This is a genomic window from Lactobacillus sp. B4026, from assembly GCF_026535825.1.
Classification (GTDB): domain Bacteria; phylum Bacillota; class Bacilli; order Lactobacillales; family Lactobacillaceae; genus Lactobacillus; species Lactobacillus panisapium.
The window spans coordinates 1-57,671 of sequence record NZ_JAFNPD010000013.1 but is presented as its reverse complement, the minus strand read 5'-3'; the positions used below and the strand labels follow the sequence as shown (position 1 = coordinate 57,671).

Genomic DNA, 57,671 nt, shown 5'->3' with positions numbered 1-57,671 from the left:
GTCCGCATGGAGAACCGCTATCTTGAAAAGGCAATGCTTAACCAGGTGGTCAAAACTAACAATAATCGGCTGGATAAATATTTCGGCATTTCGTATACACGCGAAAACAATATTTTTAACTTAGAGCGTGATTTCTCGGCACAAATTTATTCACTTGGCTTCATTGGAATGATCTTGTTTGTGGGACCTTATCTTGCCACAATTTTATACGGGGCTTATAAGTGGCTACGTTTTAAATCTGCCCGAACCTACTTAGTCAGTTCGCTTCTTGCCTCCAGTTGTTTTATCCTATTGGCAGCTTTTTCATCTGGCAATGTCATCGACTTTTTAACTGCAAGCTTGATTCTCGCCTTTATTCAAGGCAACTTATTAATTCAGGTACGAAAACCGCAAGAAGTTAATAGTGTAGTTAAAAATGGCAACAAAAAAAGATTGCTCTAGATACACCAAAAACTCTATTTGCTTTACTTTGAGTTTTTTAATCTATGTATAAACTCTGGAGCTAATCTTTTAAAATTATCTTTTAAATAGTCAAAGTAAAATATCTACTTTTACTTCATCGTTTCAGCTAGTGCCTTAAACCATAAGGCACTTTTTTTAATGTAGCGTTTCTGCGTTTTAAAGTCCACATAAAAGAGACCGTAACGTTTGTTATAACCATTGGCCCAGGAAAATTGATCCTGTAAAGACCAGACAAAGTAGCCTTGCACATTTACACCTTCTTTGCGAGCCTTAAGGAGTGCTGCAACGTGCTGATCAATAAAATCTATTCTTGGTTCATCATCAATTATGTTATCTGCGCTACTAAAATGGTCTTTATAGCCTAAACCATTTTCAGTAATATAAATTGTCTTACAGTTAGGGTAATCATGACTGACTCTTTTTAGAATATCATACAAGCCTTCTGGATAAATATTCCAATCCCAATCAGTTGTCGGCACGCCTTCTTTTTTAACAGTTTCACCAACACCCTTAAACTTAAAAGAAGACGTCCCCTTATTGCCTGTACCATTAAAATGATTTTCACTTTCACCTTGATAAGCTTTAATAAATTGATTCTGATAATAATTAAGGCCAAAGAAATCATTTTGTGTTGCTGCTTCGGACAAGATATCTAAATCGCCATCTTCAATCTTAAGGTGCGCATTGTTTAAACGGAGAATTTCATTGATTGACTGCATCGTATCATCAGAATAATAACCTAGAAATGTTCCATCTAATAAAAACTTGTTTATAAATGCGTCTTCTAACTTAGCAGCGTGTTTATCCTTTTCATTATTGGAAATTGGGTAAACGGGTTGCAAGACGTGAATTAAACCTATCCGACCAGGCAAACCCAATCTTTTATATAGATTAACAACACGCGCATGTGCTAGCAGTTCATTATGTTGAGCCTGAATTGCACTCGACACGTCAAAATGATGGTTAGGAGGAAAAGTACCAGCGATATATTGGGAATATGCTAGGGAGATCAGTTCATTTATCGTGAACCAATTTTTGATTTCTGAAAATTCTTTAAAACAAAATTCCGCATATTTAACAAAATAGTCAATATTCTTACGATTTAACCAGTCGCCATCATCAAACAGAGTTTTGGGGCTATCGAAGTGGTGCAGGCTGACGTACGGCTCAATGCCATTGTCTAAACATTCTTTGAATAAATTATGATAGTACTCAACACCCTTTTGGTTAACTTTGCCAAAACCCTGAGGAAAAATTCTGGTCCAAGCAATTGAAACACGAATAGCATTTAAACCATACTTTTTGGCTAGACCAATATCTTCTGGGTAACGGTGGTAAAAATCACTAGCAGGATCTGGTGAAAACCTACCCTGTTTTTCAAGATAATCATCCCACATTGTTTTGCCTTTACCATCAATTTTAGTACTGCCTTCCACTTGATAAGCGGCAGTAGCTCCACCCCATACAAAGTTTTTGGGTAAACTTTTTACTCTCTTTAATATACTCATTTTAACAATTCTCCTTAATCAGAAATATTGGCAATAATAAGATCTAGGCATTTGTCAGCATGTTGTGTCATGTCAATGTACTGTTTGCCAGTAGTCGTTAACATTTTGGTATTACTTTTATCGCATTCTTTTTGTAGCTCATCTTTCATCGCATTCATTTGTGGTGCCAGAATAACGATATCCATACCTGCTAGCAGATCATGATGTGCACCAAACGAAGCAGCAGCAACAGAGAGTGGCAATTTGTTCTCAGTAGCTAATTTATTTAAGGCCTTAGCCAAAATACCACTCGTTCCGCCACCTGCACATAAAACTAAAACATTTAGCGCCTTGCCATCTTTAGTTGCAGAAAGAGGAATCTTACTTGCATCTTCTTTGGAGCTGGTATCCTCATTGCTACTTTGAACAGAATGACTATCTTCATTCTTTACGTTCAATTTACCTGCACTCTTAGCCTCTTCTGCACATTTTTGCGTGTCGTAGGCTTTGAAAAAAGGATAATACATAATTGTATCAACTACTAAAAGTAAAATTGCTAGAATAATTGAACCAACAGAAAATCCCGTCCCCATAATCAGACCAAGGGTACCTGGTGTTGTCCAAGGCAAATTGTAAATAAAACCTGGCATATGAAATAGATCAACAAAAATCTTAAATAGCCATACATTAGCTATTGGCGTCAAAATAAATGGGATAAAGAAGACCGGATTTAAAATCAACGGGGCGCCAAATAAAATTGGTTCATTAACGCCAAATAATACGGGAACAGAAGCTGCACGGCCAACTGCCTTTAATTCCTTTGACTTTGACCAAAATGCAAACATTAATGTAATTACTAATGTCGCGCTTGTACCGCCAAGAGTTGCAACGAAATATTGTGTTCCTTGAGCTAAAATCCTGTTAGCACCGGCAATATTGCCTGCTTTCCAAGCTGATAAATTAAGTTCAACATTACTTAAATAAATTGCAGTAACTGCTGGTTCAACAATTGACGGACCTTGAATTCCAATAAACCAGAAAAAGGCCATTGCACCATAAACAATTGCTAAGCCCAAATAGCCATCTGCCGCAGTAAACAACGGGGATAGTATTTGAATAATCCAGGCCGCTAAGTTCGTTCCGGTTGCAGCGCGAAAAGCTAACGAAAAGCCCCAAAATAAGAAGGTACTTATTGCAAATGGAATGATATTTTTGAAGGCGCCAGCAATGTTTTGAGGTACTGCATCAGGTAGCTTGATCGTAATATTATGTTTAAAGCATTGGTAATAAATATTAGGAACAATAAAGGCTACTAAAAAGGCACATATGAGTCCCTTAGTCCCAATCATTGCCACCGCAAAATAAAGATTATTCAGTTTGTCAACCATCGTGTCAACAGCGACTAATATAAATGAAACTTGCGCGGTAAATTGGACACCAACAGTTGGAATTTGACCGGTTTTTGGCAAATTTAAGTTAAAAGAATCGGTCAAGGCCTTGGCAACTGAAGAAGAAGCCATAAGTGCTAAAACTCCCATCGACATGTTATAAAACATATTTAATGCATTTGCGACCTTTGTAGGCCAAGCAAAGTGCCATATTAATGGAACATTGGCAATTAATAAAAAAATACTTGAGAAGATGATTATTGGCATTAATGCTATAAAACCATCTCTAACAGCACGTAAATATTTGTTAGCAGCAACTTTTTGAAAAAAAGGCTGTGCTTTTTCAATTTGCTTAATTACAGCATTCATCATAAAACTTCTTTCTGAATCAGTACTATTGCTATTCCTTATTTTTTTGTCTCCCAAGTTGGTTGTTGATATCATTGTATTTTTGATACAAATCAACAAAATATTTAATTTCGTCACGCAAAAGCATTGTTGTCATTAAGGTGTCTTGCCCATGTGACATAATAAAGGTCGTTTCCATTTCCTCGCCGCTTGCTTCTGCACTCATTAATTTTGTTTGCGAATTATGGGCATCATTTAAAGAGACATCAGCACTTTTGATTAACTCCTTTGCCTTTTCATAATTACCATTTTTCGCTTCATCTAAAGCATTAATTAAAGCAGTTTTAGCATCACCTGCATATGCAACAATTTCAAACCCTGCCATTGATATTTCTTTTTTTGATACCATTTTTTCTCCTTAAAATTACTGTTCTAAAATTTGATGGATGTGAATAACAAAATATGTCTCTTCTGCTTCTGACAATTGGCAATTAAACTCGGCTTTGAACTTTTGAAATATTTCTTGGGTTATCTTAAATGACTTTGGATAAGCCATAATCAAGTCAGTTTGAATTTTCTTGTCAATGGTTTCTTTTCTTACAGGGGGATGCCGAATACGATTAGACAGATACTGAATATGAATTAGTAAGCGCCGAAAACTATTTTTGTTTCTGGCATTTTGATATATGTTGTTATCATCAAGCACATTCATCACAATGCTGATCATCTTTGAATTATTAGATATACGTCGTTTTTTTTTACTTTTCTGAGGTATACCGGTAGGAATCTTACTGTTAATAAAATGTAAGGCTAAACTTCTAATTTCAGATTTAGGAAAACAAACACCTAATCTATGGTTAATGATATTTAGTGCTGCGGATGAGATCCGATATTCCAAGGGATATTCTTTGGCAAAATTAGGAATTCGATTTTCCTGATATTCATTATTCTTAAGCAGACTGTAAGCTCCATTAATATGTTCGCTTAAAGTTAAGTAAATGGAGTCATATACATGAAATTTATAATCCTTCTTGGCTTTATCAATGATTGAAAAAACAACCGCAACAATTTCAACCGGAATATTACGAAACAAGTAGTCAAAAGACTCCTTATCTTTTTTACTATTTAAATAAAATATTTTTTGAATTTTACTAGTGTCTATGTTTTTACTTTTCCCCTGACTAAAACCCACACCGTTGCCAAAAACGATTGCTTCCTTTCCCTGCTCAGTAACAACTAAAACACTGTTATTATTAAAAATTTTTTTAAGGCGCATTACTTAACTCCTTTTTTAAACAAAAAAAACTACCAGCAATGACCAGTTAAACTACAATTCGTAATTTAACTGATATTGCTAGTAGTTTCGCCTAATTTAATAGTAACAACCCACTTATTTAATTATCTACTTACAAACATAGCACATATCGCTATATTTGTAAACGCTTCATTTTAAGCTTATTTTTCTTTGATGAACGAAGCATCTGGAATTCGAATTAAATAATATTGCGTAGCTGTGTGACCGGCATGCAAGCCAAGCCCGTTTTGCCAAACCTTTTTATACGTCGCCGTATAAGTTGCAACATAAGCACGCTGATATTTACGGTCCATTTTCTTAAGCTGGCTCTTTTGGTATGGTATCCGCGAAGCATTTAAGTCTAACGGACTTTTACCATATGCCACTGTAGCAAAGTCACTCGAAACTTGCGCCTTGCGTCCAGCACGATAATAGGTATAAGTTTGCGTACTAATTTTTTTCTTCTTTGAATTAATCGTCACATAACTTGAATTACCCGAACCCGTATTCATTACTAACGGTTGATACGTAATTTTTGAACTAATCACGCTTTTATCTTCTAAGTCCGGGTTATCGAGCATTGTCTTATTAAAGAGCCAAATAATGCCGACTAAAAAAACTGCTACTTCGAGCAGATCAATCAAAAAATTAGTCCAGCTAAACTTCTGGTGCTTCTTAATAATCATCGTAATCCGCCGCTTACGAATATTTTGAATAATAAAAATGAAATATAAAATGGCAATAACCCACAATAAGATGCCCAGTAGATTCCAGCTAAACATAACTTCCTCCTGTAATAGTCTTCATTATATTGTAAAAAGCCCTGCTTGAATAGTGCAAAAAAGGTTAATTGCTTATTAAAAGTAATGTGTTTACTTTTTTGCTTTAGCTTTAGTCGTCGTCTTTTTGACCGTTTTTTTGGCAGCTACTTTTTTAGTTGTCGTCTTTTTAGCGGCTGGCTTTTTAGTCTTCGCTACAGGTTCAGGCTTCTTGTATTCACGCACCTGGCTTATTTTTGTCATAATTGCTTCTACCAGCTTATCAATTACCTCATCTTCATTTTGAGTAATTTCCTCTTCAGTTGCAATTTGATCAATGCGAAAATTAGAGGCATTCAAAAACTCCGACTGCGTTTCAAAGTAAACAAATACCGGATAGTCTTTTTCTTCCTCAAAGAAATTGGCAATTTTTTTATAATTGCTGTATGGCAAGTTGATAATATTATTTTCTAAGACGAACGTGACCGGTCTTTGCCCCGTCACTTCAAGTGCAACGTGGCTTAAGGAATTATGCTTGATCGCTGCCGCAGTTTCTTTAATCATTTTAGTCGCTAGGCTTTTAACCTTGGTCTTGGACTTGCTAATATCTGCGTATTTGACAGTTTCTAAATCCTGTAAGTAGTCCTGTTGTTCAATTTTAGTAGTTAAATCAGTTAAGTTAATCTTCAAAATAAAAAAATCCTTTTATAAATTAGTTATCAGTCTTCTATACGATACTCAAATTCAGCGCCAAAAACAATTTATTTTTATTTCTTTTAAAATTATTTTTAAAGAACATTCGTTTTAAAAAAACAGGTGTTAAGGTAATCCGAATTGTCCGTTTTTACTAAAACATACTTGTTTTATCGACTTTGTGAAGTGATATAAAATAACAAAAATACCCCTAAATTTGTCAAAAAGCACGATATTTAATTATCAATACGAAAACATCATTATAGCCACTTTACAAGCGTTTTCACAAAGAATAGAATGACATTGAAACTAAAAAATTTTTTACTAAATTTTTCAAACTGAAAGGTAGACAAATATGTCAGATAAAGTTTACACAGATTATTTCTATAACTCAGATGATTTCGATAAAAATCATGGTATGGGCTATAAAGAACTTCACATCCCTGAAGGCGTTGAAGCTCAACCATTAATTGTTCCACCAGTCCTAGAGCCTGATAAACAAGAATACAACGATGTTTGGTACACCATTGAATCTCAAGAAGGCGACTTCCAATTTTTACCTGGGAAAAAGACTCATACTTGGGGCTACAACTTCCCTGTTTTAGGTAAGACGATGGTCTTGACCAAGGGTCAACATGTTCACGTAACTTTGAAGAACAGCTTGCCTGAATTAACTACTTACCACTGGCATGGTATGGAAGTTTCAGGTCCTGGTAACGATGGTGCTTGTCACTCACCTGTATACCCAGGAGAAGAAAAGCACATTGACTTCACAGTTCATCAACCAGCTGCCCTCACTTGGCTTCATGCTCACCCATGTCCATCAACTGCTGCACAAGTTTGGATGGGACTCGCAATGGGTGTTGTTGTAACTGATGCTAACGAAGCACAATTACCAATTCCTAAGACTTATGGTAAAGATGAATTCCCAATTATTTTGCAAGACCGGATTTTCCACGAAGATAATCAATTTGATTACAAGGCAGATTACAATGCAATGGGTATCTTTGGTGACACACCAGTTATTAACGGTGTTGTTCGTCCTTACGTAGATGTTACTACCCAAAAAGTTCGGTTGATTTTCTTAGGTGGATCCAACCGGCGTGAATGGCGTCTGCACTTCAGCGATGACTTGGTTATGACTCAAATCGGTGGGGATGATTCATTCTTAGAGCATCCAGTTAAGATGACTAAGGTTTTAATCGGACCAGGTGAGCGTCAACAAGTTGTGGTTGACTTCAGTAATTACAAGGAAGGCGACGTTGTTAACCTTTACACTGATGACTTTAAGTTGGTTGAATTCAGAATTCACAAGTATGAAAAAGATGACAGTGTAATTCCTGACACCTTATTCAAACCATATGATCCTGTTGTTAACCCTAATTCACCAGTTCCTCACGTAACGATGGACAACCACAACATGATTAACGGCAAGCTATTCTCCATGCAAAGAATTGACATGAAGCAAGAGTTAATGACCGCTGAATACTGGGATGTAACTAACACTAATGATAAGGTTAACGGTATGCTCCACCCATTCCATATTCACGGTGCACACTTCCTTGTTGTTTCACGTAACGGTAAGGACCCATATCCAAACGAGCAAGGTGTCTACAAAGATACTGTTGAAGTTGCCCCACAAGAAACTGTTCGTTTGAAGGTTTACTTCCAAAACACAGGTGTGTTCATGTACCACTGCCACATTATCGAACACGAAGATGCTGGTATGATGGCGCAAATCCAAATCGTTGATCCTAAGGATCCAGACAAGAAGTATGACTTAATGGACATGGAAACTTTGACTAAGGCATTTGCTGAAGAAAAAGGTATTCCAATGGACGAAGTTTACTGCCCAGGAATGGATGTTGAAGGTATGGACGTTAAGGGTGAAGATCACTCAATGGACGCACTTTCCGGCGCTAGCCACCATTAATTTAAACTTAAACTTAAACAAAGTAAAAAATCGCTCAAGTAAGAGCGGTTTTTTCTTTTACCTGCTTTAGCCTAAGCAAATCACTAAAAATCGGTTAAATTTAGAGACATTGTGAAAAACAGCTTTGCTTTTATTCTATAGCCTATGTTTAAATAGCATTATGAAAAAGAATAGAAGCAAGAACCTAGTGTTCCTGTTGCTCGGCGTATTTCTTTTAGGATTAGCCTTTGCAGTCTTTAACTCAAATGACTTCAAGGACAAATACGACTGGGTAACATTAAAGTCAGCCCAAAAATTGGATGTACCACTAGAAAATCAGTATCCTGAGTTACCTAACGGCTGTGAAGTTACTTCCTTGTCAATGCTGCTGCAATATTACGGCATCAAAGTAACTAAACTTGATCTATCAGAAAATATTAAGCATGTTGCTTCTTTTTCCAGCGACGGACAGTTTCGGGGTAATCCTCATGTGGGGTTTGTTGGTTATATGAGCCAAGCAAACGCCGGCTGGTGTGTTTATAACGAGCCGCTTGAACAAGTAGCCCGCAAATACACTAACCGTATTCAGAATTTCTCAGGACACGACTTCATCCAAGTGATGAAATTGGTATCTGATGGTCATCCGGTTTTGATTATCACAACACTCAAGTTCGATCATGTCAACGACATGCAAACTTGGCAAACCAAAGAAGGAGAAGTAAACGTCACTCCTTCATCACATGCCTGCGTAATTACTGGTTACAACAAGAAAAAACACCAAGTTCTCGTTAACGACCCATTTGGTCATAAAAACAAAGTGGTTTCTTGGCACAACCTGGAGAGAAGCTATAATCAGCAAGGTAAACAGGCGCTATATCTTAATTAAGTCAGCTATTTTACAAGATAGCGGCTTTTTTAGTGCACAAAAAAAGCAGATTCACTTAAGAATCTGCTTTTTCCAAATCGAGGCTCGTTAAAAAACAAGTGACTACTTCTGTTCACATCAGGTTGGTCAACAGCCAACACTTCCCGTGTCTGCCAGCTAAGGCGGGCGTCCTCATCCAAATACGCATCTCGCGTTTTTGTCGACTCGTATTACTTATTATACGTACTTTTATTCTGCTTGTAAAATTTTTTTATTCTGAAAAAGATTTCTACAAACATGCTTGATAGTAACATCCCTAAGGCGATTGAGCCTGTAACGATAATCACACGTAAAGCCGAGTCACTTGCCCCGTTAATATTACCGGCGGTTAACTCACGCACAGCCTGGTATGCGGGAACTCCCGGTACTAAAGGGACAATGGCCGGGATATAAAAGACAGTTGCCGGACACTTTTTTATTCGGGCAAAGACAATTCCTAAAATGCCAATCGCAAATGAACCCAGCAGATTAGACAATAGCCGGCCCATTGAGGCCTCCATCGCTAACCAGTAAATAATCCAGCTAATGACCCCACTAATTCCCGCCAGGTTAAGCACGCGGCGCGGAACATTAATAGTTAGGGCAAAGCCTGCTGAGGCAAGATAGGCAAAAATGATGTTAATAATTAATTCTAACCAAAATGGCATTTTATGCTCCTAAAAACTTCAAAATAATCCCAACGCCGCCGCCAAGGGCAAAGGCGGTTAACATTGCTTCACAAATCTTGCCCATTCCTGATAACAAGTCGCCCTTAAACAAGTCACGCAAGGCATTAGTTAATGCTAAGCCTGGGACCAATGGCATCAAAGCCCCGGTAAGAATATTATCAATAATCATTGCGGGAAACAGACGAACTAACCCCACCGTGACAATCGTCATAATCATTGCTGCCACCAATTCAGCTAAATATTTGACTTTCGTAAAGCGTTTAAAATAATAAAACGAAACAAAGCCGATAGCACCAACTACTGCCGCAGCGGGAAAATCAACCCAATCATAGTTGTCCATAAACATTACCATTAGCGTTGCACTTAAAATGCCGGCGCCAATTGTTTGTAACCATAATGGAAAAACTGGGAATCCACCGTGAGCAATTTTAAATACTTGGCTTTTAACTTGGCGTAAGGTAATTTCACGCGCTGCAAAAGCCCGTGACAGCGAATTAATCCGATCTACCAACTCTAGGTTAATATTCCGCTCATGAACCAAAATGCTTTGGCAATAGTTGCCGTGATCAATGCTCATAAAGATCCCCGTTGGCATTACAAACACCCGCGGATCTGACTCGCCAGCGCTTTTAGCAATGCGCACCATCGTGTCTTCGACCCGGTACATCTCACTGCCGCCTTCAATCATTAGCTGGCCTGCTGTCAGGCAAGTATCAAGCAATTCTTGGTAAAATAATTTATCTTTCTGTCCAGGCATAATTTCCTCAAAGTTTATTCATTGTCTCAATATCAATTGTTTTATCAACCCAGTCACCCTGGAAAAAGTCGCGCTCGTGGCTAACGATAATTACGCTGCCGGGAAACTTAACAATTGCTTGCCGCAACGCATCTTTTGAATCACGGTCAAGGTGATTGGTTGGCTCATCAAGAAAGAGTAAATTGGCCGGTTCAAACTGCATTTTAGTCAATTTCACTTTTTCCTGTTCGCCCCCGGATAATTTTTTCAAAGGACTCATCGCCTGCTGGGCGGTCACACCCAACCGAGCCAAGGCGCCACGCAGTTCCTTAGGCTTAATGCGTTCAAAGATTTCTTGCAAGTATTGCAGTGGCGTCATATTTTGGTTAGGCCAAGCTAGGTCCTGCTTAAAGTAGGCAATTTTGGCAGTTTCAGATAAAGCAAATGTCCCAAAAATCGGTTCAATCTGTCCCAGCAATGTTTTTAGCAAAGTCGTTTTGCCAATGCCGTTAAAACCAGTAATTGCCACTTTTTCATTGCCACCGACCGAGAAATTAAAGGCTTCTTTCACCAACGCGTGGTCATATCCGATTACCAAGTCTTGCGTCTGCAATAACAAGTTGGCAGCTGTTGCCACATAAGGAAATTCAAAATGCGGTTTGTGATTGCCCTTAGGTGGAGCTAAAACATCCATTCTGGCAAGTTGCCGCTCACGTGACTTAGCACTCTTAGAGCGCGTTCCCGCCTTATTTTTCCGAATATATGCTTCTTCCTTAGCAATCTTGCGTTGCTGATTAGTGTAAGCCTTCAGATAAGTTTCTCGGTTGGCTTCTTTTTGCCGCATTGCCTGCTTAAGAGTTCCAGTATAACGGGTAATTGTGCCAACATCAATATCAATAATGCAGTTCGCTATTTTGCCCAAGAAATCATAGTCATGACTAACTACTATAAAAGCGCCGGTAAAGTCATTTAGGTAGCCGACCAGCCAGTCAATATGGGAAACATCCAAATAGTTAGTTGGCTCATCCAGCAGCAATACATCAGGACTTTGTAATAATAATTTGGCTAAAATAATTTTTGATCTTTGTCCACCGGACAATTGACTGACGTCATGATCATAACCCAATTCTGCTAGCCCCAGTCCCGAAGCAACCCGTTCAATTTCCGTATCTATGCCGTAAAAGTTATTCTCTTCCAGGTATGTTTGCAGTTTCCCCGCCCTTTCGAGCATTTCTGCGTCGCCCTTTTCCGCATATTGATTGTAAAGGGCGCTCAACTCATGTTCTTTTTGGTATAGCAGTGCAAATGCTGTCCGCAGAAATTCACGAATCGTAACACCTGGAGCTAACTTAGCGTATTGATCAAGGTAGCCTACTGTTACCCGATTTTGCCATTTTACTTGACCTTCATCCGGTAACATCTCACCAGTCAAAATCTTAATTAAGGTTGATTTACCAACCCCATTTTGACCAGTGACTCCCATATGATCTTCCTTATTAAGAACAAAATTGCCATTCTCATACAAAGTTTTATCCACGAAACTTTGTCCTAAATTCTTAACTTGCAGTAAACTCATTTTACATCTCCCTCAAATTAATTATCTGTCTGCCAGTATCCAAGCAAGTTGCCTTTTTGCTCATCATCTTAAGTTGCTAATACGCGCAATCAAAAAGGCGGGCGTTTTGCCCACCTTTTTACTTTCTTTCTTGTTCATATTTTTGCAAGGCTTCCAATATTTTAGGCCAATAACGCTTAGGCAAAATTAATTGCAATTTATCGTGATAAATTGGAAAATCACTTGCTTTCATTCCGGTAATTTCAGCCAAATCTTGATCAGATAACTTATATTCACGCGCAATCCGTTTAATTTCAACAGAAGCGTGCCCCCGAAACCATGAAAGAGCAAAGAAAAATAAGGCAAAAACACTAGCGGCCAAAATAGCGGCCGGTAAAGTCCAGTGAAATGTGCGCAAGCAAATAGCCGACGCGGCAATAAAGGCAACAAGTGCTGAAATTACGCCATAAATGACTGCGAATACTGATTGCCCACGCATATTTTTTTGCCTCCTTTGCTATCAATAACTACTGACCAGTTGAATTGTCATCACTGGTATCCGTTCCAGTTGAATTATTGTCTGATTCATCTGTCACGACTGAATGATAAATTTGGTAATTAGTAAAGGGATTAGGATCCTTCCACTTAATATTATTATTCTGCTCATTTAACTTATTGAGCTTAGTTTCATCATTATCCAATACTTTCTTTTCCAAGTCAAGATTGGTCCGGATTTTGTCAGATGCCTTCTGCAGTTCCGCGGTCGAAACGACTTGGATCGATGATCCATTAATCCACGCATCGTGTCCTTGAATATAACCGCTATCGATATTTTGCGAACAGCCGCGATATGTCAATGCCAAAGCCAACATATCATTGAATGTCAGGTTGGTCCGAACATACTTGGTAAAGATTTTTACTAAATTACGGTAATTAGCAATTGAATCAACCGAGATTGCTTTGTGGACAACCGCGTTAATTACTTGCCGCTGACGCATTTGCCGCCCATAATCTCCGCGGGGATCATCGTGACGCATCCGAACATAAGCAACTGCATGCCGACCATTTAAATGCTGCTTTCCCTTATGAAAATCACACCAGTCATAAGAAAAGTCAAACGGTACGTTAACATCGACACCGCCAACAGCATTAACGAGACTTTTGAGTGCCTTCATATTCACTTCAACATAATAATTAATCGGAACATCCAGTAATGCGGAAACTGTTCGCATCGACGCCTTGCTTCCGCCTATTCCGTAGGCAGAATTGACCCGAAACATGTTGTACTTATCTCCCGGATCGCCTAGAATATTAGCCAAGGTATCACGCGGAATCGAGGTCATTGTTGCCTTATTTTTACCAGGATTAGCGGTAGCCAAAATTAACGTATCTGAATTTCCCCTATCATGACGACCCTCAAGTCCTTGATCAACGCCAAGAATTAAAATTGAAATTGGTTTTCTCTGGGCAATTAACGCAGAAGTAGCAGAATTGCCACTTTGACCATCAATTGCACTGTGTAAAGCGAAATACATGTGAGCAGCCCATGCCAGGCCGCAGCTTACGCATAAAACGAGTACAATACCGCAAACTCGGGCAAAAAGATTGCCTTTTAGTGCCCCAGTCGGAGCCGCTAAAACATGATTACGGTGAAGATTAAGGGAAGAGCGCTTTTTACGGTAATCTTCTCTCCGTTTTGAATTTGGTTCCATACCTTGATTCAATTCCTTCCATAATTATCCATGTTTATTTGTATCACTTTCAAACTTGAATTAGAATATTAACAAATATAATTAATAATATCTTATTTTTTAGTTTTTAGCATAATTATTATTAAGCATATAAAAATAAAAGGAGAACTGTTAATGGCTATTCCCAAAAGAAATGAAGTCCCTGAAGAACTCAAGTGGGATCTAACCCGGATCTTTAAAACGGATAAAGACTGGGAAATCGCATACAATCAAGTTAAAAATGATGTTCAGAGTCTAAGTAATTTAAAGGAAAAATTCACTGAATCAGGGCATAAATTATATGAAGGTTTAAACAAGATTTTGACTGTTAGTCGGAATTTAGAAAAGGTTTATGTCTATGCAACCATGTCTAGCGATGTCGACACCAGTAATGCCCACTATCTCGGATATGTGGCCCAAGTGCAGGCACTTACCAGTCAGTTCGAAGCGGCTATTGCTTTCCTCAATCCCGCAATTCTCCAAGTTCCCGAAGAAAAAATGGCACAGTTTAAGAGTGAAGAGCCACGACTAAATGACTACGCCCACATGCTGGAACAGATCACACGTAAAAGGCCGCACACGCTATCAGCCCAGGAAGAACGACTAATTGCCGATGCTGGCGACGCGCTAAGTACTTCCGAAAACACCTATAATGTGTTAACCAATTCCGACATGGAATATGGTTATGTACAAAATGAAGATGGTGAAATGGTGCAATTGTCCGACGGCCTCTATTCCCTACTCATTCAGTCCCAAGACCGGGAAGTTCGTCAAAACGCTTTTGATGTTATGTATGCAACTTATGATCAATTTAAAAACTCACTTGCTTCTACCCTTTCTGGTGAAGTTAAGGAACATAACTATAACGCGCGGGTTCACCACTATGATTCGGCTAAAAATGCTGCGTTAGATGAAAATGGTATCCCCACAATTGTGTATGATACTTTAATTACTGAGGTTGACCAACACCTTGATTTACTACACGAATACGTAAATTTGCGAAAGCAAATCTTGGGCTTAAACGACTTACAAATGTGGGACATGTATGTTCCCTTAACCGGTAAGCCATCATTGAGCTATACTTTTGCGGAAGCCAAGGAGGAAGCTAAAAAAGCTTTGCGCCCTCTTGGTGAAGACTATTTGAAGCAAGTTGATTACATCTTTAATAATCGGGTAATTGACGTAGTTGAATCACAGAATAAGGCAACAGGAGCATATTCCGGTGGCTCTTATGATACAGACGCTTATGAGTTACTCAATTGGGAAAATAATGTTGATTCCCTCTATACGCTAGTGCACGAAACTGGTCACTCTGTCCACAGCATGTACACAAGACAGACGCAGCCATACGTTTATGGTGATTACCCAATTTTTGTTGCCGAAATTGCCTCTACAACTAACGAAAACATTTTAACTGAATATTTCTTAGATCATATCACTGATTCCAAGACGCGGGCATTTGTCCTTAATTATTACCTTGATTCATTTAAAGGTACGTTATACCGGCAAACACAGTTTGCAGAATTTGAGCAATTTATTCATGAAATGGATGCCAAGGGCGAACCTTTGACAGCAGACCGGTTAGATGACTTTTATGGTGAACTAAACCAGCGTTATTACGGGGACGCGGTAGAACCAGGCGGTGAAATTGCCAAAGAATGGGCACGGATTCCGCACTTCTACTATAACTTCTACGTTTACCAATATGCTACGGGGTTTGCGGCTGCTACTGCTCTTGCCAATAACGTGGTTCACGGCAGCAGCGACCAAAAAGAGGCCTACCTCAATTTCTTAAAATCCGGTTCAAGCGATTACCCGGTCGAAATTATGAAACGGGCGGGCGTTGACATGACTAAGCCTGACTATCTGGAAGAAGCTTTCACAACTTTTGCACAACGCTTAACTGAATTTAAAACAATTGTGACAAAAAATCTTAAATAACCCTTGAAATTTTGCCATGTAAATAATATAACAAATATGGAAATAAAATTTCTCACATCAAAAAACCACTTCTTTGAATAAGAAGTGGTTTTTCTATAGTTAAAATTATTGGTATTCGGTCCAAAAGCGTTTGGCCAAAGCTTGGTATAATTGACATCCCAATAAATAATCATCTACTGCAACATATTCATTTGGTTGATGATCGGTTGTCCCCGCTGCTGGTCCTAAAATGATGATTGGAAAAGTGCCAGCTTGAATATATTCAGATGAATCCGTTGCACCTGTTCCCGCCGTATACTCACATGGCAAATTAAATTCTTGGTTAACAACCTGTTTGGCTAATCTTGCCAGTTTCGTATTTTCTTGGTTAGGCAGCGGCACTTCAGGAAAGCTATAGCTAATTTTCAGCTGTGCACCCTGCTCATTTAATTGCGCTACAATCTGTTCTAATTCTTGGTATATCTGCTCATTAGGATAAACCGGTGTTGTCCTGATATTGCCTGAAAGCCAAGCATGATCAGGAACCGAGTTAATCTGACTGCCACCTTGAATCTGACTGATTACATGGGTCAAAGATCCTAAGACTGGATCCTTTTTTGTATGACTAGCCATTAAGTCCTGTGCCTTTTGGGCAAAAGCAATCAGCGGCATAATCGCATTTTGACCTTTTTCTGGTGTCGATGAATGAACACAAACTCCCTTTGAAGTCACGTAATAATCGATTACACCCTTATGAGTTACCCGGATATTAAAGTGCGAGGGTTCACCAACAATTAGACCAGCTAAATCTTTAGCATAGCCTTCTTTGACTAATTGCGCTGCCCCGTATTCGCCGGTTTCCTCCCCAACAGAAGCTAATAAGCGAATTCGGCCAGGCAGCTCTTGCCCACTGTCTAACAAATCAAGCATTGCAACCACCATTGCCGCAAGGCCGGATTTCATATCGCTTGCGCCCCGACCATAGAGCTTGCCATCTTTAATTGTCGCTTCAAACGGCGGAAACTGCCAATTTGCCAAATCACCAGCTGACACAACATCCTCATGCCCGGAAAAGCCGAGCAATGGACCATGGTTTCCCATTGTCACAATTAAATTGTCTCGTCCGGGTGCATAAGTGACACGTTCAATGTTAACAGGATAATTTTTAAATAAGTTCGTCAGATAATCAGCAACTAGACTTTCATGATCATTGGCCGAATCAATCGCAATTAAATCGCTCAGGATTCTAAGTGCACGTTTTTTATCCACAATTTTATCCTCTTTTTATGCTTCTAGTACTTTTGCCAAAAATTCCTGTGCCCGCTTGGTCTTTGGTTGGGCAAAAAATTCTTGTGGTGCCGCCTTTTCTTGTACATAGCCGTCTGCCATGAACCAAACTTCATCGGCAACGTTTTTGGCAAAGCCCATCTCGTGAGTGACCACCACCATGGTCATCCCTTTTTGTGCTAAATCTTGCATTACTTTCAATACTTCGCCGACCATTTCTGGATCAAGAGCCGAAGTTGGTTCATCAAACAGCATCACTTCTGGATCCATAGCTAATGCCCGTGCAATCGCCACCCGCTGCTGCTGACCACCAGATAAGCTTGCTGGAAATGCTTCAGCTTTATCTTCCAGCCCAACTTGTTTGAGCAGTTCAATGCCCTTAGCCGTTGCTTCCTCATCGCTAAGCTTTTTGACTTTCATTGGCGCCAATTTGATATTTTCAATAATATTCATATGTGGAAATAAGTTGAATTGTTGAAAAACCATTCCCATTTTTTCACGTAAAGTATCTAGTTGATCCTCACTTAAGGCGGTTAGTTCTTGCCCGTTAAACAGTACTTTGCCGGAAGTCGGCTCGTCTAAAAGATTAAGACAGCGTAAAAAGGTACTTTTTCCCGCGCCACTTGGACCAACCAAGCAAATCACCTGGCCATCATCAACTTCTGCGTTGATATCCTTTAAAACTTCATTATGACCGAATGTCTTTTTCAAATGTTCTACTTCAATAACTGGGGCCTTGTTAGTCATGATTCATTTTCCTTTCAAATACTTTCATCAAGCTGGACAGGCCAAAGGTGATGATAAAGTACAAAATCATTGTAATTACTAATGGCATGACTCCACGATAAGTATCAGCCTGAACAATTCTTGACTGGTAAATCAGGTCTTTAACACCAATAACAGAAACAATTGAACTTTCCTTAATCAAGGAAACGAACTCGTTTCCCAGAGCAGGCCAAATATTTTTCATAGCCTGCGGCATAATTACATAGCGCATCGTTGCCGAGCGTGACAGTCCTAATGAACGTGAGGCTTCTGTCTGCCCTGTTGCAATTGAATTTATTCCTGACCGAATAACCTCCGCAACGTAAGCCGCCGAGTTCAGCGAAACAGCAATGATTCCTGACAAAAGTGCCGGAATATTGACTACTAAACCTAGGCCAAAATAGATAAAGAGCAGTTGGACCATTAAAGGCGTTCCCCGCACAAATTCAATATATGCCGTTGCAATTGAATGAGCAATTTCATTATGGCTTAACCGCATTAAAGCCAAAATTGCTCCTAGTAAAAAGCCAAAAATGACTGAGATTGCTGAAATAAACAGGGTATAGCCAACACCAGCAATAAAGAAGTCTTTATATGCCCACATTGAGTTCGAAGCCTTAGCCTCTTTTTTAGTTTTTCCACCTGCTAGGTATTTACCGGCTTTTGGTAAATAAACCTTGTTAATCAAATCCTTCTTTTTAATCTCAGCAATCGATTTATTTGCCGCTTTGACTAAACTTGTAGCACCTTTATGAAAAGCTACGGCAGAACCATCAGAAGTTATCTTTAATCCTGAAGGAATCGCCATGATGCCATCCGTATTTTTGGCAAAAGCAGCTGCAGTGGCGGTATCAACTGCCACCGCATCGAACTTATTGGTTTTCAAAGCTAAGATAAGATCACTGTCTTTATCCATCGTTTTCAGTTTAGTCTGTTTTGCTTGCTCCTTAATCAGAGTTGCCTGCAAACTGCCAGTCTGAGCACCGATTGCCTTGCCTTTAAAAGAACGGAAGTCATGGTACTTATCTTTATCAGCCTTTCTAATCAGTAAATCTTGTCCGCTTCTATAATAAGCCGTACTAAAATCTACACTCTGAGCCCGCTTAGGTGTTGCGGTCATCCCAGAAATGACCATATCGATCTTGCCAGTTTCCAGGGCAACAAGTAAGGAATCAAAATCCATTGTCCGAACAACTAATTTGACCCCTAAATCGTGGGCAATTTTTTGCCCAACCTCAATATCCATCCCGACTACCTTAGACTTGCCATTAATATTTTTGACAAATTCATAGGGAGGAAAGTCTGGACTGGTTCCCATAACCAGCTCGCCCTTATTTTTTACTTTTTTCAGGTAAGTATCCGTTATTTTAGTGGTTTGAGTGTCTTTGGCAGCTACTGTTTTTTGCGGCACCAAGGCCAACAACATGAACGCTGCGAGGACTATTTCAAGCCATTTCCACGCCTTTTTCATAACTTTTCCTCCATTATCAGCTTTTACATTATAGCAATTATAATAATATAAATATTAAATTACAACGTCATATTTGACTTTTTTTCTCATTTTTGGTAATCAAAATAAAAAATGTTCTGCTTACTAACCTTGTTAGATCGTAAATGCAGAACATTTTCGTTAATAATATTTAAAATTCTATTCTTGAGAAGCACCAGAAACAGCATCGGTTGCTGAATCCTCTTCTTTTAGCTGATTATCATTAGTTACAGGATACGGGGTAATTCTTGACGGATCAGTATTTGACTTCAAGTTATCAGCAGTATAGTTGAAATGTGTCAACCGTGCATGCTTAATATCTGCAATCGTCTTGCAGCCAGTCAATTGCATATCAATTAACAATTCCTGGTTAAGCTGTTCAATCACTGATTGAACGCCCTTTGCTCCGCCAAGTGCCAAGCCGTATAGATATGGGCGACCAATTCCGACCAAATCAGCACCAAGGGCTAAAGCCTTGAAGACATGCGAACCGCGCCGTACGCCTGAATCAAAGATGATTGGTACACGGTGGTCAACTGCCTTAGCAATTTCTGGCAACATGTCGATTGTTGCTGGACCACAGTCAATTTCACGGCCACCATGATTAGTTACGTAAATTCCGTCAGCACCAGCACCCATTGCTAAGAAGGCATCTTCAGCACAAACAACACCTTTAACAAAGACAGGCAAGCCTGACATTTCCTTAATCCGCTTAATATCTTCTGGGCCAATCTTTTGTGCCGAAGAAGCGTACATTTGCGCAACAGTTTGACCTTCACCCTTTGCGCCTTGATAGCGGGTAAAGAAATCTAGTGGAACTGGATAAGCAAATTTAGTTCTTAAGTTAGCTTCACGAAAACCGGAAACAAGAGCATCAACAGTTAATAAAATACCAGAATAACCAGCTTTTTTAACTGCATCAAAGACCATCTTATTGAAATCCCAGTCCTTACTTAAGTAAAGTTGGAAAAATCTTGGTGCATTGGGAGCTGCAGCCGCAATATCTTCAACACTCTTGTTTGCATAAGTACTTGATGTAAATAAAGCACCAGCCGCAGCCGCACCCTTTTGTGTAGCAACTTCAGCATCCTTATGTGCAATACCGTGGCAGGCTATTGGTGAAATCATTACTGGCGTTTTAAGCTTCATTCCCATAAATTCGGTATCAAGTTGCGGACTATCCATGTTAGTCAACGCACGAGGCACAATTTGGAAATGATTAAACGCAGCAGTATTATTACGCCATGTCCACTCATTCTCCGAGCCAGAGGCAATATAATAATAAGCTCCTTCTGGCATGACCTCTTTTGCACGCTCCTCAAGTTCATCGAGGTTAATCATGTTTATTGCTTCGTCCCGATCACTTTGAGGAAATCCATTATAATATGATGTCATTGATAAGACTCCTTTGTTTCAAAACTATCTCCTTCTATTATACATGCAAATGCTTACAATAGTTAGTGAATTTCAAAAAAGAATGTTATTTTATTGTGCCTTTCACCCAGCTATTTTTTCACAAACAAAAAAGAAACCTGCTTGCGCAAATTTCTTTTTACTATTTTATAGGCTGCGTCTAATTAAATGTATGAAATAAGTAACAAGATAAATTACAACCTCAATTACGGCAATGAAAAAGGTAACTGGTAAATTGGTAATAAAGCCAAGATATAACCCTAGCCACACACCAACAAGAGCAAAGAAGACAGACCAGGCAATCATTGCGCCAACTGTCTTACCCAGGTAATTAGCCGTAGCTGGTGGCAAAGTCAGTAGAATAAAAACTAATAATGAACCAACAATTTGTGCACCAATTGATACAGACATTGCTAAGGCAATTAAAAATACCAGACTAACCCAGCCAGTTTTAACCCCATGCGCCAGTGCGCCAATATGATCAAATGAATCAAAATTAAGCTGCTTTTGCATACCAAAAATCATTAATAACACAATGATGGATAAAATAACCAGTTGAACTACGCCGTGCTTATCAACACCGATTATGCTGCCAAACAAAATATTAGTAGCATAATTACTATTAGCACCGGAAATGGCCAGGAATAATACCCCTAGCCCCGTGAACAAGGCAGAAATCGCACTAATTGACGATTCTTTTTGCTCACTGTGCAGTGATAATTCACCAACACTGATTGAACCAAGAAGGGTAAATAATAACATGCCCCATAACGGTCCAATCCCGCACCAGACAGCAAAGGCTGCTCCGGCAAAGCCGATTTCTGATAAGGTATGCGCTAAAAAGCTAAAGTTGCGGGCAACCACATAAACCCCTACGGTACCACAGGTAATCGCAATAAAAGTACTAGCCAAGAAGGCATTGCGCATAAAGTCATATGCAAACATTATTCATAGGCCTCCTTGAAATTCGCCATTTCCCCCTGCTCAATTTTTTGGTGGTTCAAATACAGGTAGTCCTGCATATATTTTTCCGCCAACGGGATATCATGCGTTACAAATAAAACCGTTATTTTGTGTTTTTCATTTAAGTGCTTAATCAACCGCATGAGTTCATCCTTAGCGACTGGATCTAAGCTGGCAGTAGCCTCATCCAAAATAATTACATTTGGACTATCAAGAAGCGCTTGGGCTAGATAAGCACGCTGCTTTTGTCCGCCTGAAGCTTCACCCATCCGCGTATTCCTAATATCGTATAAGTTTGTTTCCTGCAGCTGGGCTTTAATAATTTTCTTTACCTTGCCCGTCTTAATTAAAGGTGCATTTAAACCAATAAAAGCGGCAATTGATAGCGGGTATTCCGCATCAATATTACGAAACTGGGGAACATAGCCTAAGCGAACACCATCCGCAAATTCAAATGAACCGCTTGACGGTACGAGCATTTTCATTAAAACATTGATTAACGTTGTCTTACCAGTACCATTGGGACCTAAGAGCGCAGTCATCGACCCTTTTTTTAGTTTAAAATTCAAATTTTCAAAAACGGTCTTTTTGTCAAACCTCATTGAGAGATTATTAACTGTTAAAATATCAGACAAATTGCACCTCTGAAACTTTTTTATTTAAAATTGCCAACCTTAGCAAATTGCCCATTATCGATAATATAGTACTTGCGTCCATGAATCTTGACACGCCCGCCATAAGTTCTAACATAATTGCCCCGCAATAACTTATCCGTGCCAATGCGGATACCATCTTCGTCATAGATATAAGCATTATGCTTTAAGAGCCTCAAGCTGCCGTCAACATTAGTTGCGACAACATACTGATTAGTGCCAACTTGTAAGTACTTTCTGCCATTAATAAACTTTGTGCCATAAATCGTTAACTTAATGCCTGCTTTCTTAGTTGCCTGCTTAGTTTTGGCACCGCTTTGATCGTAAATCAAAGCGTTATGCATTAACAATTTAGTTCCAACTGGCTTAGGTAGTGCGGGAGCTGTTGGCTTAGGCTTGGTCGGCTGCGGCGCAACCGGTGTAGGAGCTGGAGTTACGCTACCTGCTGAGCCATTATCATAATAGTACTTGATGAGGTCAAAAAAGTCGTCCATTGAGTAACCCCATTTAGCAAAATAGCCATCAGGATCTCCATGGTCAGTTCCACCCAAAAATTGAGAAACTGCGCGGTGAGACCAAACAGTTCCCTTGCCATCATGGACGGCATTATCTGGAACCAAGTTATATTTACGCATCACTTGTGCAACGTAAATTGCGTCATTATTAACACTTTTGGCGAAGTCGGAAAGATTATTTTCTTCACATAATTCTACTTGGAAAAAGCGGTTGTTAGCCTGCGGACCAGCGCCCCAAACGCCATAATCAGTTGATGTCATTTGAATAACACCAGTCTTGTCAACGAAAGCATGAACATACGAATAAATATTCATCCATTCGCGGTTAAAATAAATTGCCTCATTATAGGCTGAAGCACCAGGCGTTGCTGTCTCGTGAATAACAACACCTTCAGGTTTACCATTACGATAATTAATTTTATTTTGGGCTTGAAAATCGTTAAATGGTATTCCCTTTTGCTGCAACATTTGGTTGAGGTAAGTTATGCCTCCGTAACTATTTTGCTTTGCCATATCATTAATTGAACTGGCATGAACTGCTACTGGCTCAGTTGCAACTGCAGTGACAGTTGGAACTGTTATTCCTGCAGCAAAAGCTAAAGCCGCAATTATTTTCCTCATTTTTCTTTCCTCGTAATAACTATTTTTTGGCTACAGCAGCCAATTTTTGATAATTTTCAGTCATCCATTCAAGGTAAGTTGTCTTAGAAGGAATTGTTTCCCGGACATAGAGAACAGGAATGTTCTGCTCTTTAGCCAACTTGATAAAACTGTTAACAGTTGAACTAGAAGTCTGTGAATTAGCAACAAAGAAAGCAATCTTGCGCTGCTTAATTCCTTCTGACATTGCCCGGACAGTTGCAGGACTTGGATCCGTATTATTCTGAATTGCTTGTTCAAATTCTTGATCGGCGACTTTTAAGTGAGCGGCTTCTAATGCGTAATCAAACACAGGTTCACTAACATAAACTGGCTTGCTATTTTTACCATCTATTTGAGAAGCCGATTTTTGAATATGAGCTATTTTACGCAAATACTTTTGCCCGTTATCACGGTAATAGCTTGCATGACGTGGATCTTTTTTACTGAGCTTTCTAACTAAGTAATTAACATACTTTGTTGGCATAGTCAAATCAAACCAGATGTGCGGATTAGCGCCCTTTTTCAAATTCATTAGGTCTTCACCCACAAGCACCGGTTCTTTATCAACCGAAGAAGCAAGCTTATTCATCCAGCCATCATAACCTAATCCGTTAGCAACAACAATGTCAGCATTTGATAATGCTTTGGCATCGTTAGTTGTTGGCTCAAAGTCGTGTGGATCAGCATTGGCGTTTTTAATAATTGCCTGTGCCGTACCATATTTTCCGACCACATTTTGAGCAATATCAGCATAAACGTTAGTCGTGGTCATGATCGAAATTTTACTACTTTTTTGTGGTTTCTGCGTGCAAGCACTGAGTAAGAGGAGAACCAGACCAATTAAAGCCGTACCTGTAAAAATTTTCCTTAATTTAGCAAATGTCATTATTGTTGTCATTCCTTTTCTATTTTATTTTTTTAATAACATAAATTGGACCGTCGCAGCAATAAAAGTTACTTACAATTAATAACCATTATACACTAAACAGAGACCGATATTAAAGTAGTGCATTACAACAATTACGCTACAATTTGATTACTTTTTGAATGCAAAAGCGTCTTTTTGTCCGCCTGGTATTTATATAACGTGAATAGAGCAAACTAAAAAGCGTGCAGGAATTCCTGCACGCCTTTAGTGTAAGTAAACGTATAAACAAATCTTCTAATTCTAAAACTATAATCCAATCATGTGCGAAAAGATTGGAACCAACAAATTATCAACTAAAGCAGTTGCTACAACGGCGACGGCCGCCATTGCTCCCTGAATTGATCCTAGTTGCAAGGCAAAAGCAGAGCCAACCGTGTGGCCTGCAGTTCCTAGCCCTAAGCCTGTTCCTAACGGATCACTGTTTAGTTTGAACCAGTCCACTAATTGCTTGCCAAGGGCATAAATTACAACTGCATTGATAATACATGCCATGGCGGTTACTGAAGCATTGCCTCCGATTGAAGAAGTGAGCGGCATTGCAACAGCAGTAGTAGCGGATTGGCTGAGCATTGATCTAATACCAACCTTATCAAGTCCAACCGCCTTAGACACTAAAGTAATTAGTACCATTGAAATAAAAGTACCAACGATTAAGCCCAATAAAATGACGAGCCAATTTTTCTTAACAACATCATTACGTTTATACAATGGTACAGCGAAAGCAATTGTGGCCGGTGTAATAAACCAAAAAATGATGTCGCCACCTGGTTTATAGGCTTTAGCATAAACTGTCGCAGTCGTGACATTAAAATACTTGCCCAGAATAACCAAAACGGCAATTCCCAAAACCATGCTGACAAAAAGTGGCTGAAAGAGGAAAAATCCCTTGGATTTTTTGAATAGCCATTGTCCAATCAAGAAAAGGACTAATGATAAGAAAACGCCAAATAATGGGTTTGCAATATACTTCACTATTTAACACCTCCCACTTTCTTATGATCAACAATACTAGTTTGGTTGCTAGTAATCTTATGAACAGCCCAGCTAAAAAACCGTGTTGTATAAGCAACGACAACCAGCAGAATAATTGTTGAAGCAATAATTACAATTACTAATTGCACTCCTTGCGTTTCCATTATCTTCAGATTAGCTGCTAGTGAAATTCCTGACGGAACAAACATAAAACCAATCAGCGAAATCAACGCACTTCCAAACGAGTCAACCCATTCAACTTTAATAAGATGAAGGGTTAGCAAGAGATAGAGTAAAACTAACCCAATGACTGGCGTTGGCACTGGAAATGATTTTGGCATTAAATCAGATATTATCTGGGATGCAAATAATATTGCAGCATAAATAAACATCTGAACCAAAATCGGCGCTGACTTTGTTTTTTCTGCTTTTCCCTTCTTCATAAGCCATTTCCTTTCTCATTACATCTTTGATTGCCTTCAATAACTACCTTAACGGAAAAATATTATCTTGAAAGCGATTTAACAGCGAACTGCAAAAAAAGACTTGTGAACTGCACCTAGCAACTTTCACAAGTCCTATTTTTTAATTTTTTCTTTTTACATCCCCAGCCGCTCATTCAGATCTTTGCGGTAAGAGCGGCCAACTTGGATTCGATCACCGTTACTCATAATTAACAGCAAAGTATGGTTAAACCAAGGCTGAACTTCCTTAATATCTTCAATATTGACTACAGCACTGCGGTGAACTTGCATAAAACGTGGATCCGTCAGCCGCTTAGCAATCCACGCTAAGGTCTTTTTAGTTTGATATTTTTGCTTATTAGTTGCGATTGTTAAAACGCCATTATCAATTCTAGCGGAAATAACATCTAGCTTTTTGATTACGGCATTTCGGTCTTCTAGTTCGATGCTTAAAACCTCACGGTCAGTTTTAGTTTGAACCGACTTAGTTACCTGCACATTTAAGATATTAACCACCTTGGCTAATGCCTGGTCAATCCGCTTTTGTTCAAACGGTTTTAAAACATAATCCAATGCGCCAACATCAAAGGCCTTAACTGCATACTCATCATAGGCAGTTGCAAAAATGATGATAGGCGAATATGTAAGCTGCTTTAATTCTTCAGCTAGTTCAAAACCGTTTTCCTCATTGAGCGAAATGTCGAGAAACATTAAGTCGATCTGATGCTTTAACAGAATTCCTTGCGCTTCTTTAATGTCTTCAGCCTGATAAAGTTTGATTGCCTGTCCCCGCATGGCCGGGCTTTTTTTAATTAAATACGCTAATTCATTTCTTGCTAGTGGTTCATCATCAACAACTAAAATCTTCATCTTAGTTTCCCCTCTTTATTAATTTGCTTTTTTGGCTAACTTTAACGGAATTGTCGTCTTAAATGTTGTGCCATTTGCACTAGTTAACACCTTTAACTGACTAGATGTTCCGTATAAATTGATTAAGCGCTTATTTAAATTATAAAGTGCCAGTCCACTCCCCTTTGATTCGCTGATTGGTTCTTGACCTAGCCTGCTTAAAATCTGCGGATCAATTCCGCTACCATTGTCACTAACGCTGATTGCAAGATTTGCACCCTTTCTGTTCAGATTGACCGTAATCTGATTACCGGTTTTACGCCCTTTAAAAGCATGCCGAATCGCATTTTCAATAAAAATTTGGAGACAAAAAGACGGCAGCAAAGTTTCATTTGGAACTTCGATCTGGTAGTCAACTGTAAATTTATTAGGAAAGCGTAGGCTTTCTATCTTAGTATATGCTTCTACGTGCTGCTTTTCCTGCTCAAGCGTAACCTCTTTAGCCTGGCCGTTCTTTAAACTAGACCGAAAAAATGTACTTAATTCCATTAAAGCATCGTGAGCCTGATCAACGTCGACCCGCATTAAGGCAACAATTGTATTAACCGCATTGAAGAAAAAATGGGGATTAATCTGAACTTGTAGCGCCCTAATTTCAGCTTCGTTGAGTAGCGCGGTCTGCTGCTCGGTAATTCCGATTGCCAATTGACCGGAAAAAATCATGGCAAGACCACGCACTAAATTTTCTTCAACTACGGTCATCTCCCTTCCCTCACAAAAATATAGTTTTAAGGCACCAATTGTTTTCTTATTAACTTGAAGAGGACACACAATTGCCGATGTTAAGGGACAGCCTTTGTGCGGACAGCCAATTTCTTCTTTAGAATGAGCCAGTTTTTCCTTGCCCGTCGCAATTACCGTTTTTGACATATCAGTAATAACTGGTTCGCCAGCAATATGATGGTCCTGGCCGGCACCAACATGGGCTAAAACGTTAACTCTGTCGGTTAAACCCACGGCATCAAACTTCGTATATTTTTTGATAATGTGACAAACATGAGCGGCCGAATTAAGATCCAAGCCGTGTCTAAAATAGGGCAGAGTTTTATTGGTTAATTCCAGAACATCCTTTGTCTGCACTGCCCGCAATTGCCGTTCATTTGATAAATAAGTTTTTAAAATCTCAATAAACAGGCTGGAACCAATTGTGTTTAACAAAATCATCGGAATAAAAATCAGTTTAATTAAGCCAAAGCCGTGAAAAGCAAAGATAAAGGCCATCTGAATTAGTTCCGCGAATAATGATAAAACGGCAACCCAAAATGATGACGGATAAAGACTATTCTTTTTTACCCTGTCTCCCAGAACCCCAATAAGATAGCCAATCAGAACTGAACTAGCGATGTAAAAATAATCGGAAAAGCCACCAAAGATAACCCGGTGCAACCCGCCAACAAGTCCCACCAGCATGCCAACATAGGGACCTGCAGTTAAGCTAGCAGTGGTAATAACCAGCATTCGGGTGTTAGCAATCGAATCGGTCTGCGGCAAGCCAGTAATTATTAGCGGCGTAACAATTTCTTTTGAGCTGGAAATTTCCACTCCGGTTAAGTTGGCAATAACGACAAATAAGGAAAAAATTACGAATAACCAAATCTGCGACTTTAGTGTTCTTTTTTCAATTAAGTTTCTGAAAAAGCGCATATTAACCAGCATGAAAGCAAGAATCATGATTATTCCTAGTCTTTCCGCCAGCAAAATGAATAAATTAAACACGATATTCTCCGTCCCACTAATATATTGAACTATCCCCTTTTTAACACTTTAGTATTACATACAATCTAGTTTAACTTAGAGAAATCGGATTCAACTGCTAAAATTGGCACGTCAAATGGCAAAAATCCGGGGTTAAATTAACACTTTTATTTATTACGCGGCGGTTAATTAATGGCACTAATTTTGCTAGCACAAAAAAAACGCCACCTATTAAAGTGACGTTTTTAAACGAATTGGTAAATTAATTAATTTTCGGTTTTAATTGCTTTTTTCCATAAGCCCAAGATCACCCCGGCCACAATTGAACCAACAATCGTAGCTACAAAGTAGAGCAAAATGTGGTTAGCAAGTGGTGATACCCAAAGACCACCGTGAGGTGCGGGAACACCGATGCGCCAGAAGCCAACTAAAGCTCCACCGACTGCTGAACCGATGATACATGATGGGATGACGTGACCGGCATCAGCAGCAGCAAATGGAATTGCACCTTCGGTAATGAATGAGAAACCTAGAATCCAGTTAGTAATTCCGGCACGGCGCTCATCTTCAGTGTACTTGTTCTTGAAGAAAGTAGTTGCAATTGCAGTAGCAAATGGTGGTACCATTCCGCCGACCATAACTGCAGCCATCATTACGGCAGCAACCGTTGAATGAGGGTCATTGGCAAACGCACCTGAAGCAAAGACATAAGCAGCCTTGTTGAAAGGTCCACCCATATCGATTGACATCATCGCAGCCAAGATGGTGGTCAAAACAACTAAGTTGCCAGTACCCATTTGGTTTAAGAAGTTAGTAATTGCAAAGTTAATTGTACTGAAGATTGGGTTAACAATGTAGTACATAATCAGTGCAATCAGCAGCAAACTCAGAATTGGGTAAATAAGCATTGGCTTCATACCCTCAAGTGATTTTGGCAACTTAGCAAACAATTTCTTCAAGCCAACTACCAAGTAACCGGCAATGAAACCTGATGCAAGACCACCAAGGAAACCAGCTGGTGACTTAGCGTTAGTTAAGACATTAGCTACGTAAGCACCACCATAGGCACCGCTATAGACAGTGGCCATAAAACCACCGACGAAACCTGGCATCAAAGCAGGTAAGTCGCCGATTGATTCAGCAATGTAACCTGAAAGAATTGGCACCATGAAGGCAAAGGCCATGTTTCCGGCATTGTTGAGGAAAATGAAGGCAGGTGACTTTGGTCCGCCAGCATAGTTTTCCACAATGAAGGAAATAGCCATCAAAATACCACCACCGATAACAAACGGCAACATGTGAGAAACACCATTCATTAGGTTTTGGTAAATTGAACCCCAGAAGCCCTTCTTAGAGTCATCGGATTCTTGTGCAGCCTGACCATCGGAATGGTAAACACTAGCCTTTGAATCAAGGATGGTTTCAACTAATTCGTCAGGTTTATTAATACCGTCAACAACAGGACGGCTAATCAATGGCTTACCATCAAAACGGGGCATGTCGACTTTCTTATCAGAGGCAATGATAACACCCTTTGCCCGCTTAATTTCGTCAGCGGTCAACTTGTCCTTAACGCCTTCGGAACCATTCGTTTCAATTCGAACATCAGCACCTTGTGCTTTACCGGCCTTAATGATTGCTTCTTGTGCCATGTAAGTGTGGGCAATCCCATTAATACATGCAGTAACCCCAACAATTAACGGCTTGTCTGCATCACCGGTATTACTTGCACTAGCGGCTTGTTCTTTTTCGGCTTTTTTATCAGCATCGCTTTTTTGTTCAGCATCTTCAAATAGCTTGATTACTTCTTCAGGTGATTGGGCATTCTTTAATGCTGCAACCAAATCCGGGTTAATCAATAAGCCTGATAGCTTAGCCAAAGCTTGCAAGTGAGTATTATCAGCACCATCTGGTGCGGTAATCATAAAGAATAAATAAACTGGTTGGCCATCAAGTGAATTGTAATCAATTCCTTGTTCACTTTTAGCAAAAAGGACACGAGCCTTATTAATTGCCTTGTTACGAGCGTGTGGCATTGCAATGCCATCGCCTATACCAGTTGTTGATTCATTTTCACGTGCCCAAATCGATTTGATGAATTCATCTTCATCATTAACAATCCCGGTCTTGACTTCCAAATCAGCCATTTCCTTGATTGCATCTTCTTTGTTTGTCGCTTTAAGCGACATAATCATCGATTCAGGAGCTAAAATATCTTTAATTTGCATTTGAATTCTCCTTCATTACGAAATTTCTTCCACGTTAATTTGTGGTAAGACCGCTTCTATCTGGCTCATGACCGCAATATCCTTGGTAAAGGCTGTAGCAGCACCACAGGCCATTCCGATCCGGAAACTTTCAACCGGATCCTTAGTTTTAACGTAAGTTCCGACAAAGCCCGCGATCATTGAATCACCCGCACCAACGGAATTAACAGCAGTTCCAACTGCACCTTTGGCGTGGTAGAAGTGATCTTGAGTAATCAAGTAGCCGCCCTTGCCAGCCATTGAAACCATGACATTTTGTGCACCCATGTCGAGTAACTTATGAGCACATTCAAGCATATCTTGATCAGATGAAAAAGTCGTGTCAAACAAGTCGGCAAGTTCGTGGTGATTTGGCTTGATTACTAATGGCTTGTAGTTAAGCGTATCAAGTAAAGCCTGACCAGTTGTGTCAATTACAAATTCCGCACCCGCATTTTTAATTTCAGGTAATAATTCTTGGTAAAAATCAACCGAAAGACTAGGTGCCAAAGAACCACTTAAGACAACAATGTCGCCTTTTTGTAAATCACTTAAGCGTGACTTAAAAGCCGTAATTTCCTGATCAGTAATGTTAGGTCCAGCAGCATTAATTTCTGTTTCAGCTTGGGCATGTACCTTAACGTTGACCCGCGTATCATCAGAAATAGTGACAAAGTCATTGACAATGCGGCGCTGATTTAATTGCCGTACCAATTCTTTGCCAGTAAAGCCACCAACAAAGCCCCAAGCAGTATTATCAATTTTTAACTGGTTAAGAATTTGCGAGACGTTAATCCCCTTACCTCCAGCTAAAAATGAACAATTATTGCTACGGTTGACACTGCCGCTTTCCACCTTTTCTAATTGGATGACATAATCCAAAGCAGGGTTAACAGTAACCGTATATATCATCTATTTGGCCTCCTTCAAATCTACTTTAGCAGGTAAAGTATTTTTATGTTGCGTGTTTAACACGGTCGTAATCACGGTAATATTTTTAGCATTGCCAAAAATGGCAAAATTGCGTTCACCAATTTTAGAAGCATCAGTTAGAACATAAGTATGATCTGACCGAGCAATTTCCATTTTCTTGATTGCCGCTTCTTCGGGATCCGGTGTGGTTAGATTGCCTAGACGATCAATCCCATTGGTACCGATAAAACAAGCCGCAAAATTCATGTTCTGCAGCTGCTGAAGTGCGGACTCGCCCACAACCGCGTGAGTATCCTCCTTGATCTTGCCGCCTAAAAGCATGGTACTAATGCCGTGCCCAACAGCACTTAGCGCTGTTTCAATCCCATTAGTGACAATTGTGACTCCCGGAACTTCCGCGAGAAACGGCACCATTTCATAGCTGGTTGTTCCCGCATCAATAAATAGGTAATCATTTTCGTGCACATAATGCTTAACCGCGTACCGGGCAATGCGAACTTTATCATCGTGATTCATTGTGAAGCGAATATGCTGCGAAACATCATGAGCAAAATTTTTCACTGATTGTGCCCCGCCATGAACGCGTTTGACTAAACCCTTTTTTTCGAGCTGAATCAAATCTCGACGAATCGTTGATTCTGAGGTCGCTGTCAATTCCGAAAGATCGCAGACCCGACATAATTCATGTTGGTTAATGTAGTTCTCGATTAATTTTCGGCGCTTTTGCGTTAGCATACTTTCCCTTCACCTCCTTGGGTAATTTTATGCGCGTTTCTCGCTAAAAGCAATCATTTTTGCTCAAAAAAATTCATTTTCATGCAAAAGTGAGCAATTATGAGTAATTTAGTCGCTTGCAATGAAAAAATGCTGTAGCGGTTTCAACCACTCAGCATTTTTAGCTTAACTATCAGATTTTTTATAATTTACTTATGTTCTTCCTTAGCCGAGGGTAAAAAGAATGAACAGCAAAAGCCAATAATGGCAAAAACAAGCATTAAGATAAAGCCTAAATGATAGCCGTTTGCCAGTTGCGCTGCCTTAGTTCCAACCATATTCTTTGCTCCCAAAGTTACAACTAGCATTGCTAAAGCCGTGCCAAGCGATCCCCCAATTTGTCTAATTGTCGAGGAAGCTGCATTGGCATGAGCCGTTAAATCAGCTTGCACTTCATTAATTCCAGCAGTAAAAGTAGTCATCATGGTAAACGATATACCGACCATGCGCATTGCATAACACAAACTAATTAAAACCAGGCTCGTTTGAGCATTAAAGATTAGCATTGGCAACGTACCGCATAATAGCATGACAAAGCCGAATAGAGATAACCGTTTAATTCCGTATTTATCATATAAAGTACCAGAAATCGGATTACAAATTATCATAATTAGTGCTCCAGGCATCATTACTAGCCCCGAAGTTAGCGCGGTTTCCGCACGCGTTGTTTGAAGATAAAGCGGTAAAACCAACTCAATTCCAACCATTGCGATATTACTGATGGTGCTAAGCAAGGTACATAAGTTAAAACGCCGATTTTTAAAAACGCGAATATCAAGCAGTGGCTCTGCCATATGTAATTGCCGGTGACAAAATAGGCAAATAATGATTATCCCAATGACAAACACCAAGATTAACGGCAGCGTAATTTTACCAGTATTACCAATTTCTGATAAAGCATATAGAAGCAGACCAAAACCCAGAATTGATTCTAAAAACGAAATACCATCAGTTGAATCAAGGTGCGCTGTTGTAATGTTTTGTATCGTAAAAAGCCCAAAAACCATCACGGTTGCACTAGTAACACTCAAAATAACAAACAACATTTGCCATTCGGCATATTTTAAAATTAAACCCGAAATTGTCGGTCCCACCGCCGGGCCAAAGCCAACGACAAAGCCGGTGATACCCATCGCTAACCCACGCTTTTCCGGTGGAAACATCAGCAAAATTACGTTTTGAATAAACGGCATTAAGCCTCCGGCAGCTACGGCTTCAATAATTCGTCCTGTCAATAATACATAAAAGTTTGGGGCGAATATACAAATAACCGAACCGATACAAAAGATTCCCATCATGGTTAAGAAATTTTGCTTTAAACTAAAAGACGCAAAAATCCACGCCGAGATTGGAATCATTAATCCGACCACAAGTAAATATGCAGTAGTGAGCCATTGCGCTGTTGCTTGACTTACCCCAAATGAATTCATGATTGATGGCAGGGCATTATTTAAAAAAGTTTCTGCTAATAAAGCAACAAACGCTCCAAAAAGCAGTACTGTCATCATTACTGCTCGTTTATGACCAGAAATGCTTTTTATCTCTTTTTCCATTATTTTCTCCTTTTGGATAGCATGCTACACTTTTTATAAAAATAACAATTAAAAATTACCAATAATTACATTTAAAATATGTCCCAATTGCTTAACGTCTGCATCAGATAAACCAGCAACAATCCGCTTATTGACCTTATCCATAATTTCATGAATTGCAGTAATGTTGTCATCAAGCAAAGCAAAACCTTTAGCACTTAAAGTCAAAACAATTTGCCGTTGATCATTTTTTAAGTGGGAAGTAGCAATCAAATTATTGTCTTCAAGACGCTTAACGATTCCACGAATCGTTGGGTGGCTTAAGACAAAAGTATCCGCTATTTCTTTTTGGGTAATCGTCCTACCCTTTGAATCATATAAAAATACCAATAATGAGATTTGCGCACCCGTTAAAGAATATTTTTTAAACATTTCTGCAAACCGATTGTTCAATTCTTTCTCAATTACGGTATTGGCTATTTTAATTTTGGGACCTAGCTGGTTTAAAAAGTGATCAGACATTGTGCCTTTCCTTTCTTAGTTGTTAATTATGTAGTATACTACATAATTTTCTAATTGGTAACTTTTTCTTCTATTCTTAGTTCTAAAGATGAATAGAACACGACCCCTTTTTCAAGTATGGTAAAATAGAAACACTGTGTTTTAGATTTCAAAGAGAGGCAATATCACAAATAATGGACGAAAACGAACCACAACATCATATCTCGTCTCATCATCATATGAAAATTCACTGGAAAGAATTTTTCAAGAGTCCAGACGATACCCTAATTGGGGACACTACGTTAGTAGAAAAAGGGTCACTTGTTGGCAGAGTAGGAATAATGCTTTTAGAATGCGGAACTGGGGCTTGGCGCGTACGTGATTCAATGAATACCATAGCGCGGGCACTAGACATTACTTGTTCTGCTGATATTGGTTTATTAACCATCAGTTATACTTGCTTCGATGTCGATAACAAGTCTTATTCACAAACTTTATCACTGCCAACTACCGGCGTTAACATGAATAAGCTGAATAAAATGGAAGATTTTGTTCGCCGCTTTGAAACAGAAAATGAATACTGGACAATTGGTGCGGTTCACCATGAACTTAATCAAATTGAAACGCATACCAAAAGTTACTCGTTAACAATTGCTGCCCTAAGCGCAGGACTTGCCTGTGCCAGCTTTATTTTCTTATTAGGCGGCGGTTTACCAGAAATGATTTGTACCTTTTTTGGCGCTGCCATCGGGAATTACTTCCGCGGCGTAATGGGTAAGCACAAGGTTACTTTGGTGGCCAAAATTGCTGTTGGTGTAGCTATTTCTTGTGCTATTTACTTCTTTTGCTTCCGACTGGGAGAAAAGTTCTTAGGCTGGAATTATCATCATGCATACGGCTACATAGGGTCAATGCTTTACGTTATTCCCGGTTTCCCATTTATTACCTCTGGGCTAGACATGTCAAAACTGGATATGAGGTCAGGACTTGAACGTCTTTCTTATGCTGTCTTAACCATTTTGATTGCAACAATGGTTGGCTGGGGCGTGGCAACTACACTGAGTTTAAAACCTGGCTCAATTCCTGAACTCACACTAAATCCAGTAACGTTAACAGTCTTACGGTTAATTGCTAGCTTTTGCGGTGTTTACGGCTTTTCAATTATGTTTAATGCTAAGCCATCAATGGCAACAGTGGCAGCACTTATCGGAGCTTTTGCCAACACCTTACGATTGGGCTTAGCCGAATTTAACCATGTTCCTGCCCCTCTTGCGGCTTTTATTGGCTCGCTACTAGCCGGCTTAGTGGCCAGCTTTGTTCGTGATAAAGTCGGCTTTCCGCGAATTGCAATCACGGTTCCGGCAATTGTCATTATGGTACCGGGACTTTACATGTACCGCGCTGTTTTCAATTTCGGTGTAACCAACATTAACATTGGTGCTTACTGGATAATGAACGCGTTGATGATTATTACTGCTTTGCCAATTGGACTTTTAACTGCTCGAATTTTAACTGATCCAAAATGGCGTCATGCAGATTAAACATTACCAAGCGGTACTTATTACTAGGCAAATTAGTAAAGACTAAATTAAGTACTAAAGCAGTCTGGCATATAGAATGACTTTGTACATTGTGTTTGGTCTCTCGCTATATTTGAAGATTAGTAATTAAATACTAGCAAGACCAAAAGATAATATATACAAAAAACGTTGAACCAGTATGTTCAACGTTTTTTTAATAGTCTAGGAGAAGATGATTTTTCCCAGACTCTTTTGGTAAATTTAATGAAAGTGGTTTTTAGTTTAAACTCTAATTATAGTTTACAAACAAAATTAAAACCTATATCTGTATTAGTCATAAGAAATAGAAAGGTGTTTACCTACAGCTGCGCCCAGCTTGTCCAATGTCTTAAGTGAAGGATTCATATTACCTTTTTCAATTCGCGTGATAGTTGATTTGCTTACACCAGCCTTTTCTGCTAAATCGCGTTGACTAATTCTTGCATTTTTACGCAATTCAGTAACCGCCACAGCAGCTTCTAGCTGGCGACCATACTGATCAGCGTATTCTTTTAATTGAGAATTATTTTTAGTTAATTCTTCAAGCATTTTTTCAGTTTCATTTTTCATTACTATCATCCTTTAAAAATTTAGCTCTAATTGCTTTAGCATGAGCTATTTCTCTCATCGGAGTCTTATTGCTCTTTTTCTTAAAACCATGAGTAATAATATAATGAATTTCCATAATGTGAGCGAATTTCAAACAAGTTTGATTCCAGTTTTTTAATCCACTATTGTTCTTGTGCTATTAGCAAGCCAAACTTACTAATTTTTTCAATTGTAACCAATAATTTTACAGCTTCTTTATGGGGTAATTTACGACAAAAGACACGAAACTCATCTTTGTCATAGTATTCAAAAACAGCTTTTTCTTTCATGTACTCCTCCGTCAAGCATTACGGTAGCATATATGCTACCGCATTACAACTATAATCGCTGCTGCAATCGTTGAATAGAGTAAGATCTGCCACAATAATGCCTTGAAATTATTCTTATAGTATATATTGACTTTCCATTTACTTATAACTTAGGAATCAAATATGACTAAGACCTAAAGAAAAAGCATTGAATGTATGCATTCAATGCTTTGCTAAATTTAGTAAAAATGGTTTTCTAATTTCTTTATAATCAATCAAACTGCTATGCTTTTTACTGCTTATTGGCAATTGCTTTAATCGCATTACGGCCCGAAAAGATACAGTAACCTGCATGAGTACCAGGGACATTAACGCCGTAGGTATCACCGTACAAACCGGCTGATCCGTCACTACCAATTGCGTAAAGGCCACTAATTGGTCTACCCTTAGTATCCAAAACCTCATTATTGGTATTTACACGTAAGCCGTCACCAGTTGTATAGGCACCAACGCCTAGCTCAATGGCATAAAATGGGCCATCCCCATCAACTGGAAGCATGTATTTGGCTGGCTTATGGAAATCGGTATCCTCGCCATTAGCGGCCATTTCATTATAGTGCTTCACATAAGCTGGTAAGTTAGGGGTATCAATCTCTTTAGCTAATTCTTCAATTGTTGCAGCTTTATGTAAGTACTTGCGACCATCTTTTTCAGCTTGTTCAATGTCTTCTCGCAGACTTGGGTAACGGTCTTCAGGTACAAATGGTTTCATTGATCTTGGATATGACTTATCGGTGAAGTCATCTAAGATTTTCTGACTGAAAATACAAAAGACACGCTCTTGGCGATTCATCGAATTGCCTTCATTAGCCCAGTTGACTACTGCTGCACTTTCATCAACAAAACGTTCACCGATTTCATTAACCCACATTTGTGGTTGATCACAGACAGAACTCCAAATGGCTGTACCCCAAAGTTTAAATGAAGGAACCGAATCATCTTTTAATTGTCCACCAAACATCATTGACATTCCGGTAAAGAATTGTTTAGCGCCAAGATTCCAGGCAAGACATAAACCATCACCGGTACTTTTACCTGAGTTGACAGGAATTACATTATCCGGATTTTGATGAGGAGTGTGTTCCATCAATTCCAAGTTATTCAGATAGCCGCCACTTGCCAAAACAACGTTGTTAGCAACTACAATCTCGTCAGTATCATCTTCAACGTTCGTCAAAGTTACGTTATAAGTTTGATCTTCATTTTGCTTAAGATCCGTTACACGCGTTAAAGTAATAATTTCAACGCCCTTAGACTTCGCATATGGCTCTAGACCTGAATGAATTGCATCGTGGCCCTTGCCCTTGAACAAATGCCAGGTTCTTGCCCCTGAACCTAGGCTGGCAACCATCGCAATTTCAGCACCACGTTTCTCAAGCCAAGAAACGTTTTTACCCGCATTGGCAATATATTTTTGCCACATTTTGCCGTCTGCTTTGTAATGCGAATAAGTTAACTCTTCTTTTAGCAACTCTTCTTGATCAATTTCCGCATGATCCTTTTTTTGTAATTCAGAATCTGCCGCAAAAACACCTTCAACATAGTTTCCTGTACCACCAGTGGTCTTACCTTTTTCGACAAGTAAGGTCTTTAAGTTATTATCGGCAGCTTCAGCGGCCGCAGCAAAACCGGCAAGACCAGCACCAACAATTACAACATCATACTTCTTCTCAGCCATGATTTTTCTCCTTTGACCAAAAAGGCACATACAAATTTTCAGTAAATCTGTACATGCTTTTTTAAACTATTTACCCTCTTTAGCAGTTTCAGCTGCATCGATTCCGGCTAGGCGTCCTGAAATGTAAGCAAAACCTAAAGTTCCACCTTCAAAGTCAACATACGCCTTACCATACATTCCGGAAGCATCAGCACCCGCTACATAAAGATTAGGAACAGGCTCGCCACTTGGTGCTAGAGCATGCATCTTTTCATCAATTGTAGCACCACCGAGAGTTCCAAGGTTACGTGCAATATACTTAACTGCGTAAAATGGGCCGTTTTCAACAGGAATCATTCGCTTGGTATCGGAGAAGAATAATTCATCTTCACCCTTTTTCTTCGCAGCATTATATTGATCAACGGACTTTTGCAAATTCTCCGGATTGACGCCCATTTTTTCTGCAAGTTCCGCAATTGTGTCACCAATAAAGACAACATTAGTTGAACTTAGCTTGTTTAATAATGAGGTAAAGTCTGTCTTTTCATGTTCGTGCTTGATACTTTCCTCAGTGTCAGTTGGGAAATTGAATTCCATATAGAACTGGCGCTTATTCTTCCACTTGCCATAATGGTCTTCAATTGCGACCATGCCGCCTTCTTTAATCTTATCAAGCATGGCCTGATCAAAGATGACATATTCAGTCTGCTTAGGCTGCTCGGACAGCTCAGCTCCATGAACCGCAAAGTCCAAAGCGTGAGTTTCACTGGCATAACGTTGGCCACGGTTATTGACCCGGAGGTTTGGAAAATCGGCCAAAGCGTTAACTGGCATCCAGTTAGGACCAACTAATTTTGCCATTGCACCAATATCTTCATTACTGAAAGTTTGCCAGAAATAATGCGTTGAACCATTAATATGGTGCGCAGTACCAGCATCCCAGGCCATGTTTAGACCATCACCGGTGTTTTGTAAAACTTGTCCTTGGGTGCTAACATCACCCAAGTATTCTTTACGCATTTGCGGATTACCGCCGAAACCGCCTGTAGCGATAATCACTTTTTTAGCATTGACATGAAGCTCTTTATCATCACCCTGTGCAATTAAACCGATGACTTTACCATCAGCATCCTGCAAGAGCTTTTGCCCAGCAAAACCAAAATACATTTGCCCGCCAATTGACTTAAACTTCTCAATCAACTTGGTAACGGCCTTAGTTCCGCCTTCTTGATAGCCATGAAGAGTAGCTGGCATACCAATGTGGTCAAAACTACCTCCGGTTCCGGCATCAACCAATTTCATGATTGCGCCGTTTTCATTCAGCCAGTCGACAGTTTTGCCTGATTCATCAATGATGCGGCGAACAAGAATTGAATTCATATAGCCTTGTGAAGCATCCATATATTCATCATAGAGCCACTTCTTTGATACAACTGCATTTTGCTCTTTTTGTTGTTGGCTATCGCCGGCAAACATCCCACCGGCAAAAGTACTGGCACCAAGTGGCGAGATTGTTTTTTCAATTAAAGCAACACGAGCGCCGTGCTGGCGTGCTGCTAAAGCGGCAGCAGCGCCTGCTCCACCAGCACCAACAACTGCAACATCAACGTCAATTACTTCTTGTGTTTCCGTTTGACTTTGCGCACTGTTTTCTTTTAAAGCAGTAAAGTCAACTGCTGCCTTATTCAAGGCCTCTTTAACGCCCTCAATAATGCCGCGTGAAGTTTCCGAAGCACCGGAAACGACGTCAACGTCGGCTGATTGATGATCAACAATCTTTTGAGCCATCTTGTGAAAAGCATTGTCGGCAAGGCTATCAGGAGCATATTGATCTAATGGCTTAACGCTAACAATCTTGTCCTCATCAACTTCTACTTCAAGGTTGATTTGACTCTCCTTACCCTGACCGGAACCGGTGTACTTCCCCGGCTTATCAGTAATCTTTTTTGCCATGATAAAATTCCTTTCATTCAACATTTACCCACGAATACGACCACCATTTGCATCTGGTAAAATTGCAATTATAATAGCTGTAATTGCAAAAAATAGTCCTTGAATTATAAATGTTAATTCATAATTTCTACCTGCTATTAGTCCAATTACTGTGGGAAGGCATGATGAGAGAAGTAATGAAACTGTACTTACAAGTCCCCCAGCACTTCCTGCATATTTAGGACCAACTTCAGGAAATTGAATAGGCATTGAATTCATAATTGGACCTGTCATAGCACCAAATAAGCCTCCAAGAATTAGAGCAATAGTTAGTGGCCAACCTAAAGGTATAAACCAAGTGAGTGCCATTAAAATACCACCGATGAGAGTGAGCACAATCATTAAGGGCTTAGCTTTCTTAGCTTTGTTGATAAGTCCTGGCCCAAATAGTGAACCACACAAGCTACCGATAGTAGCAATAGCTGCTATCATACTACCAGCCGCAGGTGCCATACCACGAGCAGCAAAAGCTTGTGGTAAAATGCCAGAAAAACTTTCACTAGCGGCAACACCCAGCCCACCAGCAAGACCAACTAACCAAGTTTTCTTACTATGAGCTACAACCTTAAAATATTTCATTGCTGATTCAGGTTTACCTTGCTGAACCTTTTCTGGCGGTACTTTTTCACCATCTGGATTTTCCTTAACAAAGAAAATCCAGCAAATTGTTAATACCAATAACAGAGAAGATGAGAAAATATATGCTGCTTTAACACTGGGAAACATATGAGAAGTTAATTGCGTTAGCATAATACCGATACTAGCTGATGCGAAGAATACACCCATAGCTAGCTTAGTATCTTGTTTAAACCACGTACCAAAAATTTTTAATGCATTGGCACTTAAAAGTGCCATGTAAACTCCAAAAAGTAGCAGCATAATCATCATCGTAGCAAAATTAGTAGCTATTAAACGACCATAAGCACCAATAATTGAAACAAAACAACCAAAAGTAACAATTTTCTTAGTGCCATATCTATCACCCAATGATCCAGCAGGAATACTAAGGAAAACTGCAACAAACATCGGTGCCATTAACAGACTTTGGAATTGAGCTGGTGCAATATGCAAAGCCGGCATAACCTGAGTAGCCAAGGCAGAAATTTGATATTGAATATAACTACTAGTAGCATCCATTAAAGATATAATTGCCAAAATTACCCATCGGTAGCTAGAAAGCTTAGGTAATTGTTTTTCTTCCATGATTCTTAATCTCCTTTTGTAATATAAAAACTAATTTTCCGCAGCGTATTGACCTGCTAAACGACCGAAGGTCTGAGCGTGACTGCAAGTTAAACCTGGAACTCTGTCTGGATAGCTGCCCCAGAAGAAACCACCACTTGCATTACCAGCAGCATAAAGATGTGGAATCGGGTCACCATTTTTATCAATAACTTCCATTTTGGTATTGATCCGCAAACCATCAAGTGTTGCAAGAAGACGTCCACCCATAATGACGCCATAGTAAGGTGCTTTATCAACTGGGAATAGTCTGAATTTTTCTTTACCAAAGTCGGTATCAACACCGTTTGCACACATTTCGTTATAGCGTTTAACCGTGCTGACCAACTTGTCTGCTGGTAATTGCAATTTTTCAGCCAATTCTTCAAGCGTATCGGCTTTTTGGACCATACCGTCATCAATTCGACGTTGAATCTCAGCCTTATTTTCTTCAGTATTGTAAATACCTGGCCAGCCCAGCCGTGAACAACCTTGAGTTCTAAATTGGTCCAAGTGATCCATTGTGTCTTCTGACCAAATTTGGGCTTCTAAGTAACCAGGTTGTTTAGCCATTGCGTTGATATCAAATTGGTAAGGAACACTTTCATTGCCAAAGCGCTCACCCTTCAGGTTGACTTTAAGCAATGGATAAGCACCCATCCAGAAATAGCCAGGACCCTTAAAGTCAATCTCATAATGATCTTCAGCCTTCGTTCCAACGGGAACGGCACCACGATCAAAAATGATTTCTGCTGGTTCTTCATCCCTTGCTGCCCCAACTTTTAGACCAGCTAGAATACCTGAACCATCATCCCGAGGGCCATCTGAATAAACATTCTTCTTATAGCCAAGTGGATCCCACTTCTTCATCAATTCGACGTTAGCACCATAACCACCGGTACAAATGATGACACCTTTATTTGCATGATATTCAGTCTTTGCGCCTGAATCACGGTCACTAGTAATAACACCAGTTACAGCACCACTATCATCGGTAATTAATTCTTCTAGCTTGGTATTATATTTAAGTGTTACGCCAAGTTCCTTAACCTTATCGATCATCCAATCACCATAATGAGCCCAGCCGTTTTCTGGGGTGGCAATTGCTAGTTCAGTATTAAAGGCAGTGTTAACAATTGATTCATAGTAAGCATCCTTTTGTGGTCTTAAAACTCCGCCATTTGGCCTTAAGATATTGTCTTCAAGCCAGTTAGCTGTTTCATCAGCGTGGTTAGCCCAAGTCCATAAAAGTCGTTCATCAACATTGTCTTGGAAGAATAAAGTTAAGAAGTTCATCAACTTAGCTTTGTCTACTTTGATTCCGGCTCTTCTTTGAGCATTACTATCAAGTGCTGCAAAGAAAGAACGGTAAAGAAACTGTGAGCTTCCTTGCTTATCAATCAAGAGAACTTTAGCTCCTTTTTCAGCAGCTGCACAAGCTGCCATACCACCAGCGTTACTTGCGCCAGCGATAATAACATCAAAAGTATTTTCCATTTTTTATCCCTCACTTCTTAATGCAAATCCTTTAATCGCTTTCATAATACTATTTATCTAATGGATTTCTGCACTAATATTAGAATTCAAGATTACTAAATGGAATAGAGAACATCGATCTCATGGTTCGCTTCTAAAAAAATACTTGCAATGGCAACAAAAGATGCATATTGCAAGAACTGCTTAAATAACACTATTTGTATGTAATTATTTTCCTCTAGGTAAAAATTCAGTAATTGTTTCTCTTAAAATTTTAACTACTTGCTTTAATATTGACTCATTTGTAAACGATGCCATATAAGCAATCCCATAAGGAGATATATCATGGTAATCAATTGGAATGTAAGAAATATCTTTAGCGCTACCATCAACTATAAAATTAGGCAATACTCCATATCCCCAGCCTGCCTTGACGTAAATATCCATTGCCAAAAAATCTTGAACAAATTTAATATGATCCATTCCCATATTCTTGATAAGGATATCCTGATATCTCATTTGAACATTTAAGGAACTATTAGGATCTAATAAAAAAATATTGGTATTCTTTAGATCTTTTAAAGTAATTAATTTTTTTTCAGATAACGGTGAATCATTCGGGCATGCCAAAACAAATTTGCCTTGAATTAAAGGTTTAAATTTAACATCTTCAACTATATCAACATCATCACGCGCAATAGCACACAAATCTACGTGGTGATTCAATAATTCACCAATTGAATTATTAAGTACAAAAACAAATTGCACGTTCAGGTTACTGCCTGACTTACGCAATTTGCGCAAGAAAATAGGTAAAATTTTTTGTTCTAAGGGCGTATCACAAACACCAATCCGCAAAAGCGTCTCGGGATTATTCTTTTGGCTTTGTAAATAAGCCACCGTGTAGTCCATATCATCAACAACATTTCGAGCCACGCGGTAAAAATATTTACCGGCATTAGTCAATGAAATGCGGTGATGGGCCCGGTTAATCAGGGTAACACCGATTGTATTTTCTAAATCCTTAATGTTTTTAGAAACAGCCGATTGGGAAAAATTCAACCGCTCAGCGGCAATTGTAAAACTGGAGTTGTCAACTGCTTTAATGAAGCAACGTAATTGGGTAAAGTTCATTTTCTTATCCTATTCAATTATCCTCTGTTTTTTTAACTTATCTACCCAAATTATACTACTGATACATATATAAATAGTATTTTTTCCTAAAAACAATTGGACATAAAAAAAGGAACTAGTTTGCGCTAATCCCTTTTTTGTTATTTATTGATCAATCTTATCTAAGGCATCGTTAACCGCAGCTTTTAATCCGCGACAAGTGCTCGATGCGCCCGAGACGGCATCGACATCAACCTTGTTTTCCTTAACCATTTCGGCTGGCATGGTTTTGATTGCCTTTAGACCATAATCTTCTGATTCGGCCTGCTTGAGAACCTCAATGTTTTGTAAATTCTTTTGCTTATCGGCAGTGACCCGAACAACGATTTCGCCACCCATGCCGCCATTGGACCTACCAATGTATTGATCCTTGCCAGTTGGATAGTCTTCATGCTCAAGGTCTGAATTCAAGTGGACGTCGTGTGTTGATGCACCACTAGCAGCGTCAACCGTCACATCATCTTTAGCTTTGGCTGCATTTTCACCGGCAATTTTACCCCAAATCAAACATTCGGCTAAGTTGTTACCACCTTGATACTGGTTAGCACAAATACCACCAAATTCACCTGCAGAATATAGGTGAGGAATGGCCTTGCCCTTAGTATCGAGAACTTCGGCTTCCTTATTTCTTCTCGCACCACCTTGCGTGTTTAGCATTGTCTGTTCCATGCGCACGGCATAAAGCGGACCTGCAGTAAATGCCCGCAAAGTCTTTGGGTCCCGGCGAAATTCAGGATCATTGCCTGCTTGGCATGCCTGGTTAAAGCGAGCAAGTGTATCTTCCAAGGTGGCTTTTGTAACACCAATCTTTTCTGCTAGCTCGCCAATCGTTGCGGCCTCAATAACATTATCTGTATAAGGCTGATAGTTGCCAATAATTGGATCTTGGTCTAATTCAGCTTTTTTAGCTTTATCAAAAATCAAATAAGGGTGTTCTTGGTTGAGCGGCACTTTCCACTGACCATGGTTCTTAATGTGACCGTGACGATTCTCTTCCGCTTCGTTAAAGTATCTGGTACCGTCATCACCCACAACAAACGAACTGCCATGAGCAACTACTTCATTTTGCTTACCCAGCATTAGGCGGCCACGCTCACCTTTTGGTACGGCAAATGCCATCCCGTGTAGCAAACCTAAAGATTCGTAGTTGTATAAATGCCAGAAATCAGCGCCAACTTGCTGAGCCATCTTGATGCCATCACCCTTATTGTACAGGGTGCCAAGAGGGGCTAGTTTTTTAGCGCCAATAAAATCTTCAATCATTGTTTGGTTATTTTCAAAACCGCCGGTACACATAACCACACCGGTCTTGGCTTGCACTTTAAGCAGCTGATGCTTGCGCTCAATCAAGACACCTTCAATCTTGCGACTGACTGGGTCCTGAATTAATTCCTTAGCCGGGGTCTCATACATCACATCAATTTGATCTTGGCGCTTAACGACCTCTTCTTTTAAAATTTTCCAAAGTGCAGCGTCAAACCATGACTCGCGTACGGTAGTAAAATCATATGAAGTCGAACCTGGAAATTCTGGGAATTCCTCAAACGCATAGCGGGCTTCAGGGGCATAATTTTTAGCGCTGCAAGGTTTTACGCCTAAATATTTAGTAACATAATTAGGAATATCCACCATTCCTGCAACATAGGTATCGATCATCTCTTCATCAAGTGACATCGGTGCCGTCAGACTCTGATAATATTTTTTTAATTCATTAAAGTCATTACCCGTACCAATTAACTGGGCCGAATAACGAGTATTGCCACCTTCATGACCTTCAGGTGCAACATCGACAAGCAGTACTTTTGCACCATTATCAGCGGCAAAGCGTGCAGCTGTTGCTCCAGCACCGCCAAAACCTAGTACAATAACATCATAATTGGCATCCCACTTGATGTCTTTTTGATAAATCATGATTGATTCCTTCTTTACTATGTAATCACTTTCATTAAATTAATAAGTTAATTTTATCACAAATATCTTTTTAGCAACCTTACTATTTAAAAAATCGTCCGTTTTTTAAACGAACGATTTTACTCAATTAAATATTAAAACTAGGAAATCATTATTTGTTAGAAGTTGGCCTTTTTAACAAGTCTATTTTTGCCAATAAGATAGAATAATTTGCCATGTCTCTTAACAGCTGCTCCGTAAGTTCGACAAGCTTGATGCCGCTTTAAGAGTTTAATTTTTTTACCAGCTTGATTAAATACGTAAGCATTATGACGTAATTTACGCACAACGCCATCAATATTAGTAGCCCTAACATATTCATTATTAGCCAGCACATAATACTTACGGTTATTAATAAGCTTCGTTCCATAGGTATTAATCACTGTACCTTGTCCCAGCCATCCAGCTATTCTTTCTTCTTTTTCATTATAAATATATGAATTATGCATAACCGCCTTGCTAACAGGAAGCTTGATTTTAGCATCATTTGAGTCACCGCTGTTGTCTTTGCCAGTGCTTGTGCTTGGAGCCGCAATGATCACTGTTCCGCCGCCTTGACCCCCAGCAGTGCTATTAGCACTGGCATCTTTGGCGTAAACATAAACTACGTCTTGCTTTTGATTCGTAAAAGTACCTGAGGCATTAGCCGGTGTAGTCTTGAGCTGATAACCATTAATGACCAACGGATAACTCTGATACTGCGTTCCGATAATGCCGCCCAAAATGACATCTGTGGCAACTGGCTTGCCCTTCTCATCTTGATAGTGGACCGTTACGTTAGCAACTGACAGCGGGTTTCTAGTATAGACGTAAATAAGAGTTTGTTCTTTATTGGTAAATTGACCCGTGGGATTTTCTGGTGCAGTTTTTAAACTATAACCTTCAATTGGAATTGCGGTACTGCTATAGGAATCATTAATATAACCCGTTAAGATAATATCGGAGTGAATTGAGTGACCAGCTTCATCTTGATAGCGCACAATCACGTTACCTGCTTTGACCGGATCTTTGGTATAAATATAAATCACTGTTTGCTCATGATCGGTAAATATCCCGGTAGCATTTTCTGGCGTTGTTTTAAGCGTATAACCATCAATTTTAACAGCTACACTAGTATATGTTGTGCCACCTTCACCTGTCAGGACTACGTCTTGGGCAATTTGTTTTCCTTGGACATCCTGATATTTAACGGTAACCGGTTTAGCGGTAGAGAGATAAATATAGTCAACATTGATATCATCGCCATTATAAGTTCCCTCACTATTGTATGGTATATTTGTTTCATCTAATTGGTAATAAGGAATGTCTTTGGCCTTAGTGCTGTAATTTGTCCCTACACGACCGTATATTGTGTCTGCTGGTGAAATTTCTTTGCCTGCTTGGTTATGATAGGTAATTTTTAAAGTGGCAAAACGGACATAAGTATCTGCATCCTTAGTACCATCATAATTATTCTGTAAATCTTGCGATGACCAACTCTTATTTCCTTGTGGCAGATCTATCGTCCCATTTTCGCCGACATTGCGCCAAGTACCTGGCAATTCAATATTCGCAGTTACAAGATAATTTTTGGGACCTAGCTTTAGCGTAACTAAGTTGCTTAAGCCAGCTAGCATATTTGCCCGATATCTGCCTTGAGCGTTCATAACCTTACTCATATCAAAATTGCTGATGTCCAAATCTGTTAAACTATAGCAGCTAACAAATACCCCAGAAAAGTCTTGAACGTTTGAAGTATTAAAATTATTCACATTAATTGTTTTCAATTTTTGACAATAACCAAACATATTAGCCATTGTCGTTACCTGGGCAGTATTAAAATGGCTTACGTCAAGTTTGGTTAAACTGTTATCTTGTGAAAACATCATCGACATATCCCTAACTTGGGCGGTATCAAAATGGCTTACGTCAAGTTGGGTTAAACTGTAATCTTGTGAAAACATCATCGACATATTCCTAACTTGGGTGGTATCAAAATGACTCAAATCTAAACTGGTTAAAGATGAACAGGAATCAAACATTGAAGACATCGTGGTTACTTGAGCAGTATTAAAATGACTTAAGTCTAAACTAGTTAAAGCTCGACAATTTTTAAACATTGAAGACATATCACTTACATTAGAAGTATCTATATTGCCAAAAGTAATATTAGTTAGCGACTTACAATTTTCAAACAGCGAAGCCATTGATTTCAGCTGAGAAGTATCTAAATTACTTAAATCGATACTAGTTGCATTAGTAAAGAAGTTAAATAGGTTCGTAGTATCACCGCTTACCTTCAAGGGAGCGGCTATTTTAATTGTTTTAGTGTTGCTAGAAACAAGGCTAGAAAGATATTCATTTGGATCATAAACAAGTTTGGCTTCTCCACCAAGAATGGTGGCCGTTTTACTATTGTCATCATATTGCCAGGAAAGACCATGCCATTTAAAACTAGTAGCAAATGGTTGCGCACTATCTTGCGGCTTAATCTCGCTATCGTCAGTACTTAAAGGCTGTTTAGCTTCATTAGCGGTAGTACTTTTGTCCTTTACGGCAGTATTTTCGGCCGCAGTCACCGGGACCAGCTTAGCTTTTTTCTGTTTTTTCACTTTATCTTTAGACTGTTTTTGCACTATTACTTTAGGTGAATTTACAGCAGCGTCTACTTTTTCCGGAATAGCAGCAAATAAGCAGAACAAAGCTAGACTTAATAAAATTATTCCTAAGGATGGCGCCTTTTTCCAATCTACAACTTTATCTTTATTATTCATTTTCGGGCTTCCTATATACACGAATAGCATTTTATAAATAGTAATATATTAACTACAATTTCATTTTAGCATGTGCGAAATTTATTTGATTAAATATGCACTAATCATCTTGGTTATCAACTATTTTTACTGTAATCAATTGATTTTATCCATAAAAAATGCACTGCTTGAATCAATAAAGCCAAGCAATGCATTAAAAAGTAGCTATTCTAGTTATGAATAATCGTGTTTTTTTATTCGCCGTAAACGTCTTTAGCCAAATCAAAAGCTGACCAGGCCTTGGGCCAACCACAATAAAAGGCCAAGTGGGTAATTAATTCAACCATTTCTTCTTTGGTTACCCCATTAGTTTTTGCTATTGACATATGTGCCTTTAACTGGGGATACAAACCCTGAGCCATTAAGGCAGCACACGTAATCAAACTCCGGTCACGGGCCGACATTTGCTCCTCGCGTGACCAAACTTCGCCAAATAATACGTCATCATTTAATTCCGCAAATTTAGGAGCAAATTTACCTAAATTGTCACGGCCTGCTGTTTGTTTTTTCATTTTTTAATCCTCCAATTGTTCATAATCTTCATCTGTCACTGGTTCAAGCCATTCTGGTGTTCCCGCAGTTATTGCCAAGTGTGCAAACCAACTATTCTTGGTTGCACCATGCCAATGCTTAACACCATCATGAACAACCACAACATCTCCTGGATGCAATTTGCGGGCCGGCTGGCCTTCTTCTTGATACCAGCCTTCACCAGCCGTAGCTAACAAAATTTGAAAACCGTTATTGTGCTTGTGCCAGTTATTGCGACACCCTGGTTCAAAGCTGACATTAGCTACACCAACATTAAGGTCTGGATCATTCACCAAATTTTGCAAATAGCTTTGACCAATGAAGTATTTTTGAAAGGCTTCATTTTTGTCGCCCAGTGCAAAAAGACCATTTTTAACTTCTTGCTCATGATTATCCATTTTGATTCTTCTCCTTTATTTTTGCTAAATATGCCGCAAAGGTTTCACTTGCGGCAATCTGATGACTTTGCTTGCCCTCGTACCAAGCAATTTTATGCTTTAATACCTTTAAATTATTTTGTAGTTCATTAACCTGCTGTTCGGCATTCTGCTGGACTCTTTTTAATAGAGCTAAACGTTCCGGAATTGTTTGATCTCCCTGAGCGCGCAGCGCAATGTATTTTTTTAATTCGCTAATTGTCATGCCCGTACCTTTGAGGTGCAACAAAAAGAGCAGCCAATCCCGATCAGCCTCGGTATAAAAGCGTTGCCCCTGGCGGTCACGTTGCGGTACCAGCAGGCCCTCACTTTCATAATACCGAAGGGTGGCGGAAGAAAGACCCACCATTTTACTAAATTCACCGATGTGGTACTTTTTTTCATTAGTCATTAATTCATCCATCTTTGGTTAACCATTTGTTAATTACTTCAATACTAAATTTATTTAGGTCGAAGACATTTACATAGAAAATACTAACGCCAAGCAGATATTGCTGTTTGCCAGCTACACTGAAATAGCGGCCTTTCTCATAACTGCTATTGGCAGTGCACGCAGTTAAAACAAAATAGCCCTGCAAGCGAGTTAAAAATGATTATTTTTCAATCATTTTTTAGCTCTTAATAATTACAATAAGCCTTAAAGTGCACTTTAAGTCAAGCGTTTTCTTAGCAAATTGTAACTTGCACAAAAGAGAAAACATTTGTAAAATGACCGGTGGTCATTATTGAAAAAAGGAGAATATGATGCATGTCTTAACGCCAGCAGAAAAACTAGCAAAAAAGCAGCTAATTGCGGCATCTGCAAGCAAGCTGTTCCAAAAACATAATTTTAATGCCATTTCAATGGCGCAAATTGCCCGTGAATCTGGTGTTGCCAAGGGCACACTGTTTAACTACTTCAAGACAAAAGAAAATATCTTCATGTACCTGCTTCTTTCAGGCTACCAAGACTATTTACAAGAAGTTCTCAAGCGCTGGCAAGAAAAGCCTGGATTAACTACATGGAACGAGTTAACCACTTTTTTAACAACTGAAAATCACTTGTTGATTCACCAAAAAGCAGATTTATTGCGGCTAAACGCTCTTCGGGGACCAATTTTAGAAGCAGCTGCTGATCGTGAGCAGACCCTGCTTGGCCGCCAAAAATTGTATCAAATTAACCGTGACCTAGGGCGTGCAATTGCATCCCGAATACCCGAATTATCCGTCAAAGATGCTAGTCACCTTTTTGTCATTCAAAGTGCCATCATTAGTGGCTTGATGAACATGATGAACCTCGATGAATTTAATCATGATCAATTACCGGTCGACTTCAAAGTTTTTCAAATTGATCTGGAAACAGAAGCAAATCAGTTATTAAAGTTTTATTTACAGGGATTGCAACAAGAACTGGAGGATTAACTTAAATGAAAACTGCAAATATTAGAAACTTTGCGATTATTGCCCATATTGACCACGGTAAATCTACTTTGGCTGATCGCATTATGGAACAAACAGAAACGGTTAGTGAACGTGAACTTAGTGCGCAGCTTTTGGATAGCATGGAAGTTGAACAGGTACACGGAGTAACCGTTAAATCACGCTCCGTCCGCAATTTTTACCATGGCGATGATGGTCAAGAATATGAATACAACCTAATTGATACGCCAGGACACGTTGATTTTTCCTACGAAGTTTCAAAGAGCTTGGCGGCTACCGATGGTGCAATTTTACTAGTAGATGCAACCCAAGGAGTGCAGGCACAGACGATTGCCAACCTTCGACTGGCTGTTAAACACAAACTCACAATTATTCCCGTCATTAATAAGATCGATAGTGCTTCAGCCGATGTTGCAGCTACCGAAGCACAATTGCGGGCACTTCGACCAGAATTTAAAGATACCGAGATCTTAAAAATTTCTGCTAAAACCGGGCAAAATGTTCACCAAGTTCTTGAGGCTATTTATCAGCGAATTCCTGCACCAGCTGAAGGCAATGACCAAGCGCTAAAAGCTTTAGTTTTTGATTCCCAATACGATCCTTACCAAGGTATTATTGCGGAAATTAGGCTGATTGCGGGTCAGTTGCAAGCGGGACAAAAATTATTGCTGATGAATGAAAATAGCACATTCACTGCCCAGACTGTCGGAATCTATCGTCCTAACATGCAAGCAGTTAAAACCCTAAAAACTGGTGAAGTAGGCTATTTGGTTACTGGACTCAAGGACATCAATGCCATTCAGGTGGGCGAAACCATCACAGACTTTGAGCATCCCACCCAAGAGGCCTTACCTAACTTTCAACCACCACAGTCAATGGTTTATGCGGGGCTTTATCCTAAAGAGGGAACAAGTTATGAAGCATTAAAGCAAGCTATTAGCAAATTAGCTCTTAACGATGCAGCTTTTCATTACACGCCAGAGCAGTCAGAAGCCCTAGATGCGGGATTTCGTTGCGGTTTTTTAGGAATTTTCCATTTACAGATCATCCAAGAACGGTTGCATGATGAATATAACGTTGAGGTCTTGACCACCGCTCCCAACGCTACTTACCACGTTTACCTCAAGGAGCCCGATGCCAGAAAAGAGTATTTAACCATTACTAATCCGGCCAAATTTCCCGACTTTGCGAAAATTGATTACGTCACTGAGTCTTACGTTAAAGCCGTAATAACAACTCCTAATGACTATTTAGGTGCGGTTATGAAATTATGTGAACAACATTTTGGTGAAATGGTGGATTTAGATAATCAACAGGAACTAGTCACACTTACCTATAAGTTGCCTGTTTCCGAAATTGCCTATAACTTTTTCAACAGCCTTAAGTCAATTACGCATGGTTATGCCACTTTGGATACTGAATTTCTTGACTTTGAACTAGTTGACGTAGTCAAAATTCAGATTCAAATTAATTACGCTCCGGTAGATGCACTGGATATCTTAGTCCCACGACAAAATGCTGCCCAAATAGCACATAAATTAGTGGAAAAATTAAAGTATACCGTTCCACGAAGACTTTACCCGATGCCTGTGCAAGCAATTGTGGAAAACAAAGCAATTGCCAGAGTTGACGTTCCGCCTTTACGCAAAAATGCAGCAGTTAACGGTGAAAAGCGCAGCATTTCCAAAAAGCAACAATTATTGCGCAGACAAAGCTTGAACAAACGACAAGCAGCCCGCAGTGATATAAAACTTCCTCAAAGCGTATTTGACGCCGTGTTAAATTTAGATTCAGAAAATTAAAAAAGCCAAAATAACTGGCATGTTTTTTTACCAAGCTATGCGTCAGCAAAAATAATCATTGCCAAAGTTTTGGCATAATATTTGTTCAAAGTCCTGTTTTTAACAGGACTTTTTTCGTCTCAAATAAAACACTGTTTTAAAATTGAACTTTACTAGTAAATAATGCAACAAAAAAAGCACTAGGCCATTTTGGCCTAGTGCTAGATTATCAAGCTCTCTTAGTAATACTTGATAATATTATTAATTAAGCGTAGTTACTTCTTAATTAATTAGATTCGATCGCAGACAGTGATAACAGAGTTTTGAGCTAATAAAAGATCGTTTGTAGTTGTAGCATCGTGAACATCACCGTTAGTACCGTCTTTTTGGTCACCTAAAGCTGCCTTAACTACAGCATCAATCTGGGCAAGTTTCTCTTCCTTATCAGAATCTGTTAGCAACCCATCATTCTTAACCTTATCCTTAGCTGCCTTAACTGCATTATTAATTGAATCAACAGTATATGATTGTTGCTTAGCAAATGGCACTGCATCGTTAAGTGCATTTTGGAAATCGGTTTCTGCCTTGTCAAGCTCTGCTTGCGACTTAGCATTTGCAATTGCGTCTTTAGCATCTTTGACAGCTTTAGCAATTTTATCTGGTGCTGCCGTCTTAGCGTCACCATCATCCATATTGGCAACAGACTTAGAAGTAAAGTCTGACACTTGACTTACAAGTTCACTAGAAGCTAATTTCTTTCCTGCTAATTCACATTCCTTAGCAACTTGTTCTTTAATGTTATTAATTTCATCTTCTGAAATGGCATCATGGATACTGCCTGCTGAGCCATCTTTTTGTTCACCCAACGCATCCTTAACGATAGCATTGATTCTATCAACAGCTGCCTCCATATTTTCTTTTGATGCAGGCGAGCCAGTTACTGTGTGAATTGCATCATCAGCTGCTTGATTAATTTCCTTAATAGCTGCATCCTTCTGCTCTTTTAATGAACTATCAGTCTTCCCTGATTCGCAAGTAGCTAAAACCATATTTACGGCCGTAAAAATGTCACTCGTTGTTTTGGCATCATGAACATCACCGCTAGTGCCATCTTGCTTTTCACCTAAAGCTACTTTAACAACAGTATCAATTTTAGAAAGTGCTGCATCCTTTTCGTCTTTTGATAGATTAGCATTATTATTGATTACTGTCTTAGCATCTTCAGCTGCTTTTTTAATTGTATCAACAGCATATTCTTGCTGCTTAGCAAATGGTACTGCATCGTTAAGTGCATTTTGGAAATCAGCTTCTGCTTTGTCAAAATCAGCTTGCGATTTAGCACTTGCAATTGCGTCTTTAGCTGTTTTAGCAGCTTTAGTAATTTTATCTGGTGCTGCCGTCTTAGCATCACCATCGTCCATCTTTGTAGCGGATTTAGAAGCAAAGTCTGACACTTGGCTTACAAGTTCACTAGAAGTCAATTTATCTTCTTCTAATTTACATGCATTGATAGCCTTATTCTTAATTACGATAACTTCACTTCCAGATTTGGCATCATGGATATCACCTGTTGAGCCATCTTTTTGCTCACCCAATGCATTCTTAACAATAGCATTAATTCTATCGATAGCTGCTTGTTTATTTTCTGCTGATGCAGGCGTGTCATTAACTGCTTGAATTGCATCACCAGCTGCTTGGTTAATTTCTTTGATAGCTGCTTCTTGTTGTTTCTTTAGTGAGTCACTAGTTTGTTTTACTCTGCAAGTAGCTAAAACAGTGTTCACGGCTGTAAAAATATCACTCGTTGTTGTGGCATCATGAACATCACCACTAGTGCCATCTTGGTTTTCACCTAAAGCTAATTTAACAACAGTGTCAATTTCAGAAAGTGTTGCATTCTTCTCATCTTCTGACATCCAGTCATCGTTATTAATTTCGTCTTTAGCTGTTTTGACCGCATTATTAATTGTGTCAATAGCATATTCTTGCTGCTTAGCAAATGGTACTGCATCGTTAAGTGCATTTTGGAAATCAGCTTCTGCCTTATCAAGATCAGCTTGCGATTTAGCACTTGCAATTGCGTCTTTAGCATCTTTTACAGCTTTAGTAATTTTATCTGGTGCTGCCGTCTTAGCGTCACCGTCATCTAACTTGGCTACAGCCTTGGTTACAAAATCGCCTTCCTGTTTTGCCAAGTCATTTGAAACTAACTTGTTTCCAACTAATTCACAATTTGCTTTTGCTTCGTTTACGGCCTTTTTAACGTCAGCTAAAGTCTTAGCATCATTAATTGAGCCACTCTTACCATCTTTTTGCTCACCTAAAGCGGCCTTAACAATATCTTCAATTTGATTGATGGCAGTTTGCTTTTCATCATCTGTTAATGGACTACTCTTAACTAAGTTAACAGCATCATCTTGTTCTTCTTTAATATCTTTGACAGCTGTATCCTTAGCATCTTGTAGGTTCTTATCAGCCAATGCATTTGCATCTTTTACTGCGTTGTCAATTGCATCAGTCGCTTTACCCTCAGCTGTTGTAACATCATCAGTAGTTTTAGCAGCGTTAACTGCACCAATCTTTTCATCGGTTGCATCTTTTACTGCTTTATCAATATCTGCTTTAGCCTTACTTTGTTGCTCTTCTGTTAAATTCTTGTTACCAGCAATTTTGTCTTCGGCTTCTTTAGCTGCATCTTTAATCTTACCAACAGCTGCGTCCTTAGCATCTTGAAAATTCTTAGCAGCTTCATCATTTGCTTTATTTACTGCTTCGTCAATTACAGAAGTTGCATCTTTCTCGGCTTCTTTAACATCATCAGTAGTTTTAGCAGCATTAACTGTACCAGTCTTTTCATCGGTTGCATCTTTTACTGCTTTATCAATATCTGCTTTAGCCTTACTTTGTTGCTCTTCTGTTAAATTCTTATTACCTGCAATTTTGTCTTGAGCTTCTTTAGCTTTAGCGGTAATATTCTCGATAGCTTGCTTTTTAGCTGCTTGCACAGGATCTACTGTTGGAACGCTTGGACTTGTTGAGCTTGAGCCACCAGTACTAGGTACACTGGTTGAATTAGAATTATTAGCTGAAGCTGTGTTATTACCTGAATCAGGTTTATCAGTTGGGGTTGTATTATTTTCATTTGGCTTTTCGACATCATTATTATCAATGGCCGGTTCCTTCTTAGCCAAAGCACTTGCTTTAATATAACCTAACTTAGTTGAGTAATACTTCTTACCCTTGATGGTTACTGCTGCACCATAAATTGTTACTTTTTGACCTTTAGCGATTTTACTGCTCTTTATAACTTTACCTTTACGAGTATATAAAACTGTCTTTTTAGCGGTGTTGCGGTTTTTACCATCAACGTTTACAGCCTTGATATATTGGTTCTTGCCAATTTTATAGTAAACTTTGCCCTTGACGGTCTTTTTGCTTGAAACACTGACCTTTTTGCCCACTTTAAGAACAGTACCGGTCTTGACCATTTTCTTGCCTTTCAATCTATAAATAGCAGAATTAGCACCAATTACCTTACTCTTTTTAGCGGCACTAACCTGAACAGGCGTATTATTTAAAACGTTATTAGGCATCTGACTTAGCCCAACCGTTAATAATGCTGCACCCGATAGCGAAACAATTACTTTTTTATACGAATTGTTTTTATTCATTTTTTAAACCTTTCATTCATATTTTTATTACACATTTGCTTTTAACTACTGTTACTAAAAGCATTTTCATTAATCATAATGCTAAACTTCGATTTTTAGAACACTATATACAAAAAAAAAAAAAAATAATATAGTTTTAAAAGGATAGATAATTATAATCAAGATAGTGTTCTTAACCTAATATCGGCTAATCCATTTGATATTATTGCACCTAACTCATAGTTAATGCATTAATATAAATTAAAGTAATTACTTTTAAATGTTTAAATATTATAAGTTTATACATGAAAATATGCAGGCTTAAAAAGTTTTTAGGAAATAACGAAAAGGCCAAGAACATAGGTACCTATAAAACCAATTCAAGCAAAAAAGCCATTTTAGAATTTTGATATGAACCCCAAAATTAGGACAGTTTAATAAATTTTAACTAAGGACTAATGCCCGATATTCAAGCGGACTTAGTCCTTTTAGTTTTACTTTGATTCTTTGCTGGTTATAGTAACTGATATATTTTTGGATTGCTTCTTCCAGTTCGTTT

50 protein-coding genes (1 of these 50 running past the window's edge) are annotated in these 57,671 nt (G+C 39.1%); 7 read left to right on the top strand and 43 right to left on the bottom strand.

The genetic code is table 11. The annotated features are described in order from the left end of the window. Window positions 1-441 carry the end of an O-antigen ligase family protein gene (locus tag J3U69_RS09655; protein WP_267413908.1) on the top strand. 1,110 nt of this gene lie to the left of the window's left edge, so 441 of the gene's 1,551 nt are visible here — the last part of the coding sequence; the start codon falls outside the window, past its left edge; the stop codon is at window positions 439-441. 110 nt (window positions 442-551) lie between these two features. On the opposite strand, the gene lacG is transcribed toward J3U69_RS09655, so the two are convergent. From lacG to J3U69_RS09625, 6 genes are all read right to left on the bottom strand, one after another. After that, window positions 552-1,970, bottom strand: coding sequence for a 6-phospho-beta-galactosidase (lacG, locus tag J3U69_RS09650; protein ID WP_220234829.1), 1,419 nt, complete (start codon window positions 1,968-1,970; stop codon window positions 552-554). 14 nt (window positions 1,971-1,984) lie between these two features. Beyond that, complete coding sequence (locus J3U69_RS09645; RefSeq protein ID WP_267413914.1) at window positions 1,985-3,706, bottom strand: PTS lactose transporter subunit IIBC; 1,722 nt, start codon at window positions 3,704-3,706, stop codon at window positions 1,985-1,987. A gap of 31 nt (window positions 3,707-3,737) precedes the next feature. Beyond that, window positions 3,738-4,094 (bottom strand): PTS lactose/cellobiose transporter subunit IIA, encoded by a 357-nt coding sequence (locus J3U69_RS09640; protein WP_267413907.1) that lies wholly within the window; start codon window positions 4,092-4,094, stop codon window positions 3,738-3,740. A 15-nt stretch (window positions 4,095-4,109) separates the two neighbouring features. Continuing rightward, window positions 4,110-4,961, bottom strand: coding sequence for a PRD domain-containing protein (locus tag J3U69_RS09635; RefSeq protein ID WP_267413906.1), 852 nt, complete (start codon window positions 4,959-4,961; stop codon window positions 4,110-4,112). A 179-nt stretch (window positions 4,962-5,140) separates the two neighbouring features. Beyond that, window positions 5,141-5,761, bottom strand: a complete 621-nt coding sequence (locus tag J3U69_RS09630; RefSeq protein ID WP_220234832.1) for an LVIS_2131 family protein — start codon at window positions 5,759-5,761, stop codon at window positions 5,141-5,143. Between the two features lie 90 nt (window positions 5,762-5,851). Further along, a complete protein-coding gene (locus J3U69_RS09625; protein WP_267413905.1) occupies window positions 5,852-6,427 on the bottom strand; it encodes a hypothetical protein in 576 nt (191 codons plus the stop codon). A 358-nt stretch (window positions 6,428-6,785) separates the two neighbouring features. On the opposite strand from J3U69_RS09625, the gene J3U69_RS09620 reads away from it, so the two are divergent. Together J3U69_RS09620 and J3U69_RS09615 are read left to right on the top strand one after the other, a co-directional pair. Then, on the top strand, window positions 6,786-8,363 hold the full coding sequence (locus J3U69_RS09620) for a multicopper oxidase family protein (protein ID WP_103752949.1): 1,578 nt from the start codon (window positions 6,786-6,788) through the stop codon (window positions 8,361-8,363). Window positions 8,364-8,523: 160 nt separating this feature from the next. Beyond that, window positions 8,524-9,228, top strand: a complete 705-nt coding sequence (locus tag J3U69_RS09615) for a C39 family peptidase (RefSeq protein ID WP_103752950.1) — start codon at window positions 8,524-8,526, stop codon at window positions 9,226-9,228. 209 nt (window positions 9,229-9,437) lie between these two features. Here J3U69_RS09615 and J3U69_RS09610 read toward each other — a convergent pair whose 3' ends face one another. The 5 genes from J3U69_RS09610 to J3U69_RS09590 form a co-directional block, all read right to left on the bottom strand. After that, window positions 9,438-9,914: a threonine/serine exporter family protein gene (locus J3U69_RS09610; protein ID WP_103752951.1), complete on the bottom strand. Its 477-nt coding sequence runs from the start codon at window positions 9,912-9,914 to the stop codon at window positions 9,438-9,440. Between the two features lies 1 nt (window position 9,915). After that, on the bottom strand, window positions 9,916-10,692 hold the full coding sequence (locus J3U69_RS09605; RefSeq protein ID WP_267413904.1) for a threonine/serine exporter family protein: 777 nt from the start codon (window positions 10,690-10,692) through the stop codon (window positions 9,916-9,918). Between the two features lie 7 nt (window positions 10,693-10,699). Next, entirely contained in the window at window positions 10,700-12,247 is a 1,548-nt protein-coding gene (locus J3U69_RS09600; protein ID WP_267413903.1) for an ABC-F family ATP-binding cassette domain-containing protein, read from the bottom strand. Window positions 12,248-12,365: 118 nt separating this feature from the next. Further along, a complete protein-coding gene (locus J3U69_RS09595) occupies window positions 12,366-12,725 on the bottom strand; it encodes a hypothetical protein (protein ID WP_103752954.1) in 360 nt (119 codons plus the stop codon). A gap of 28 nt (window positions 12,726-12,753) precedes the next feature. Next, window positions 12,754-13,938 carry an LCP family protein gene (locus J3U69_RS09590; RefSeq protein WP_267413902.1) on the bottom strand — a complete coding sequence of 395 codons (1,185 nt, stop codon included), beginning with the start codon at window positions 13,936-13,938 and terminating at the stop codon, window positions 12,754-12,756. 153 nt (window positions 13,939-14,091) lie between these two features. On the opposite strand from J3U69_RS09590, the gene pepF reads away from it, so the two are divergent. Continuing rightward, window positions 14,092-15,897, top strand: coding sequence for an oligoendopeptidase F (gene pepF, locus J3U69_RS09585; RefSeq protein ID WP_267413901.1), 1,806 nt, complete (start codon window positions 14,092-14,094; stop codon window positions 15,895-15,897). A 105-nt stretch (window positions 15,898-16,002) separates the two neighbouring features. Here pepF and J3U69_RS09580 read toward each other — a convergent pair whose 3' ends face one another. The 17 genes from J3U69_RS09580 to J3U69_RS09500 form a co-directional block, all read right to left on the bottom strand. After that, complete coding sequence (locus J3U69_RS09580) at window positions 16,003-17,145, bottom strand: ArgE/DapE family deacylase (protein WP_267413900.1); 1,143 nt, start codon at window positions 17,143-17,145, stop codon at window positions 16,003-16,005. A 15-nt stretch (window positions 17,146-17,160) separates the two neighbouring features. Further along, window positions 17,161-17,910 (bottom strand): amino acid ABC transporter ATP-binding protein, encoded by a 750-nt coding sequence (locus J3U69_RS09575; RefSeq protein ID WP_220220204.1) that lies wholly within the window; start codon window positions 17,908-17,910, stop codon window positions 17,161-17,163. Next, window positions 17,903-19,399 (bottom strand): ABC transporter substrate-binding protein/permease, encoded by a 1,497-nt coding sequence (locus tag J3U69_RS09570; protein WP_220220205.1) that lies wholly within the window; start codon window positions 19,397-19,399, stop codon window positions 17,903-17,905. The genes J3U69_RS09575 and J3U69_RS09570 overlap by 8 nt, the downstream gene beginning before the upstream one ends. A gap of 177 nt (window positions 19,400-19,576) precedes the next feature. Continuing rightward, a complete protein-coding gene (locus J3U69_RS09565) occupies window positions 19,577-20,812 on the bottom strand; it encodes a lactate oxidase (protein WP_103752960.1) in 1,236 nt (411 codons plus the stop codon). 165 nt (window positions 20,813-20,977) lie between these two features. After that, window positions 20,978-21,775 carry a metal ABC transporter permease gene (locus J3U69_RS09560; RefSeq protein WP_267413898.1) on the bottom strand — a complete coding sequence of 266 codons (798 nt, stop codon included), beginning with the start codon at window positions 21,773-21,775 and terminating at the stop codon, window positions 20,978-20,980. Continuing rightward, window positions 21,775-22,395 (bottom strand): metal ABC transporter ATP-binding protein, encoded by a 621-nt coding sequence (locus tag J3U69_RS09555; protein ID WP_220221210.1) that lies wholly within the window; start codon window positions 22,393-22,395, stop codon window positions 21,775-21,777. Before J3U69_RS09555 ends, J3U69_RS09560 begins: the two co-directional genes overlap by 1 nt. A gap of 53 nt (window positions 22,396-22,448) precedes the next feature. Continuing rightward, window positions 22,449-23,582 (bottom strand): SLAP domain-containing protein, encoded by a 1,134-nt coding sequence (locus J3U69_RS09550; RefSeq protein ID WP_267384723.1) that lies wholly within the window; start codon window positions 23,580-23,582, stop codon window positions 22,449-22,451. 19 nt (window positions 23,583-23,601) lie between these two features. Beyond that, on the bottom strand, window positions 23,602-24,489 hold the full coding sequence (locus J3U69_RS09545) for a metal ABC transporter solute-binding protein, Zn/Mn family (RefSeq protein ID WP_267413897.1): 888 nt from the start codon (window positions 24,487-24,489) through the stop codon (window positions 23,602-23,604). Between the two features lie 288 nt (window positions 24,490-24,777). Beyond that, window positions 24,778-25,503: an LrgB family protein gene (locus tag J3U69_RS09540; protein WP_220220208.1), complete on the bottom strand. Its 726-nt coding sequence runs from the start codon at window positions 25,501-25,503 to the stop codon at window positions 24,778-24,780. Continuing rightward, a complete protein-coding gene (locus J3U69_RS09535; protein ID WP_267413896.1) occupies window positions 25,503-25,946 on the bottom strand; it encodes a CidA/LrgA family protein in 444 nt (147 codons plus the stop codon). Before J3U69_RS09535 ends, J3U69_RS09540 begins: the two co-directional genes overlap by 1 nt. 156 nt (window positions 25,947-26,102) lie before the next feature. After that, complete coding sequence (locus tag J3U69_RS09530; protein ID WP_220232349.1) at window positions 26,103-26,837, bottom strand: LytTR family transcriptional regulator DNA-binding domain-containing protein; 735 nt, start codon at window positions 26,835-26,837, stop codon at window positions 26,103-26,105. A gap of 18 nt (window positions 26,838-26,855) precedes the next feature. After that, window positions 26,856-28,547 carry a LytS/YhcK type 5TM receptor domain-containing protein gene (locus tag J3U69_RS09525; RefSeq protein WP_267413913.1) on the bottom strand — a complete coding sequence of 564 codons (1,692 nt, stop codon included), beginning with the start codon at window positions 28,545-28,547 and terminating at the stop codon, window positions 26,856-26,858. A gap of 290 nt (window positions 28,548-28,837) precedes the next feature. Beyond that, window positions 28,838-30,799 carry a PTS fructose transporter subunit IIABC gene (locus J3U69_RS09520; RefSeq protein ID WP_220220212.1) on the bottom strand — a complete coding sequence of 654 codons (1,962 nt, stop codon included), beginning with the start codon at window positions 30,797-30,799 and terminating at the stop codon, window positions 28,838-28,840. A 15-nt stretch (window positions 30,800-30,814) separates the two neighbouring features. Beyond that, window positions 30,815-31,729, bottom strand: coding sequence for a 1-phosphofructokinase (gene pfkB / locus J3U69_RS09515; RefSeq protein ID WP_103752969.1), 915 nt, complete (start codon window positions 31,727-31,729; stop codon window positions 30,815-30,817). Then, window positions 31,730-32,485, bottom strand: a complete 756-nt coding sequence (locus J3U69_RS09510) for a DeoR/GlpR family DNA-binding transcription regulator (RefSeq protein ID WP_220220213.1) — start codon at window positions 32,483-32,485, stop codon at window positions 31,730-31,732. It lies immediately after the preceding gene. A 188-nt stretch (window positions 32,486-32,673) separates the two neighbouring features. After that, on the bottom strand, window positions 32,674-34,077 hold the full coding sequence (locus J3U69_RS09505; RefSeq protein WP_267413893.1) for an MDR family MFS transporter: 1,404 nt from the start codon (window positions 34,075-34,077) through the stop codon (window positions 32,674-32,676). A gap of 48 nt (window positions 34,078-34,125) precedes the next feature. After that, window positions 34,126-34,578, bottom strand: coding sequence for a MarR family winged helix-turn-helix transcriptional regulator (locus tag J3U69_RS09500; protein WP_220220215.1), 453 nt, complete (start codon window positions 34,576-34,578; stop codon window positions 34,126-34,128). 173 nt (window positions 34,579-34,751) lie between these two features. Between J3U69_RS09500 and J3U69_RS09495 the strand changes: the two genes are divergently transcribed. Next, complete coding sequence (locus J3U69_RS09495; protein ID WP_220220216.1) at window positions 34,752-36,098, top strand: threonine/serine ThrE exporter family protein; 1,347 nt, start codon at window positions 34,752-34,754, stop codon at window positions 36,096-36,098. A 309-nt stretch (window positions 36,099-36,407) separates the two neighbouring features. Here the strand turns inward: J3U69_RS09495 and J3U69_RS09490 are convergent, their stop codons facing one another. The 13 genes from J3U69_RS09490 to J3U69_RS09435 form a co-directional block, all read right to left on the bottom strand. Further along, complete coding sequence (locus tag J3U69_RS09490; protein ID WP_164715410.1) at window positions 36,408-36,686, bottom strand: helix-turn-helix domain-containing protein; 279 nt, start codon at window positions 36,684-36,686, stop codon at window positions 36,408-36,410. Then, window positions 36,676-36,801: a type II toxin-antitoxin system RelE/ParE family toxin gene (locus J3U69_RS10455; protein ID WP_416381941.1), complete on the bottom strand. Its 126-nt coding sequence runs from the start codon at window positions 36,799-36,801 to the stop codon at window positions 36,676-36,678. Before J3U69_RS10455 ends, J3U69_RS09490 begins: the two co-directional genes overlap by 11 nt. Window positions 36,802-36,847: 46 nt before the next feature. Further along, window positions 36,848-36,994, bottom strand: a complete 147-nt coding sequence (locus tag J3U69_RS10415) for a hypothetical protein (RefSeq protein ID WP_323848325.1) — start codon at window positions 36,992-36,994, stop codon at window positions 36,848-36,850. Window positions 36,995-37,265: 271 nt separating this feature from the next. Continuing rightward, window positions 37,266-38,711 carry an FAD-dependent oxidoreductase gene (locus J3U69_RS09480; protein WP_267413892.1) on the bottom strand — a complete coding sequence of 482 codons (1,446 nt, stop codon included), beginning with the start codon at window positions 38,709-38,711 and terminating at the stop codon, window positions 37,266-37,268. Window positions 38,712-38,777: 66 nt separating this feature from the next. Then, window positions 38,778-40,643: an FAD-dependent oxidoreductase gene (locus J3U69_RS09475; protein ID WP_267413891.1), complete on the bottom strand. Its 1,866-nt coding sequence runs from the start codon at window positions 40,641-40,643 to the stop codon at window positions 38,778-38,780. Window positions 40,644-40,667: 24 nt separating this feature from the next. Then, the gene (locus tag J3U69_RS09470) at window positions 40,668-41,885 is read right to left on the bottom strand and encodes an MFS transporter (protein ID WP_220268565.1); all 1,218 of its coding nucleotides are present in this window, start codon (window positions 41,883-41,885) and stop codon (window positions 40,668-40,670) included. Between the two features lie 30 nt (window positions 41,886-41,915). Further along, on the bottom strand, window positions 41,916-43,400 hold the full coding sequence (locus J3U69_RS09465) for an FAD-dependent oxidoreductase (RefSeq protein ID WP_267413890.1): 1,485 nt from the start codon (window positions 43,398-43,400) through the stop codon (window positions 41,916-41,918). 207 nt (window positions 43,401-43,607) lie between these two features. Further along, window positions 43,608-44,513, bottom strand: a complete 906-nt coding sequence (locus tag J3U69_RS09460) for a LysR family transcriptional regulator (RefSeq protein WP_267413889.1) — start codon at window positions 44,511-44,513, stop codon at window positions 43,608-43,610. A 144-nt stretch (window positions 44,514-44,657) separates the two neighbouring features. Next, complete coding sequence (locus J3U69_RS09455) at window positions 44,658-46,463, bottom strand: FAD-binding protein (RefSeq protein ID WP_267413888.1); 1,806 nt, start codon at window positions 46,461-46,463, stop codon at window positions 44,658-44,660. Window positions 46,464-46,621: 158 nt separating this feature from the next. Beyond that, entirely contained in the window at window positions 46,622-49,255 is a 2,634-nt protein-coding gene (locus J3U69_RS09450) for a MucBP domain-containing protein (RefSeq protein WP_267413887.1), read from the bottom strand. A 233-nt stretch (window positions 49,256-49,488) separates the two neighbouring features. After that, window positions 49,489-49,806 (bottom strand): carboxymuconolactone decarboxylase family protein, encoded by a 318-nt coding sequence (locus tag J3U69_RS09445; protein ID WP_267384765.1) that lies wholly within the window; start codon window positions 49,804-49,806, stop codon window positions 49,489-49,491. Window positions 49,807-49,809: 3 nt separating this feature from the next. After that, a complete protein-coding gene (locus tag J3U69_RS09440) occupies window positions 49,810-50,223 on the bottom strand; it encodes a cupin domain-containing protein (protein ID WP_103752983.1) in 414 nt (137 codons plus the stop codon). After that, the gene (locus J3U69_RS09435; protein WP_258567343.1) at window positions 50,216-50,653 is read right to left on the bottom strand and encodes a MerR family transcriptional regulator; all 438 of its coding nucleotides are present in this window, start codon (window positions 50,651-50,653) and stop codon (window positions 50,216-50,218) included. Before J3U69_RS09435 ends, J3U69_RS09440 begins: the two co-directional genes overlap by 8 nt. A 353-nt stretch (window positions 50,654-51,006) precedes the next feature. Between J3U69_RS09435 and J3U69_RS09430 the strand changes: the two genes are divergently transcribed. Both J3U69_RS09430 and lepA read left to right on the top strand, forming a co-directional pair. Continuing rightward, window positions 51,007-51,663 carry a TetR/AcrR family transcriptional regulator gene (locus J3U69_RS09430; protein ID WP_228706360.1) on the top strand — a complete coding sequence of 219 codons (657 nt, stop codon included), beginning with the start codon at window positions 51,007-51,009 and terminating at the stop codon, window positions 51,661-51,663. A 5-nt stretch (window positions 51,664-51,668) separates the two neighbouring features. Continuing rightward, a complete protein-coding gene (gene lepA / locus J3U69_RS09425; protein WP_220234851.1) occupies window positions 51,669-53,483 on the top strand; it encodes a translation elongation factor 4 in 1,815 nt (604 codons plus the stop codon). A gap of 269 nt (window positions 53,484-53,752) precedes the next feature. Here the strand turns inward: lepA and J3U69_RS09420 are convergent, their stop codons facing one another. Next, window positions 53,753-57,133 carry an SLAP domain-containing protein gene (locus J3U69_RS09420; protein WP_267413886.1) on the bottom strand — a complete coding sequence of 1,127 codons (3,381 nt, stop codon included), beginning with the start codon at window positions 57,131-57,133 and terminating at the stop codon, window positions 53,753-53,755. A 423-nt stretch (window positions 57,134-57,556) separates the two neighbouring features. Next, window positions 57,557-57,671 (bottom strand): IS3 family transposase (locus tag J3U69_RS09415; RefSeq protein ID WP_267413912.1); only part of this gene is annotated, 115 nt, incomplete at its 5' end.

Excerpts from the sequence above, each read along its gene's own strand:
- J3U69_RS09420 (WP_267413886.1), bottom strand. The coding sequence starts at position 57,133 with ATGAATAAAAACAATTCGTATAAAAAAGTAATTGTTTCGCTATCGGGT.
- J3U69_RS09435 (WP_258567343.1), bottom strand. The coding sequence starts at position 50,653 with ATGACTAATGAAAAAAAGTACCACATCGGTGAATTTAGTAAAATGGTG.
- J3U69_RS09630 (WP_220234832.1), bottom strand. The coding sequence starts at position 5,761 with ATGTTTAGCTGGAATCTACTGGGCATCTTATTGTGGGTTATTGCCATT.
- J3U69_RS09605 (WP_267413904.1), bottom strand. The coding sequence starts at position 10,692 with ATGCCTGGACAGAAAGATAAATTATTTTACCAAGAATTGCTTGATACT.
- J3U69_RS09530 (WP_220232349.1), bottom strand. The coding sequence starts at position 26,837 with ATGAAGATTTTAGTTGTTGATGATGAACCACTAGCAAGAAATGAATTA.
- J3U69_RS09545 (WP_267413897.1), bottom strand. The coding sequence starts at position 24,489 with ATGACATTTGCTAAATTAAGGAAAATTTTTACAGGTACGGCTTTAATT.
- J3U69_RS09600 (WP_267413903.1), bottom strand. The coding sequence starts at position 12,247 with ATGAGTTTACTGCAAGTTAAGAATTTAGGACAAAGTTTCGTGGATAAA.
- J3U69_RS10415 (WP_323848325.1), bottom strand. The coding sequence starts at position 36,994 with ATGAAAGAAAAAGCTGTTTTTGAATACTATGACAAAGATGAGTTTCGT.
- J3U69_RS09440 (WP_103752983.1), bottom strand. The coding sequence starts at position 50,223 with ATGGATAATCATGAGCAAGAAGTTAAAAATGGTCTTTTTGCACTGGGC.
- J3U69_RS09640 (WP_267413907.1), bottom strand. The coding sequence starts at position 4,094 with ATGGTATCAAAAAAAGAAATATCAATGGCAGGGTTTGAAATTGTTGCA.
- J3U69_RS09455 (WP_267413888.1), bottom strand. The coding sequence starts at position 46,463 with ATGATTTATCAAAAAGACATCAAGTGGGATGCCAATTATGATGTTATT.
- J3U69_RS09570 (WP_220220205.1), bottom strand. The coding sequence starts at position 19,399 with ATGAAAAAGGCGTGGAAATGGCTTGAAATAGTCCTCGCAGCGTTCATG.
- J3U69_RS09430 (WP_228706360.1), top strand. The coding sequence starts at position 51,007 with ATGCATGTCTTAACGCCAGCAGAAAAACTAGCAAAAAAGCAGCTAATT.
- pepF (WP_267413901.1), top strand. The coding sequence starts at position 14,092 with ATGGCTATTCCCAAAAGAAATGAAGTCCCTGAAGAACTCAAGTGGGAT.
- J3U69_RS09445 (WP_267384765.1), bottom strand. The coding sequence starts at position 49,806 with ATGAAAAAACAAACAGCAGGCCGTGACAATTTAGGTAAATTTGCTCCT.
- J3U69_RS09480 (WP_267413892.1), bottom strand. The coding sequence starts at position 38,711 with ATGGCTGAGAAGAAGTATGATGTTGTAATTGTTGGTGCTGGTCTTGCC.
- lepA (WP_220234851.1), top strand. The coding sequence starts at position 51,669 with ATGAAAACTGCAAATATTAGAAACTTTGCGATTATTGCCCATATTGAC.
- J3U69_RS10455 (WP_416381941.1), bottom strand. The coding sequence starts at position 36,801 with ATGGAAATTCATTATATTATTACTCATGGTTTTAAGAAAAAGAGCAAT.
- J3U69_RS09495 (WP_220220216.1), top strand. The coding sequence starts at position 34,752 with ATGGACGAAAACGAACCACAACATCATATCTCGTCTCATCATCATATG.
- J3U69_RS09635 (WP_267413906.1), bottom strand. The coding sequence starts at position 4,961 with ATGCGCCTTAAAAAAATTTTTAATAATAACAGTGTTTTAGTTGTTACT.
- J3U69_RS09620 (WP_103752949.1), top strand. The coding sequence starts at position 6,786 with ATGTCAGATAAAGTTTACACAGATTATTTCTATAACTCAGATGATTTC.
- J3U69_RS09450 (WP_267413887.1), bottom strand. The coding sequence starts at position 49,255 with ATGAATAATAAAGATAAAGTTGTAGATTGGAAAAAGGCGCCATCCTTA.
- J3U69_RS09565 (WP_103752960.1), bottom strand. The coding sequence starts at position 20,812 with ATGACATCATATTATAATGGATTTCCTCAAAGTGATCGGGACGAAGCA.
- J3U69_RS09550 (WP_267384723.1), bottom strand. The coding sequence starts at position 23,582 with ATGAGGAAAATAATTGCGGCTTTAGCTTTTGCTGCAGGAATAACAGTT.
- J3U69_RS09460 (WP_267413889.1), bottom strand. The coding sequence starts at position 44,513 with ATGAACTTTACCCAATTACGTTGCTTCATTAAAGCAGTTGACAACTCC.
- J3U69_RS09535 (WP_267413896.1), bottom strand. The coding sequence starts at position 25,946 with ATGAAGAAGGGAAAAGCAGAAAAAACAAAGTCAGCGCCGATTTTGGTT.
- J3U69_RS09490 (WP_164715410.1), bottom strand. The coding sequence starts at position 36,686 with ATGAAAAATGAAACTGAAAAAATGCTTGAAGAATTAACTAAAAATAAT.
- lacG (WP_220234829.1), bottom strand. The coding sequence starts at position 1,970 with ATGAGTATATTAAAGAGAGTAAAAAGTTTACCCAAAAACTTTGTATGG.
- J3U69_RS09555 (WP_220221210.1), bottom strand. The coding sequence starts at position 22,395 with ATGAGGTTTGACAAAAAGACCGTTTTTGAAAATTTGAATTTTAAACTA.
- pfkB (WP_103752969.1), bottom strand. The coding sequence starts at position 31,729 with ATGATATATACGGTTACTGTTAACCCTGCTTTGGATTATGTCATCCAA.
- J3U69_RS09505 (WP_267413893.1), bottom strand. The coding sequence starts at position 34,077 with ATGGAAAAAGAGATAAAAAGCATTTCTGGTCATAAACGAGCAGTAATG.
- J3U69_RS09500 (WP_220220215.1), bottom strand. The coding sequence starts at position 34,578 with ATGTCTGATCACTTTTTAAACCAGCTAGGTCCCAAAATTAAAATAGCC.
- J3U69_RS09645 (WP_267413914.1), bottom strand. The coding sequence starts at position 3,706 with ATGAATGCTGTAATTAAGCAAATTGAAAAAGCACAGCCTTTTTTTCAA.
- J3U69_RS09475 (WP_267413891.1), bottom strand. The coding sequence starts at position 40,643 with ATGGCAAAAAAGATTACTGATAAGCCGGGGAAGTACACCGGTTCCGGT.
- J3U69_RS09525 (WP_267413913.1), bottom strand. The coding sequence starts at position 28,547 with ATGATTCTTGCTTTCATGCTGGTTAATATGCGCTTTTTCAGAAACTTA.
- J3U69_RS09610 (WP_103752951.1), bottom strand. The coding sequence starts at position 9,914 with ATGCCATTTTGGTTAGAATTAATTATTAACATCATTTTTGCCTATCTT.
- J3U69_RS09615 (WP_103752950.1), top strand. The coding sequence starts at position 8,524 with ATGAAAAAGAATAGAAGCAAGAACCTAGTGTTCCTGTTGCTCGGCGTA.
- J3U69_RS09510 (WP_220220213.1), bottom strand. The coding sequence starts at position 32,485 with ATGCTAACGCAAAAGCGCCGAAAATTAATCGAGAACTACATTAACCAA.
- J3U69_RS09465 (WP_267413890.1), bottom strand. The coding sequence starts at position 43,400 with ATGGAAAATACTTTTGATGTTATTATCGCTGGCGCAAGTAACGCTGGT.
- J3U69_RS09595 (WP_103752954.1), bottom strand. The coding sequence starts at position 12,725 with ATGCGTGGGCAATCAGTATTCGCAGTCATTTATGGCGTAATTTCAGCA.
- J3U69_RS09560 (WP_267413898.1), bottom strand. The coding sequence starts at position 21,775 with ATGTTTGCATATGACTTTATGCGCAATGCCTTCTTGGCTAGTACTTTT.
- J3U69_RS09470 (WP_220268565.1), bottom strand. The coding sequence starts at position 41,885 with ATGGAAGAAAAACAATTACCTAAGCTTTCTAGCTACCGATGGGTAATT.
- J3U69_RS09575 (WP_220220204.1), bottom strand. The coding sequence starts at position 17,910 with ATGACTAACAAGGCCCCAGTTATTGAAGTAGAACATTTGAAAAAGACA.
- J3U69_RS09590 (WP_267413902.1), bottom strand. The coding sequence starts at position 13,938 with ATGGAACCAAATTCAAAACGGAGAGAAGATTACCGTAAAAAGCGCTCT.
- J3U69_RS09520 (WP_220220212.1), bottom strand. The coding sequence starts at position 30,799 with ATGCAAATTAAAGATATTTTAGCTCCTGAATCGATGATTATGTCGCTT.